The sequence below is a fragment of the Nonomuraea sp. NPDC049709 genome (assembly GCF_040674815.1).
Lineage (GTDB): Bacteria > Actinomycetota > Actinomycetes > Streptosporangiales > Streptosporangiaceae > Nonomuraea.
The window spans coordinates 56,019-109,653 of the sequence record NZ_JBFANM010000042.1 but is presented as its reverse complement, the minus strand read 5'-3'; the positions used below and the strand labels follow the sequence as shown (position 1 = coordinate 109,653).

At 72.8% G+C, this 53,635-nt stretch carries 51 protein-coding genes (1 of these 51 running past the window's edge); 20 read left to right on the top strand and 31 right to left on the bottom strand.

Annotated elements, in window-relative coordinates:
• The coding region (locus AB0J69_RS36100) for a M28 family peptidase (RefSeq protein ID WP_364126903.1) at nt 1-1,323 on the top strand (1,323 nt) is incomplete at its 5' end.
• Nucleotides 1,324-1,425: 102 nt separating this feature from the next.
• Here AB0J69_RS36100 and AB0J69_RS36095 read toward each other — a convergent pair.
• Nucleotides 1,426-1,761 carry a metalloregulator ArsR/SmtB family transcription factor gene (locus AB0J69_RS36095; protein WP_364126901.1) on the bottom strand — a complete coding sequence of 112 codons (336 nt, stop codon included), beginning with the start codon at nt 1,759-1,761 and terminating at the stop codon, nt 1,426-1,428.
• Between the two features lie 65 nt (nt 1,762-1,826).
• On the opposite strand from AB0J69_RS36095, the gene AB0J69_RS36090 reads away from it, so the two are divergent.
• Nucleotides 1,827-2,906 (top strand): NAD(P)/FAD-dependent oxidoreductase, encoded by a 1,080-nt coding sequence (locus AB0J69_RS36090; RefSeq protein ID WP_364126898.1) that lies wholly within the window; start codon nt 1,827-1,829, stop codon nt 2,904-2,906.
• Between the two features lie 136 nt (nt 2,907-3,042).
• Here the strand turns inward: AB0J69_RS36090 and AB0J69_RS36085 are convergent, their stop codons facing one another.
• Nucleotides 3,043-3,603 (bottom strand): CGNR zinc finger domain-containing protein, encoded by a 561-nt coding sequence (locus tag AB0J69_RS36085; RefSeq protein WP_364126895.1) that lies wholly within the window; start codon nt 3,601-3,603, stop codon nt 3,043-3,045.
• Between the two features lie 78 nt (nt 3,604-3,681).
• Between AB0J69_RS36085 and AB0J69_RS36080 the strand changes: the two genes are divergently transcribed.
• The 3 genes from AB0J69_RS36080 to AB0J69_RS36070 all read left to right on the top strand — a co-directional run bounded on the left by AB0J69_RS36080 (nt 3,682) and on the right by AB0J69_RS36070 (nt 6,296).
• Nucleotides 3,682-4,161 (top strand): DUF664 domain-containing protein, encoded by a 480-nt coding sequence (locus tag AB0J69_RS36080; protein ID WP_364126893.1) that lies wholly within the window; start codon nt 3,682-3,684, stop codon nt 4,159-4,161.
• Complete coding sequence (locus AB0J69_RS36075; protein WP_364126891.1) at nt 4,158-5,342, top strand: aminotransferase class I/II-fold pyridoxal phosphate-dependent enzyme; 1,185 nt, start codon at nt 4,158-4,160, stop codon at nt 5,340-5,342. Before AB0J69_RS36080 ends, AB0J69_RS36075 begins: the two co-directional genes overlap by 4 nt.
• Before the next feature lie 399 nt (nt 5,343-5,741).
• Nucleotides 5,742-6,296 carry a hemerythrin domain-containing protein gene (locus AB0J69_RS36070; RefSeq protein ID WP_364126889.1) on the top strand — a complete coding sequence of 185 codons (555 nt, stop codon included), beginning with the start codon at nt 5,742-5,744 and terminating at the stop codon, nt 6,294-6,296.
• A gap of 23 nt (nt 6,297-6,319) precedes the next feature.
• On the opposite strand, the gene AB0J69_RS36065 is transcribed toward AB0J69_RS36070, so the two are convergent.
• A complete protein-coding gene (locus tag AB0J69_RS36065) occupies nt 6,320-6,508 on the bottom strand; it encodes a hypothetical protein (RefSeq protein WP_364126886.1) in 189 nt (62 codons plus the stop codon).
• A gap of 86 nt (nt 6,509-6,594) precedes the next feature.
• Nucleotides 6,595-7,041, bottom strand: coding sequence for a hypothetical protein (locus tag AB0J69_RS36060; RefSeq protein WP_364126883.1), 447 nt, complete (start codon nt 7,039-7,041; stop codon nt 6,595-6,597).
• Nucleotides 7,042-7,154: 113 nt separating this feature from the next.
• On the opposite strand from AB0J69_RS36060, the gene AB0J69_RS36055 reads away from it, so the two are divergent.
• Both AB0J69_RS36055 and AB0J69_RS36050 read left to right on the top strand, forming a co-directional pair.
• Nucleotides 7,155-7,643: a sigma-70 family RNA polymerase sigma factor gene (locus tag AB0J69_RS36055; protein ID WP_364126881.1), complete on the top strand. Its 489-nt coding sequence runs from the start codon at nt 7,155-7,157 to the stop codon at nt 7,641-7,643.
• Entirely contained in the window at nt 7,640-8,224 is a 585-nt protein-coding gene (locus AB0J69_RS36050) for a hypothetical protein (protein WP_364126879.1), read from the top strand. Before AB0J69_RS36055 ends, AB0J69_RS36050 begins: the two co-directional genes overlap by 4 nt.
• A 24-nt stretch (nt 8,225-8,248) precedes the next feature.
• Here AB0J69_RS36050 and AB0J69_RS36045 read toward each other — a convergent pair whose 3' ends face one another.
• Nucleotides 8,249-9,154, bottom strand: a complete 906-nt coding sequence (locus AB0J69_RS36045) for a LysR family transcriptional regulator (RefSeq protein ID WP_364126877.1) — start codon at nt 9,152-9,154, stop codon at nt 8,249-8,251.
• 170 nt (nt 9,155-9,324) lie between these two features.
• Between AB0J69_RS36045 and AB0J69_RS36040 the strand changes: the two genes are divergently transcribed.
• A complete protein-coding gene (locus tag AB0J69_RS36040) occupies nt 9,325-10,221 on the top strand; it encodes an SDR family oxidoreductase (RefSeq protein ID WP_364126874.1) in 897 nt (298 codons plus the stop codon).
• Nucleotides 10,222-10,244: 23 nt separating this feature from the next.
• On the opposite strand, the gene AB0J69_RS36035 is transcribed toward AB0J69_RS36040, so the two are convergent.
• The 6 genes from AB0J69_RS36035 to AB0J69_RS36010 form a co-directional block, all read right to left on the bottom strand.
• Nucleotides 10,245-11,270, bottom strand: a complete 1,026-nt coding sequence (locus tag AB0J69_RS36035; RefSeq protein WP_364126872.1) for an iron chelate uptake ABC transporter family permease subunit — start codon at nt 11,268-11,270, stop codon at nt 10,245-10,247.
• Nucleotides 11,271-11,274: 4 nt separating this feature from the next.
• Complete coding sequence (locus tag AB0J69_RS36030; protein ID WP_364126869.1) at nt 11,275-12,273, bottom strand: iron ABC transporter permease; 999 nt, start codon at nt 12,271-12,273, stop codon at nt 11,275-11,277.
• A 22-nt stretch (nt 12,274-12,295) separates the two neighbouring features.
• Nucleotides 12,296-13,315 carry an iron-siderophore ABC transporter substrate-binding protein gene (locus tag AB0J69_RS36025; RefSeq protein ID WP_364126867.1) on the bottom strand — a complete coding sequence of 340 codons (1,020 nt, stop codon included), beginning with the start codon at nt 13,313-13,315 and terminating at the stop codon, nt 12,296-12,298.
• Nucleotides 13,316-13,467: 152 nt separating this feature from the next.
• Nucleotides 13,468-13,740, bottom strand: coding sequence for a WGxxGxxG family protein (locus tag AB0J69_RS36020; RefSeq protein WP_364126864.1), 273 nt, complete (start codon nt 13,738-13,740; stop codon nt 13,468-13,470).
• 132 nt (nt 13,741-13,872) lie between these two features.
• Nucleotides 13,873-15,198, bottom strand: a complete 1,326-nt coding sequence (locus AB0J69_RS36015) for a 1-acyl-sn-glycerol-3-phosphate acyltransferase (RefSeq protein ID WP_364126861.1) — start codon at nt 15,196-15,198, stop codon at nt 13,873-13,875.
• Nucleotides 15,195-15,971: a GNAT family N-acyltransferase gene (locus tag AB0J69_RS36010; RefSeq protein WP_364126859.1), complete on the bottom strand. Its 777-nt coding sequence runs from the start codon at nt 15,969-15,971 to the stop codon at nt 15,195-15,197. Before AB0J69_RS36010 ends, AB0J69_RS36015 begins: the two co-directional genes overlap by 4 nt.
• Before the next feature lie 399 nt (nt 15,972-16,370).
• Here AB0J69_RS36010 and fusA point away from each other — a divergent pair, with 399 nt between their 5' ends.
• Nucleotides 16,371-18,443 carry an elongation factor G gene (gene fusA / locus AB0J69_RS36005; protein ID WP_364126856.1) on the top strand — a complete coding sequence of 691 codons (2,073 nt, stop codon included), beginning with the start codon at nt 16,371-16,373 and terminating at the stop codon, nt 18,441-18,443.
• 58 nt (nt 18,444-18,501) lie between these two features.
• On the opposite strand, the gene AB0J69_RS36000 is transcribed toward fusA, so the two are convergent.
• The 6 genes from AB0J69_RS36000 to AB0J69_RS35975 all read right to left on the bottom strand — a co-directional run bounded on the left by AB0J69_RS36000 (nt 18,502) and on the right by AB0J69_RS35975 (nt 27,318).
• Nucleotides 18,502-19,005, bottom strand: a complete 504-nt coding sequence (locus tag AB0J69_RS36000) for a GNAT family N-acetyltransferase (RefSeq protein ID WP_364126853.1) — start codon at nt 19,003-19,005, stop codon at nt 18,502-18,504.
• 59 nt (nt 19,006-19,064) lie between these two features.
• Nucleotides 19,065-21,644, bottom strand: a complete 2,580-nt coding sequence (locus tag AB0J69_RS35995; protein ID WP_364126850.1) for a M14 family zinc carboxypeptidase — start codon at nt 21,642-21,644, stop codon at nt 19,065-19,067.
• A gap of 113 nt (nt 21,645-21,757) precedes the next feature.
• Nucleotides 21,758-23,728, bottom strand: coding sequence for a M14 family zinc carboxypeptidase (locus tag AB0J69_RS35990; protein ID WP_364126848.1), 1,971 nt, complete (start codon nt 23,726-23,728; stop codon nt 21,758-21,760).
• Between the two features lie 110 nt (nt 23,729-23,838).
• Complete coding sequence (locus AB0J69_RS35985) at nt 23,839-24,894, bottom strand: alpha/beta hydrolase (protein ID WP_364126845.1); 1,056 nt, start codon at nt 24,892-24,894, stop codon at nt 23,839-23,841.
• 120 nt (nt 24,895-25,014) lie between these two features.
• Nucleotides 25,015-25,815: an IclR family transcriptional regulator C-terminal domain-containing protein gene (locus AB0J69_RS35980; RefSeq protein ID WP_364126842.1), complete on the bottom strand. Its 801-nt coding sequence runs from the start codon at nt 25,813-25,815 to the stop codon at nt 25,015-25,017.
• A gap of 69 nt (nt 25,816-25,884) precedes the next feature.
• Nucleotides 25,885-27,318: an amidohydrolase family protein gene (locus AB0J69_RS35975; RefSeq protein ID WP_364126840.1), complete on the bottom strand. Its 1,434-nt coding sequence runs from the start codon at nt 27,316-27,318 to the stop codon at nt 25,885-25,887.
• 158 nt (nt 27,319-27,476) lie between these two features.
• On the opposite strand from AB0J69_RS35975, the gene AB0J69_RS35970 reads away from it, so the two are divergent.
• The 5 genes from AB0J69_RS35970 (at nt 27,477) to AB0J69_RS35950 (ending at nt 31,786) form a co-directional block, all read left to right on the top strand.
• Nucleotides 27,477-28,637, top strand: coding sequence for a CoA transferase (locus AB0J69_RS35970; protein ID WP_364126837.1), 1,161 nt, complete (start codon nt 27,477-27,479; stop codon nt 28,635-28,637).
• On the top strand, nt 28,630-29,436 hold the full coding sequence (locus AB0J69_RS35965; RefSeq protein WP_364126835.1) for a citryl-CoA lyase: 807 nt from the start codon (nt 28,630-28,632) through the stop codon (nt 29,434-29,436). Before AB0J69_RS35970 ends, AB0J69_RS35965 begins: the two co-directional genes overlap by 8 nt.
• Nucleotides 29,429-30,295, top strand: coding sequence for an extradiol ring-cleavage dioxygenase (locus AB0J69_RS35960; protein WP_364126832.1), 867 nt, complete (start codon nt 29,429-29,431; stop codon nt 30,293-30,295). Before AB0J69_RS35965 ends, AB0J69_RS35960 begins: the two co-directional genes overlap by 8 nt.
• Nucleotides 30,292-30,654, top strand: coding sequence for a hypothetical protein (locus AB0J69_RS35955; RefSeq protein ID WP_364126829.1), 363 nt, complete (start codon nt 30,292-30,294; stop codon nt 30,652-30,654). Before AB0J69_RS35960 ends, AB0J69_RS35955 begins: the two co-directional genes overlap by 4 nt.
• Nucleotides 30,655-30,742: 88 nt before the next feature.
• The gene (locus AB0J69_RS35950) at nt 30,743-31,786 is read left to right on the top strand and encodes a zinc-binding dehydrogenase (protein ID WP_364126826.1); all 1,044 of its coding nucleotides are present in this window, start codon (nt 30,743-30,745) and stop codon (nt 31,784-31,786) included.
• A gap of 92 nt (nt 31,787-31,878) precedes the next feature.
• Here the strand turns inward: AB0J69_RS35950 and AB0J69_RS35945 are convergent, their stop codons facing one another.
• From AB0J69_RS35945 to AB0J69_RS35935, 3 genes are read right to left on the bottom strand one after another with little or no spacing between them, the layout of a single operon-like run.
• Nucleotides 31,879-32,526 carry an aspartate/glutamate racemase family protein gene (locus tag AB0J69_RS35945; protein ID WP_364126824.1) on the bottom strand — a complete coding sequence of 216 codons (648 nt, stop codon included), beginning with the start codon at nt 32,524-32,526 and terminating at the stop codon, nt 31,879-31,881.
• On the bottom strand, nt 32,526-33,443 hold the full coding sequence (locus AB0J69_RS35940) for a hypothetical protein (protein ID WP_364126822.1): 918 nt from the start codon (nt 33,441-33,443) through the stop codon (nt 32,526-32,528). The genes AB0J69_RS35945 and AB0J69_RS35940 overlap by 1 nt, the downstream gene beginning before the upstream one ends.
• A gap of 32 nt (nt 33,444-33,475) precedes the next feature.
• Complete coding sequence (locus AB0J69_RS35935; RefSeq protein ID WP_364126820.1) at nt 33,476-35,056, bottom strand: FGGY family carbohydrate kinase; 1,581 nt, start codon at nt 35,054-35,056, stop codon at nt 33,476-33,478.
• Nucleotides 35,057-35,117: 61 nt separating this feature from the next.
• On the opposite strand from AB0J69_RS35935, the gene AB0J69_RS35930 reads away from it, so the two are divergent.
• Both AB0J69_RS35930 and AB0J69_RS35925 read left to right on the top strand, forming a co-directional pair.
• Nucleotides 35,118-35,888 carry a DeoR/GlpR family DNA-binding transcription regulator gene (locus tag AB0J69_RS35930; RefSeq protein ID WP_364126817.1) on the top strand — a complete coding sequence of 257 codons (771 nt, stop codon included), beginning with the start codon at nt 35,118-35,120 and terminating at the stop codon, nt 35,886-35,888.
• Nucleotides 35,889-36,065: 177 nt separating this feature from the next.
• Nucleotides 36,066-38,378, top strand: coding sequence for a rhamnogalacturonan lyase (locus tag AB0J69_RS35925; protein WP_364126815.1), 2,313 nt, complete (start codon nt 36,066-36,068; stop codon nt 38,376-38,378).
• A gap of 58 nt (nt 38,379-38,436) precedes the next feature.
• Here the strand turns inward: AB0J69_RS35925 and AB0J69_RS35920 are convergent, their stop codons facing one another.
• Nucleotides 38,437-39,006 carry a hypothetical protein gene (locus tag AB0J69_RS35920; protein WP_364126813.1) on the bottom strand — a complete coding sequence of 190 codons (570 nt, stop codon included), beginning with the start codon at nt 39,004-39,006 and terminating at the stop codon, nt 38,437-38,439.
• A gap of 327 nt (nt 39,007-39,333) precedes the next feature.
• Between AB0J69_RS35920 and AB0J69_RS35915 the strand changes: the two genes are divergently transcribed.
• On the top strand, nt 39,334-40,233 hold the full coding sequence (locus AB0J69_RS35915; RefSeq protein ID WP_364126811.1) for a phosphotransferase: 900 nt from the start codon (nt 39,334-39,336) through the stop codon (nt 40,231-40,233).
• Between the two features lie 65 nt (nt 40,234-40,298).
• Here the strand turns inward: AB0J69_RS35915 and AB0J69_RS35910 are convergent, their stop codons facing one another.
• A complete protein-coding gene (locus AB0J69_RS35910) occupies nt 40,299-41,306 on the bottom strand; it encodes a substrate-binding domain-containing protein (RefSeq protein WP_364126808.1) in 1,008 nt (335 codons plus the stop codon).
• Nucleotides 41,307-41,580: 274 nt separating this feature from the next.
• Here AB0J69_RS35910 and AB0J69_RS35905 point away from each other — a divergent pair, with 274 nt between their 5' ends.
• Both AB0J69_RS35905 and AB0J69_RS35900 read left to right on the top strand, forming a co-directional pair.
• Nucleotides 41,581-43,923 (top strand): glycoside hydrolase family 3 N-terminal domain-containing protein, encoded by a 2,343-nt coding sequence (locus AB0J69_RS35905; RefSeq protein WP_364126806.1) that lies wholly within the window; start codon nt 41,581-41,583, stop codon nt 43,921-43,923.
• A 27-nt stretch (nt 43,924-43,950) separates the two neighbouring features.
• Nucleotides 43,951-45,972, top strand: coding sequence for a beta-galactosidase (locus AB0J69_RS35900; protein ID WP_364126804.1), 2,022 nt, complete (start codon nt 43,951-43,953; stop codon nt 45,970-45,972).
• On the opposite strand, the gene AB0J69_RS35895 is transcribed toward AB0J69_RS35900, so the two are convergent.
• The 6 genes from AB0J69_RS35895 to AB0J69_RS35870 form a co-directional block, all read right to left on the bottom strand.
• Nucleotides 45,963-46,475: a nuclear transport factor 2 family protein gene (locus AB0J69_RS35895; RefSeq protein WP_364126802.1), complete on the bottom strand. Its 513-nt coding sequence runs from the start codon at nt 46,473-46,475 to the stop codon at nt 45,963-45,965. The genes AB0J69_RS35900 and AB0J69_RS35895 overlap by 10 nt on opposite strands.
• Nucleotides 46,476-46,534: 59 nt before the next feature.
• The gene (locus tag AB0J69_RS35890) at nt 46,535-46,960 is read right to left on the bottom strand and encodes a nuclear transport factor 2 family protein (protein WP_364126799.1); all 426 of its coding nucleotides are present in this window, start codon (nt 46,958-46,960) and stop codon (nt 46,535-46,537) included.
• Between the two features lie 49 nt (nt 46,961-47,009).
• Nucleotides 47,010-47,264, bottom strand: coding sequence for a hypothetical protein (locus tag AB0J69_RS35885; RefSeq protein ID WP_364126796.1), 255 nt, complete (start codon nt 47,262-47,264; stop codon nt 47,010-47,012).
• 638 nt (nt 47,265-47,902) lie between these two features.
• On the bottom strand, nt 47,903-48,889 hold the full coding sequence (gene add, locus AB0J69_RS35880) for an adenosine deaminase (protein ID WP_364126794.1): 987 nt from the start codon (nt 48,887-48,889) through the stop codon (nt 47,903-47,905).
• A gap of 49 nt (nt 48,890-48,938) precedes the next feature.
• The gene (locus tag AB0J69_RS35875) at nt 48,939-49,700 is read right to left on the bottom strand and encodes a class I SAM-dependent methyltransferase (protein WP_364126792.1); all 762 of its coding nucleotides are present in this window, start codon (nt 49,698-49,700) and stop codon (nt 48,939-48,941) included.
• A gap of 113 nt (nt 49,701-49,813) precedes the next feature.
• The gene (locus AB0J69_RS35870; RefSeq protein WP_364126789.1) at nt 49,814-50,782 is read right to left on the bottom strand and encodes an RNA polymerase sigma factor; all 969 of its coding nucleotides are present in this window, start codon (nt 50,780-50,782) and stop codon (nt 49,814-49,816) included.
• Between the two features lie 135 nt (nt 50,783-50,917).
• Here AB0J69_RS35870 and AB0J69_RS35865 point away from each other — a divergent pair, with 135 nt between their 5' ends.
• Nucleotides 50,918-51,694 carry a TetR family transcriptional regulator gene (locus AB0J69_RS35865; RefSeq protein ID WP_364126787.1) on the top strand — a complete coding sequence of 259 codons (777 nt, stop codon included), beginning with the start codon at nt 50,918-50,920 and terminating at the stop codon, nt 51,692-51,694.
• A 23-nt stretch (nt 51,695-51,717) separates the two neighbouring features.
• Here AB0J69_RS35865 and AB0J69_RS35860 read toward each other — a convergent pair whose 3' ends face one another.
• The 3 genes from AB0J69_RS35860 to AB0J69_RS35850 all read right to left on the bottom strand — a co-directional run.
• Nucleotides 51,718-52,035 carry a hypothetical protein gene (locus tag AB0J69_RS35860; protein WP_364126785.1) on the bottom strand — a complete coding sequence of 106 codons (318 nt, stop codon included), beginning with the start codon at nt 52,033-52,035 and terminating at the stop codon, nt 51,718-51,720.
• Nucleotides 51,999-52,991, bottom strand: coding sequence for a winged helix DNA-binding domain-containing protein (locus AB0J69_RS35855; protein WP_364126783.1), 993 nt, complete (start codon nt 52,989-52,991; stop codon nt 51,999-52,001). Before AB0J69_RS35855 ends, AB0J69_RS35860 begins: the two co-directional genes overlap by 37 nt.
• A 121-nt stretch (nt 52,992-53,112) precedes the next feature.
• A protein-coding gene (locus tag AB0J69_RS35850) for a wax ester/triacylglycerol synthase family O-acyltransferase (RefSeq protein WP_364126780.1) crosses the window boundary here: on the bottom strand, nt 53,113-53,635 show its final stretch. 908 nt of this gene lie beyond the right edge of the window; only the last 523 of its 1,431 coding nucleotides appear in the window; the start codon falls outside the window, past its right edge; it ends in the stop codon at nt 53,113-53,115.

The following is a 53,635-nucleotide window of genomic DNA, read 5'->3' as shown; positions in this document are numbered from 1 at the left end:
GGGGCCGACCAACATCCAGGAGCCGGTGACCACCGGTGCGGCGGGATGCTGCGGATGACGTCCACCGACCCGGCGCCGGCGCACACCGCGCCGGTGCCGGCGGCGGCCCTGGAGCAGTTGTCCACCGGGCGCATGCTGGCCACCGTGCGGGAGCTCGCCGGCGATCGCTACAGCGGGCGGCGGGTGGGCACGCCCGGCGGCCGAGCCGCCGCCACCTGGCTCGCCGGCGAGCTGCGCGAGCTGGGCGCCGAAGTCGAGCTGACCGGCTTTCCCGTCTCCGGCGTGCGGGAGCTGTACGGGACACCGATCATGCGATGGAACATCGACGGGAAGCCGCACCCCTTGGAGCATCGCCGCGACTTCGCCGAGCACCTCGCCTCGGCCGAGCTGCCCGTGGCACGCACCGGGCCTGTGGCTGCGGCCGGACATGCGGACCTGCACGGCCGGTGGGTTCTGGCCGCCGATGACCTGCCGCAGGCATGTGAACGAGCCGCAGCCCGCCAGGCGGCCGGGGTCATCACCGCACGCGGCACGGACGCCGACGGCTGGCTGCCCAAGATGATCGCCGGGCCACCCGTTCAGCCCATGCCGATCCTGGCGTTGCGCACCGAACTGCACCAGCACCTCACCGAGGCGCTCGGCCGTGGCCCGGTGCACGTGACGGCGTCCATGCCCATGCGGGTGGTCGTCGCCGACGGCGTCAACGTCGAGGGGCGCCTGCCGGCCGCCCGCCCCCGCGCCGACACCGGCGCAGCGCTGACGCGAGTGTTGCTGACCGCGCACTTCGACGGCGTCGGCGACGATCCGGAGCGTCGCCTGCCGGCGGCCGCCGACAACGCCTCGGGCGTGGCCGTCATCCTGGAGGTGGCCCGCGTGCTGGTGGCGGTCGGCATCCCGGACCCGCTCGAGGTGCGCGTCGCCCTGCTGGACGGCGAGGAGGCCGGTGCATGGGGATCCGCGCACCACGCCGCGACCCTGCCGGCGGACACGCTGGTGATCAACCTGGACGGGGCGGCGCAACTGCACCAGGCCGCCTCGGTCGAGGCGGGCGGTCCCGCCCATGCCCTCCTCGCCTGCCTGGACCGGGCAGCCCGCCTGACCGGCGTGCCCCTACGGGCGGGCGCGATGGCCTCGGACAACCGCCGTTACGCCGCCGCCGGCCTCGCCGCGATCGGCATCGGCATGGGCATGCCCGGCTACCAGACCCCGGCCGAGACCCCGGACCGCGTCGAAGCAGGCACGCTCATGACAGCGGCCCGCCTGCTCCTCGCCACGGTTAGCCGGCTGGCTCACCCGGGAACCCAGGACGGTCCAGCCGTGTGACGGGCAGGCGGCAGGCACTACCGGCGTGTGGAATCCCGAGCCCACATGGAAGCGCCAGCACGATGGGCCGAGCATCGGGCGCGCAGCACTTCTCCAAGCTGATCAGCTACAGGAGGCGCCGGTAGCGCGGTCGTCGGGCGGGCAGCAGGCCTGGAGGGTCGCCTGGAGGTCGGACAGCGCCTTGCCGATCCGCGCGGAATCGGCGCGGTAGTAGACGGTCTTCCACTCGCGCCGCGAGCTCAGCACGCCGCCGTCGCGCAACGTGGCCAGATGAGTCGAGGTGGCGGACTGGGCGAGGGACATGCGCTCGGCCACCTCGTTGACGGTCAGCTCGATCCCGCCGGCGAACAGCTCCATGATCCGCTGGCGGGTCTCGCTGGCCATCGCCTTGAGGAAGCCGCGCGCCTCGTCGCTCAGCTCGATGGAAGTGGACGTCATGGTCATAGCATCACCCCACCACCATCATATTGTGTTTTCTGGATGTGACGATATGATATGGCGGCATGGACACCATCGTCATCGGCGGCGGCCAGTCCGGCCTCGCCGCCGCACACTGCCTGCGCACCGCCGGACTCCGGCCCGTCATCCTCGAAGCCGGCGAACACCCCACCGGCTCCTGGGCCGACTACTACGACAGCCTCACCCTCTTCTCCCCCGCCCGCCACAGCACCCTCGGCGGCCAGGAGTTCCCCGGCGACCCCGACCACTACCCCACCCGTGACCAGGTCGTGGCATACCTGCAGCGCTACGCCGACAGCCTCGACGTCGACATCCGCACCCGCACCCGGGTGAGCACCGTCGAGGACGACGGCGCGGGCGGCTTCCTCGTCCACACCGCCGACGGCGACACCCTGCGTACGAAGGGGGTGGTGGCGGCCAGCGGCTCGTTCGGCAATCCGCGCCTCCCGCAGCTGCCCGGCCAGGACACCTTCACCGGCCGGCTGCTGCACGTGGCCGACTACCGCAGCCCCAAGCACTACGCGGGCCGGCGCGTCGTCATCGTCGGCGGCGGCAACTCCGCCGTGCAGGTCGGCTACGAGCTCGCCGAGGTGGCCACGGTCACCCTGGCCACCCGCCACCCGATCGCCTTCATGCCCCAGTTCATCGGCGGCCAGGACGTCCACCACTGGCACGCCACCACCGGCTTCGACGACCTGCCGCCGTACTGGCTGGCCCGGATCGTCGCCCGCGCGGGCGGCGGCACCCTGGTCCTGGACACCGGCGACTACGCCGCCGCCCTGGCCGACGGCCGGATGGAACGCCGCCCCCTGTTCACCGCCTTCGAGGGCGACCGGATCCTGTGGTCAGACGGTGAGCGCGAGCACGTGGACACCGTCATCTTCGCCACCGGCTACCGCCCCGACCTGGGCTGTCTCCACCCGCTCGGCGCGCTCGGCGAGCACGGCCTGCCGCTGCACGACGGCGGCGTCTCCACCACCCATCTCGGGCTCGGCTACGTCGGGGTGGAGTTCCAGCGTTCGTTCGCCTCCAACACCCTGCGCGGCGTCCACCGCGACGCCCGGCACGTCACCGCGCCGATCGCCGCGTACGCCGGCGGCGCCCTGGCCACCTACGGCCTGTGACCTGGCCTCCGTACCGCTCGCCGCATGCGCGCCGTCGGCACAACGCTGAGCTCCAGGGGCCCCGCTGACCTACTGGGAGCCTCCGCGGACGTCCGCGCCTGGCGGCCCGTGAGCGTCGAGAACCCCTGACGCCGCTTCAGCCGCGGGTGGTCCCGCTTCTGCGGGAGCGATAGTTCGCCACCTTGACGCGGTTACCGCATTCCTCCATGCCGCACCACTGGCGATTGCCGCCCCGGGAGCGGTCGATGAAGATCCGCGTGCATTCTTCCAGCGCGCATTCACGGATGCGCAGCCCGCCGGGCTGCTCGGTGAACTCTCCGAGCAGCTCGGCCGCGGATCGGGCCACGCTGGACGCGATCGCGCCCGCGCTTCCGGAGCGTACGAGCCCGCCAGGGGTCAGCCGCACCTGCGGCGGCGCCTCCGCCGCCGCCTCGTTGACGGCGCGCAGATCGTCCTCCGGCCAGGGCCGCCCGTCCATGGCGCACGTCACCAGCCGGTAGGCGGCCTCCCGCAGCATGCACAGCCACCGCAGGTCGGCGGCGCCGACGGCCGGCTCCTCGCTCGTCACCCCGGCCGCCACGGCCCATCGGCCGAGGTCGGCCGGGGTGGCCAGGAGCTCCTCCGGACGGGTGCGCCGCCATTTGAGCGTGCCCGCGAAGTCGAGGGCGAGGTTGCCGCTGACGAAGACGAAACTCACGACACCATCTTGACAGGTTACATACGGCTGCCGCAATCTTCTGTACACCTGCTTAGCCGGTTACATCGGGAGCCATGTGTGATCACCGACGACGACTACCTCTACTACGTCGACCGCGCCCTGAACGGGATGGCCGGCATCGTCGCCGGCCTCGGCGACCAGCTCGCCAACGCCAGGCCGCCCTTTCCCGGCGCCAACTCGCCGTACGCGCTGCTCACGCACTGCCTGGGAGTGGTGTCGTACTGGGCCGGGCAGCTCGTGGCCGGACGCGAGGTCACCCGCGACCGCGACGCCGAGTTCGCCGGCACCGGCCTGGTGGGCCCGCTGCTGGACGAGGTGGCGGTGGTACGGGGCCGGCTGGCCGACGACGTACGCGCGGCCGTACCCGGAGCGCGGCTGCGCGGCGCGCCGCCCGCGGCCTTCCTCGGACCCGACCGCGAGCTGACCCAGGGAGCGGCGCTGCTGCACGTCTACGAGGAGCTCGCGCAGCACCACGGCCAGATGGAGATCCTGCGCGACGCCATCCTCGCCGGCCGGCCCGCAGGGGAGCGCCCGTGAACCGCCCGCCCGCCGGCCCGTTCGAGACCATCGACGTCGAACGGCTGCGCTCGGGGTACGGCGTCAAATGGGGTTCCCTGCCTCCGGACACCGTCGGGGCCTGGGTCGCCGACATGGACTTCGGCATCCCGCCCGCCGTACAGGAGAGCATCCTGCGCACCACGCGGCACGCGGACTTCGGCTACCCGTACTGGCGGGGAGAGGACCCGGTGGTCGAGGCGTTCGAGGAGCGCATGCTCGCCCGTCACGGGTGGCGTCCGCGGCGGGAGCGGACCCGGGTGTTCAGCGACCTGCTGCAGATCCTCCAGGTCGTCATCGAGTACGCCACCGAGCCGGGTGACGGTGTCGCCATTCACGTCCCCGCGTACCCGCCGTTCCTGGCCAGCATCGTCCGGGCGGGCCGCCGGATCGTACCGCTGCCCGTGACGCGCGATGAGACAGGGTGGCAGGTCCCGGCCGACGGGCTCACTGAGCGCCTGCGAGCCCAGCGCTGCCGCCTGCTCGTGGTCGTCAACCCGCACAATCCGACCGGCCGCGTGCTCACGCCCGCGGAACTGCTCCCCCTCGCCGCGGCGGCCGAGGAGCTGGACCTGCTGGTGCTGGCCGACGAGATCCACGCCGATCTCGTGTTCGCCCCGCACCAGCACGTGCCGTTCGCCTCGATCGCCACGGCCGACGCACGCACGGTCACGGCGACCTCGGCGACGAAGGCGTTCAACCTGGCCGGGCTCCGCTGCGCCGTCGCGCACATCGGCCCGGACCGGCTGCACGACGCGCTCAACAAGGCTCCGCTGGACTTCTTCGGTACGCCGAGCATCCTCAGCCGGGTCGCCACCGTGGCCGCCTGGCGCCGGTCCGACGCCTGGCTGGCGGACCTGTCGGACACCCTCGTGCGCAACCAGCGCCTGATCGAGGAATGGGCGGCGGCGCTGCCATGGGACCTGCGTTACCACTCGCCGGAGGGGACGTACCTGAGCTGGCTCGACTTCAGCCGGAGCCCGATCGGGGGCGGGTCGCCCGCCGGACACCTGGAACGGCTGGCGAGGGTCAAACTCAGCGAAGGAGCCGAGTTCTCGCAGCACACGGAGGTGGACACCGCGGCGTTCGCCCGGCTCAACTTCGCCACCAGCCCGGCCAACCTCGCGGAGATCCTCGACCGCGTCGCGACCGCCCTGAAGTGATCCGCGCCGCCTGAGACCGCCTGCTCCCCGGGGTGGCGGTGATCCACCAGCGGGGGCCGGTGATCCACCAGCGGGGGCCGTGGCTGAGCGTGGACCCGCGGCGCGTGTCCCTCATGGACTCGCGCGGCGCCGCCGCCCTGCTGCGGGCGGCGGCGGCCGGCCCGGTCGCTCGGCGGAAACCTCACCCTGATCGGTCCCAACGCTCCGGCGGCGCTGGTGCTGTACGCCCGTCCTCCCCGACCAGGAACTCGCACCACCCGGCTCGACTGCGGCGTCGCAATTCCGGATTCCGTAAGGACCTTGGCTGCCCTTTCCCATGCGCGCGTGCCGGTTGCCCTGCCGGGTAGGCCACGCCCGTACCCGAAGGAGGAGTCCATGACCAGAACAGCCCCAGAGACGATGGGCGAAACCGACGTCATCGACCTGCTACTGGCCCAGCACGCCATGATCAGAGACCTGTTCGACGAGGTCGAACAAGCACCCGCCGACCAACGCGCCGAAGCCTTCACCCGACTCGTACGCCTCCTGGCCGTCCACGAAACCGCCGAAGAAGAAATCGTTCACCCCTACGCCCGCCGCAACATCGACGGCGGCGACGGAGTCGTCGACGACCGGCTCACCGAGGAAAACCAGGCCAAGCAACTGCTCTCCCAAATGGACCAGGCCGGCCCCGACGCCCCCGACTTCGCCGCCAACCTCGCCATGCTGCGCACCGCCGTGGAAGCACACGCCCGCAGCGAAGAACGCTACGAATTCACCCAGCTCCGCGGCCACACCACCGAAGCCGAACGCCGCACCATGGCCGCCGGCGTCAAGGCCGCCGAAGCCATGGCACCCACCCACCCCCACCCCGGCACCGAAACCGCCACCAAGAACATCCTGGCCGGCACACCCATCGCCATGATGGACCGGGTCCGCGACGCCATCCGCCAAGCCATGGGCAAGAACCCCTGACCATGACAACCCGCGGAATCGAGCTACCCGGCACCATCCTCGGGATCGGGCTGGGCGGGTTCGCCGATGGCATCCCGCCGCACCCTCCGGACCCGGTCCCGCTGCAGGGCTCGGTCCGGCATCAGCCCGGTGTGCCGGAGTGCCGCCCCGGCGGCCTTGTCGTACTGGCGCCCGGCCCGGCCGGCCTCGGGACCGTGGTGGTGCTCCAGCATCCGGCCCGCGGCCCGCGGCCCGCAGCGCCATCCGCCGGAGACTGGATCCCGACGGGCGTCCGTTCTGCCTCTGCCTTTAGGTCGTCTCAGCCGGCGATCACGCCGGAGCGGGGGCGCCCCTCCACCCGGCCGGACTGACCTCCGCTGCCGTGGGGGACGGCTGCGCCGCTCACGCAGGTGTGCCCGGAGGGGTGTTCGGGAGTGGGCGGGGTCTCGATCAGCGGCTTCCATGCGGGGTCGGGCACCGTCGCCGGGTTGCCGTCGGTGCCGGCCTCGCGGATGGCCGTGATCGGCCGCCGCCGGTTCACGCGGTACGTGTCGCTGTGGCAGGCGATCGCGCCGTCGGCCTCCTGGTGAACGACGTGGTAGTCGGGGCCCAGCAGGTCGACGACCTGGTCATGGTCGTCTGCCACGACCGACTCCTGGAAGGCGACCAGATCCGGGCACAGGTCACGCAACCCGGTGATCAGTACTTCCCTGCGCTCGCTCCAGGAGCCGTGCCTGGTCCAGAGGTTCAGCGTGGCGACGCGCATATCCGGGCGCTACCCCGTGTGCGGTACGGCGGGGGTCGCCGCCTCCATCGGCAGGCGCCACAATCGTGGAGGTTTCCGGTAAGTGTGATGGCGCTCCCGGGCGTGTAGAGGGTGTGGAGCAACTGGAGTTCGAGGAGTTCTACCGGGACAGCAGGGACGCGTGCCTGCGGGCCGTAGTGGTCGGCACCGGAGATCCGCAGCTGGCCGAGGACCTGGTCGCCGAGGCCTACGTGCAGGCGTGGAGCGGCTGGCGCAAGGTGCGGGCGCATCCCGCGCCGCGCGCCTGGATCGTGCGCACCGCGCTCAACACCCGCGTCTCGTGGTGGCGCAGGCGCCGCCGCGAGGTCGCGCTGGCCGGCCATGACGCCGAAGGACACCAGCAGACGCAGGGCATCGACCCCGCGCTGATGGCCGCCCTGCGGCGCCTGCCCAGGCGGCAGCGGGAGGTGGTGGCGCTGCGGGTCTTCCTCGACCTGGACACCGAGGCCACCGCCAAGACCCTCGGCATCGCTCCGGGCACCGTAACCGCACACCTGGCACGGGCCGTCGCCACGCTGCGCGGCGACCTCGCCACCGCCATCACCCAGGAGGGCCGATCATGAACGACGTCTTCGACACCATGAGAGAGTCGATGGAGGGCGTGCAGATGCGCACCCCCGTCGAGCGGATCGTCGCGGCGGGCCGGGCGCGCCGCCGCAGGAAGGTCACGGCGATCGCGGCGGGCTCCGCCGTGGCCGGAGGGCTGTCGCTGGTCGTCATGACCGGTGGCGCGCAGGTCAACGCGCCGCCCGCGGACGTGCACGTCCAGCTCGCCGCCTTCTCCGTCGACAGCAACGCCGACGGTACGGTCACCGTCAAGCTCACCAAGGAGCAGACCCTCGACCCGGCGATCCTGGAGAGCACTCTGGCCCAGGCGGGCATCCCGGCCGACATCCGGATCAACGAGTTCTGCACGTCCCCGGCCGACATCCCCGGCTTCGACAAGGTCATGGACAGCAGCAAGGAGGCGGACGGGCAGGTCCTGATCACCATCGATCCGGCGGCCATGCCCGCCGGGACGAAGATCATCGCTGGGATCAGGACGCCCGACTACCTGCCGGACAACCCGAGCAAGCTGGGCGCCGTCTTCGGCCTGGCCCGCGACGGCGACACCCTCCGGTGCAGCACCGAGCTTCCTCGGTAGCGCCGACGCGGGGACCTCGCTCGGTCAGGCCGGTGTGGCGCCGCCCGGCTGACCGGTGAGGTGGGCCTGGGCGTACTTGCGGAAGGCGGCCACCAGGCGGCCGCGGTCGCCGGCGCGGGTCGCCAGCGCGACGTGGCTCGGCTCGACGCCTTCCAGGGGAACCGTGGTGAGGTCCGGCCGCAGGCCGGTGAAGTTGGCGCCGGCCGGGACGATGACCACGGCCTGCCCGCCCGCGACGAGCTCGAACTTGTCCTCCACGGCCTCGAGGAAGGGGCCGTCGGGGGCCGGGCTCCCGTCGGGCCGGGGGTCGACGCGCCAGAAGGCGTCCCAGACGGGGTCGGGAGCGCGGGGCAGGGGCTCGTCGGCGATGTCGTCGAGGGTGATCGACTCCTTGCCGGCCAGGCGGTGGTCGCGCGGCACCAGCACTGCCCGGGGCTCGTCGTAGAGGACCGTCACGCGGAGCCCGTCGGTGGGGAACGGCAGCCGGGCCACCACCGCGTCCACCCGGTGGGAGAGCAGCGCGGTGTGCGGCTCGTTCCAGGGCACGTGCAGGGTGCGTACGTCGGCGTCCGGGTGCCGGTGGCGCAGCTCGCGCACGGCGGGGGTGACGATCAGGTTGGCGGTGTAGCCGACGGTGATCCGGTTGGGCCGCGCGGCGGCGCGGGCGCTCGCCGCGGCCTGGGCCGACGACCGCAGGACCGCCTTGGCGAGCGGCAGGAAGACCTCCCCCGCCTCGGTGAGCCGGCTGCCCTGCGGGGTGCGGTCCACCAGGCGGGCGCCCAGCTGCTGTTCGAGGCGGGCGATCTGCCGGCTCAGCGACGACTGGGTGAGGTGGAGGGTCTCGGCGGCGCGGCCGAAGTGCCGGTGCTCGGCGAGGACGGTGAAGCTCCGTACGAGTTGCAGGTCGAGGTCCGGCGGCGACTCGGGCATGCGCCCAGCCTAGTCGCCGAACCCCTTGAGCTGTGGTGATGCGCGAAACGCGATGCGGCTTGCGGAACATTCATTGGACCTGGGACGTTGCGCGAGCGCAAGGTGGAAGCACCGGCCCCTGCGACGTGCGGCCGGTTCTCACCTGCCCTTGCCAAGGAGTGCGTTTCATCATGCGCGTATTCGTCACCGGCGCGACCGGGTTCATCGGGAGCGCCATCGTCCGCGAACTGCTCGGCGCCGGGCATCAGGTCGTCGGGCTCGCCCGCTCCGAGAGGGCCGTCGCCGCGCTGGCGGCCGCCGGGGCCGAGGCGCACCGCGGCTCCCTCGACGACCTGGACAGCCTGCGCGGCGGCGCGGCCGCCGCCGACGGCGTGATCCACACCGCGTTCGTCCACGACTTCTCCGACTTCGAGGCCGCCGTCCGGACCGACCGGCGGGCCATCGAGGCGCTCGGGGAGGCGCTCGTGGGGACCGGCCGGCCCTTCGTCATCGCCTCCGGAACCGCCGGCCTCGCGCCGGGCCGCGTCGCGACGGAGGACAGCGCGCCCGATCCGGGATCGTTCGCGGCGGCCCGGTACGGCTCCGAGGTGGCCGCGCTGTCGTTCGCCGAGCGCGGCGTGCGGACGTCGGCGGTGCGGCTGCCGCCGACGGTGCACGGCGAGGGTGAGCACGGCTTCGTCCCGGGCCTGATCGCCACCGCGCGGGTCAAGGGGGTCTCCGCCTACCCGGGCGACGGGTCGAACCGCTGGCCCGCCGTGCACCGGCTGGACGCCGCGCGGCTGTTCCGGCTGGCGCTGGAGGGCGCGCCCGCGGGCGCGCGCCTGCACGGGGTCGCCGAGGAGGGGGTGCCGGTACGGGAGATCGCCGAGGTGATCGGCCGCCACCTGGGGCTGCCGGTGGCCTCCATCTCCCCCGAGGAGGCAATGGAGCACTTCGGCTTCCTCGGCCTGGTCCTCTCCCTCGACGTCCCCGCCACCAGTGACCTGACCAGGAAACTGCTGGACTGGTCCCCCGGCGGGCCCGCGCTCCTCCCGGACCTCGAGGCGGGCCACTACTTCACCGCCTAGCGCCTGGTCATCGAACCGAACGCCTAGCGCCGCCGGGACCGGGCCAGGAGCCAGAGCAGCAGGGGCGCGCCGAGGGCGCCCGTGACCACGCCGACCGGGAGCTCCACGTCCGGGATCAGCAGGCGGGCCACCAGGTCGGCGGCCAGCACGATGAACGCCCCCATGAGCCCCGCGACCACGGGCGGCGGGCCGGCGGTGCGGGACAGGCGCTGGGCGATCTGGGGAGCGGCCAGCGCCACGAAGGCCACCGGCCCCGCCGCCGCCGTGCCGAACGCCACCAGCCCGACACCCGTCAGCAGCAGCGCCAGCCGGGCCGCCTGCACCCGCGCGCCGAGCACGACCGCGACCTCGTCGCCGAGCTGCAGCGCGCGGGTCCAGTTCCCGAGCACGAGCGTGACCGGAACCAGCACGGCCAGCGCCAGGGCCAGCGGCGCGACGTGGTCCCAGGTGCGGCCGTTCAGGTTGCCGAACAGCCAGCCGAGCGCCTGCTGGGCCTGGAAGTGGCCGCTGGTGACCATGAGGTATTCGGTGGCGCTCGTGCAGATCCACGACAGGCCGATGCCGACCAGGACGATCCGCCCGCCGGTGGTGCCGCGCCGCCACGCCAGCAGGTACGTCACCAGCGCCGCCAGCACGGCCCCCGCGAATCCCAGCAGCTGCAGCCCCGCGCCGATCCCCAGCACGATCCCGGCCACCACGGCCACCCCCGCTCCCTGGGTGACGCCGATCATGTCCGGGCTGGCCAGCGGGTTGCGGGTCATCGTCTGGAACAGCGCCCCCGACAGCCCGAACGCGGCGCCCGCCAGCAGGCCCGTCAATGCCCGGGGCAGGCGCAGCTCCCGTACGACGAACGCGGTGCCCTGGTCCCCGGTGCCCACCAGAGACCCGATCACCTCGCCGAGCCCGAGCCGGACCTCCCCGAGGCCGAGCCCGAGGCAGAAGGCCAGGAAGGCGGCCGCGGCGGTGGCCAGGCCGACCAGGATGAGGCGCGGCCGCAGCACGCCCGAGACGGGCGGCACCGACAGCCGGAAGGTGACCATCTGGCTCATACGCTCACAACTCCGCAAGCCGCCGGCGGCGGGCCAGGACGACGAAGAACGGGCCGCCGATGAACGCCACCAGCAACCCCGCCTGCACCTCGATCGGCGGCGCCACCACGCGCCCGACCACGTCGGCCGCCAGCAGCAGGCACGGCCCGAGCAGCGCCGCCAGCGGCAGCAGCAGCCGGTGGTCGGCCTCCGAGCCGCCCCGCCCGGCCAGGACCCGCGCCGCGTAGGGCACGACCAGCCCGACGAAGACCACGGGCCCGATGGCGGCGACGGCGGAGCCGGTCAGCAGCATCACGGCCGCCGCCCCCTGCAGGCGTACCAGGCCGACCCGGCGGCCCAGCCCCCTGGCCACGTCGTCGCCGAGCGCCAGGCTGTTCAGCGCGGGGCCACCGGCCAGCGCCAGCACCGCCCCCGCCGCCACGAACGGGAGAAGCTGCGGCAGCAGCTGCCCGCCCGAGCCCGACAGCGACCCCGCCGACCAGAACCGGTACCTGCTCAGCGACTCCGGGTCCACCAGCACGAACGCGCTGGTCACCGAGCTGAGCAGGAACGTGACCGCGACCCCGGCCAGCGCCAGCTTCACCGGCGTCATCCCGTCCCGCCCGAGCCCGGCCAGCCCGTACACGACCACGCTGGCCACCAGCGCCCCCGCGAACGCGAACCACACGTACCCGGCCGGCGTGGCCACCCCGAACACCCCGATGGCCAGAACGACGGCGAACGCCGCCCCGGCGCTGACGCCCAGCACCCCGGGGTCGGCCAGCGGGTTGCGGGTGAGCGCCTGCATGAGGGCGCCCGACAGGCCGAGCGCCGCCCCGGCCAGGATGCCGATCAGGGTGCGCGGCACCCGTACCGACCAGACGACGTCCAGGATGTCGGGGTCGGTGACCGTCCCGGCCAGCGCCCCGGCCACCTGATCCAGGGGGATGGCGCGGGCGCCGAGGCACAACGACAGCAGGCACACCCCGGCCAGCGCCGCCGTCGCGGCGGCGAGCGCTTTCATGCGGACGCCTTCGTGAGGGCCGTCACGAGGTCTTGGTCGCCGGGTCGCCGTCCACCGCGGCCGCCAGCCGCGGCACCAGGGTGTCGAGCACGTACGGGAGGCTGAGCACGGTGAGGAAGGCGACCGCGTCGCTGGGCGGGGTGTTCTCCGGCAGGTAGACCTCCCTGCCCTCCTTCACCACGTCGAGCTTGCTGTAGATGCTGTCCCCGTGCAGCTCGGCCTGCCCCTTGGCGGCGTCGGTGACGCTCCAGACGACCACGCCGGTGTCGACGAGGTCGAGCCGCTCCCTGCTGATGTTGGCGCCGAACTTGTCGCCGATGGCCTGGTCGAGGCCGGTGGGGAGCTGGAAGCCGAGCGAGCCGAGCAGGCGGGAGCGCGGGTCCTGGCTGCCGAAGACGAAGTAGCCCTCGTACAGGGTGGCCATGAGGCCGGTCGCGCCCTTGAACTCGGGGTGCTCCTTCTGCACCTGTACGAAACGGGCCTCGACGTCCTTGATGAGCTTGTCGGCGTCCGCGGGCTTGCCGACCGCGGTGCCGACCCGCTTGGTGACCTCCTGCCACGGGATGCCGTAGTCGATGTACTCCTTGGGCTGGGCCACCGTCGGCGCGATCTTCGACAGGGTGTCGTACTGCTCCTTGGTGAGGCCCGAGTACAGGCCCAGGATCAGGTCGGGCTTGAGTGCCGCGATCTTCTCGAACTGGGGGCCGCTCCCGGTGTCCTTGAGCACCTGCGGCACCGTGCCGCCGCCGAGCCGGTCCTCGGCCCAGGGGCCGATCGCGCCCGGGTAGCCGCCGAACCACTCCGTGGTCGCCACCGGCACGATGCCGAGGGCGAGCAGGGAGTCCTGCTCCAGGAGGCCGACGGTGACGACGCGCTGGGGCGCGGCGGTGATCGTGGTGCTGCCGTACTTGTGCGGCAGCGTGACGGGGAAGGCGCCCCCGCTCGCCGCCCGCGTGGCCGCGGCCGGGGGCGCCGGCGCGGTGGAGCCGCAGCCCACGATGGTGATCAGAACGAGCGCCACGAGGGCGAGCGGGCGAGTCAAGTACGGCTCCTCAATCGGTAAGGCACCCCTAAGAAAGGCGAGCCTAACCTAACCCACTTGATCCGCTTCGCGCCACCGCGTGACACGGCTGCCGTGCGGCAGCCGTGTCACCTCGGATGGTCACCCCGGCCGGCGGCCGGGGTCCGGCCCTGTTACGGGCGCGTCGTGCGGTGCGTGATGTGCTCGGCGGTGCCGACGTGGTTACGCTGCTTGCGCATGCCCGCGAAGCCCAGCAGGCCGAGCAGGCCCAGCAGGCCCCACAGGCCGGCGTTGCCGCCGCCTTCATCCCTGGTCTCGTTCGGCTGCGGTGCGGGTGTCACCTGGCTCTGCGCGACCGGCGCGACCGGCGTGTCGGCCGTCGCCGCAGCTGCCGGGGCTAGCGTCAAGAAGAACGCCAGGCCCAGCCCGGTGAGGGTCTTGCGCATTGGGTTCCCCCGATCCGGCGGTCTCAGCGACCGCGGAGACCGCCTATCACGCCTTCTTCGTGGAAGGCTCCCGATAGCGGGGCGATCTCCATATCCCCTGCTAAATACGCCTCTACCATCGTCCCGGCGGCATCAAACGCCTTCTCCTCGCGACGGGGCGCCGTGGCGGTCGGGGATGCCCTGGCGGACGCGGGTCTCGCAGATCCTGGCGAGTTCGGTCCGGGCCCGCTGACGGGGTGCGGTGGGGGCGAGGCGTACGGGGGCGAGCAGCCTCACCTCGGCGACCAGGCCCCGGGTGGCGGCCACCCGGAACATGGAGGCGAGCAGCGAGTCGTCGCCCACGTAGCAGGCGCGGGTGGAGGTGACCGTACCCTCACGGTAACGCAGCGTCACCGGGCGGACGGCCGCACCCGCGTCGACCGCCGCCTGGAACACGGCCGGGCGGAAACTGCCCATGCCCCGCCCGCACCACGTGGTGCCCTCGGGGAAGGCGACCACCGTGTCCCCGGCCCTGAGGGCGTCCGCGACGGCCGCCACGGCCGACGGGAGCGCGGACAGGCGCTCCCGGTCGATGAACAGCCCGCCGGCACCGGCCACCAGCGTGCGGATGACCGGCCAGCCGGCGATCTCGCGCTTGGCCAGGGGGCGGGAGGGCAGGGTGGCGGCGATGACGAGGGGGTCCAGCCAGGAGACGTGATTCGCCACGACGAGCGTCCCGCCTGACGGGTTGCCGCCCGCCGTCCCTCCGGCGGCCTCGACGACGACCTCCAGGCGGATGCCCAGCGCCCGCAGGAGCAGGCGGGCCCACCTGCGGGTGACCTCACCCTGCCACCGCGACGCACGGTCACGGGAGGCGGCGGCAGGGACGGGGGCGCGCCCCACGAGGTGCGGCGTGTGGGCGCGCACCGCGAGCACGCGCAGGAGCAGCGCCCGCAACGCGTAAACCCGCAGGACGAACGCCGCGAGACGGGCGGCGAGTGAGTGCGGGGCGAGAGAACCGGAGGCGGGAGAGGCGAGGGGACGGGAGCCGGGCGGACGGCGGGCGGACGGACGGCCGGCGGGCGGAGCCGGGGCGAGCGATGGCAACGCCCGCGAAGCCGAGGCGGGCGAAGGGAGGCTGGCGGGACGGGAGGTGACGGCGCCGCTGATGGGGGCGCTGGAAACGGCGGCGCGGGATGCGAGGGTGCTGGTGGTGAGAGTGCTGGTGGTGAGGGTGCGAGGGGTGCCGGTGGTGAGGATGCGGGTGGTGAGGGCGGTGGGGACGCCCGCGAGCACCACCGCGAGCGCCCCGAGGAGCCGGGCGGCGCGCTGGAGGCGGCCTGCGGCGGCGGCCGGGTCCGCCACGCAGGTGGCGGGGGTGCAGGGGCCGAACGGCCGCCACGGGTTGTCCCGCACGCCGGCGGCGGGCGCCGGGGCGGCCTCCCGGGGCAGCTCAGCGGGCGGAAGGACGGCGCTCACAGGGGCTCCCCGAGCGGAGGCCTCCCGAGCCGCGGCTCACCGGCCGAAGACGGTCCCAGCGGGGACTCGCCGAGGAAGTACCGCAGGTAGCGGGCGTTCACGTTCGCCATCGACAGCAGCATGAAGAAGTCCGCCGTGCCGAAGTCCCGGTCGTGCGCGGGGGCCCCGCACACCCACGACCCCAGCCGCAGGTACCCCCGCAGCAGCGCCGGCGGCACGAACCGGTCGGGCAGGACGGCGCCACGGGAGCGCCACGGCGTGCGGGGCGTCACCCGGTACTCCGCCGGCCCCAGCGGCACCCGCTCCACCACGGCGGCGGCCAGCGCGCCGCGGTCGTCGAGCGGCACCGAGCAGCAGCCCGCCAGCCACCGGTGACCCCCGGCCACCATGTACCGGGCGATCCCCGCCCACATCAGCGCGACCACCGTGCCGTCCCGGTGGTCGGGGTGCACGCAGGTGCGGCCGGCCTCCACCAGGTCCTTGCGGAGGTGCGCCAGGCCGGTGAGGTCGAACTCGGCGTCGGAGTAGAGCCGTTCGGTACGTCCCGGCGGCAGCAGCCGGTAGGTGCCGACGACCTCGGAGCCGTCGCGGACGAGGAGGTGGTCGCAGTAGGCGTCGAACCGGTCGGCGTCGAGGCCGGAGACCGGGCTGTCGAGCCGCGCCCCCATCTCCTCGGCGAAGACCGCGTACCGGAGTCTCTGAGCGGCCTGTACGTCGGCGGCGCTGGTGGCCATCCCGACCGTGTAGCGACCGGTGTCAAGAGAGATCGTCATGGGCGCGCGTCCTTCCCTGAAAGCGTCTCGCGCCTATGTCGACATGCCGAAATGACGTCCGAGTCTCACACCGGGGGCACTCAGGCGTCCGCGTGGTGACGTTCCGGGGGAGACTTCGCAAAGAAAATGAATTCCCCCGCCGCGACCGGCGTCACTACACTCTCGCCTGAGATCATGACAGGGATCACTACAGGGATCACGACGTGACGAGGGAAGGGAGCCGGCCGTGCGCCACAGCACCGCTGCCGTCATCCCCCCGTCGCGTTACGAGGTGATCCTGGTGTCTTCGTCGCCCCGGTGCCGGCTGCGCGGCCGGCACTGGCTGCTGCCCTGACGAAGACCCCTTCGCCGGGGGAATTGCGCCGTCCTGTCAAAAACGTCCCGAAAGGGTCATGGGCCGTGCGTGCTCACGTCTTCAACCCCCAGACCGTCCCCCTTACCACCGTCCGCAATCTCGGCATCCTCGCGCACGTCGACGCCGGCAAGACCACCGTCACCGAGCGGATGCTGTACCTGACCGGCGCCACCTACAAGCGCGGCGAGGTGCACGACGGCACGACCGTCACCGACTTCGACTCCCAGGAGCGCGACCGCGGCATCACGATCTTCGCCGCGGCCGTGAGCTGCGAGTGGGACGGGCACCGGATCAACCTGATCGACACCCCCGGCCACGTCGACTTCTCCGACGAGGTGGAGCGGTCGCTGCGGGTGCTCGACGGCGCGATCGCGGTGTTCGACGGCGTCGCCGGAGTCGAGCCGCAGAGCGAGTCGGTGTGGCGGCGGGCCGACCGGCACGGCGTGCCGCGCCTGGCGTTCGTCAACAAGCTGGACCGGGCGGGCGCCGACCTCGACGCGGCGGTCGCGTCCATCCGCCGGCGGCTGCATCCGGCGCCGCTGGTGGTGCAGCTGCCGATCGGGCGCGAGGACGCCTTCACCGGCGTGATCGACCTGATCGGCCTGCGGGCGCTGGTCTGGGACGGCGACGCCTGCCAGGTGCGGCCGGTGCCGGACGACCTGCTGGAGGAGGCGCTGCGGCGGCGCCGGCTGCTGGAGGAGGCGGTGGCCGAGCTGCATCCGGGCGCGCTGGAGGAGTTCTGCGCCGGGCCGTCCCCCGCCGGACCGTCGCCCTCCGGGACGTCGCCCTCCGTGACGTCGCTCTCCGGGCCGACGCTGGTCGCCGCGCTGCGCGACCTCACCCGTACCGGTGAGGGTGTCGTGGTGCTGTGCGGCTCGGCGTACCGCAACCGCGGGATCGAGCCGCTGCTGGACGCCGTCGTGCGCTACCTGCCCTCGCCGCTGGACGTGCCCGCGGTGCGCGGGCACGACGGCGAGGTACGGGCCGCCGACCCGGACGCGCCGCTGGCCGCGCTGGCGTTCAAGGTGAGCTCGACGGCGACCGGGCGGCTGACGTACGTGCGGGTGTACTCGGGGACGATGCGGAAGGCGGACACGGTGCTGGACGCGGGCGCGGGCCGTACCGAGCGGATCGGCCGGATCCTGCGCGTGCAGGCCGACCGGCACGCCGAGGCGGACCTGGCGGTGGCCGGGGACATCGTCGCGGTGGTCGGGCCGAAGGCGGCCCGCACCGGCACGACCCTGTGCGCGCCGGGCGCGCCGCTGCTGCTGGAGCCGCCGGGGGCGACCGAGCCGGTGGTGTCGGTGGCCGTCGAGGCGCGCAGGAGCACCGACGGCGACCGGCTGGCGGCGGCGCTGGCCCGGCTGGCCGAGGAGGACCCCTCGCTGGCCGTGCGCACCGACGCCGAGACCGGGCAGACCGTGCTGTCCGGAATGGGCGAGCTGCACCTGGAGGTGGCGGCGGAGAAGCTCCGGCGCGACCACCGCCTGGAGGTGAGCGTCGGCCGGCCGCAGGTCTCCTTCAGGGAGACGGTCGGGCGCGGGGTGTCGGGGCTGCTCTACCGGCACGTCAAGCAGGACGGCGGCGCCGGGCAGTTCGCCCACGTCGTGCTGGACGTCGAGCCGCTGGCGGAGGGTTTCGTGTTCGCCTCGACGGTGGTGGGCGGCCGGGTGCCGCGCGAGTACGTGCGCGCGGTCGAGGCCGGCTGCCGGGACGCGCTGTCCGACGGCCCGCTGGACGGCCACCCGGTGACCGGCCTGCGGGTCACGCTCACCGACGGGGCCACCCACGTGAAGGACTCCTCGGAGATGGCGTTCCGCACGGCGGGGCGGCTGGGGCTGCGCGAGGCGCTGCGCCAGTGCGCGATGGTGCTGCTGGAGCCGGTGGTGGAGGTGACGGTGACCGTGCCGGACGACATGGCCGGCGGGGTGCTGGGCGACCTGTCGGCCCGGCGCGGCCGCGTCTCGGGCTCGGCGGCGCGGGCCGGCACGGTGGTGATCACCGCGGTCGTGCCGCTGGCCGAGGTGTTCGGGTACGCGACCGGCCTGCGCAGCCGCACCCAGGGCCGGGGCACGTTCACCACCCGCCCGGCCGGCTACGCCCCCGCGGCCCGCTGACCCGGGCCGGGGGGCCCCGCTCCCCCGGTACGCCGGGGCGGCGCGGGGCCGCCCGCGCTCAGGCGGTGGTGAAGGAGATCCACGCGTCCGGCGGCAGGTCGGGCCGGTTCGGCACGGGCCGGCGTTCCTCGGTCCAGGCGTCGCCGGCGATCTCCTTCGCCACCCGCCGCCAGAAGGCCACCGCGCCCGCGTTGGCGTCCTGGAAGGCGATCTCCCACGGGCCCGGGTGCCGGGCGACCACCTCCCGGACGGCACGCAGCCCCAGACCGGACCGGCGCGCGCCGCGTACGACGAAGAAGCTGTTGAGCACGCGCGCCGGGCCGGACAGGCTGCGCACGAAGGCGAACCCGGCGGGCCGGTCGCCGCTGGTGAACAGGTAGGCCGCCCAGTCGTCGCGCTCGAACGCCGACCGGAGCCGGGAGTCGTTCTTGAACGTGGCGTCGGGGTTGGGCAGCTCGCTGTCGAACTCCGACATGTCGTGGCGGAACATGAGCCAGAGCCGTTCGACCGCGGGACGGTCCGCCGCGGTCGCCGGGCGCACGATGGCGTGAAGTGAGGTCATACAGAAAGCTTCCGGCCGGAAGCGAATCCGGCCGGAAGCGTGAATCTAGCACATCCCGATCATGGGGTCGTGACGGTCGCGCCGGTCACCGAGGCCGACCAGTACAGCCCCCTGGCCACCTGCGGGAACAACCCCTTGGGGTGGTTGCGGAACATCGGCTCGGTGCCGAAGAGCACCACCGCCGCGCCCCGCTCGTCCCGGCCGCTGACCACGGCCGCCTGGCCCCTGGCCGCCTCCGGGCCGCCCAGCCCCTGCTCGTCGGCCCGCCAGTGGCCGGAGACCAGGGGCCCGTCGGCCGCGTACGACTGCTCGACCGTGACCTCGGGCCCGAGCCCGGTGAACCACAGCGGCGAGTACACGAACGAGTGGGCCGGCGAGCCGCTGCCGACCGGACCGTTCGTGGCGACGGTGCGGACCACGCCGTTGGCGTCGTCGCGGCCGGCCACCGTGGTCGCGGTGAGCAGGCCGGCGGCGGTGTTGAACGCGGCGCCGGTGTCACCGCGGGTGATCACGCCGCCGGTGGCGAGGAACGCGTCGAGGGCCGTCCTGGCCGCCGGGTTGAGCGCGGCGTGGTCGAGCCCGCTGGAGACGTACAGGACGTCGGTCCCGCTCCAGTCGAAGCCGTTGTTGAGCACGGCGGTGGAGACGGGGGTGACGGTGAAGCCGAGCTCGCGCAGGGTGAACAGCTCGTCGGCGGACGTCGCGGCGGCGACGCGCACCTGCGCGAGCGGGGTGCCGGAGGTCGAGCCCGCGCGGGTGAAGGTGACGCCGTACCGGTCGGAGACCGTCCTGGCGGCCTGGCGGGCGGAGGAGGGGACGATCGCCGTGCCGCCGTCGCCCCAGGTCACCGCGACGCCCTGGGCCAGCAGGTCGTTGAGCGCCCTGACCTCCTTGGCGTCGGTGACCTTGAGCGCGAGCGGGCCCGGGCTGTGCGGGACCGAGCCGGTCGGGGCGGCGGCCTTGACCGGGGTGGTGTGCGCGCGCAGCGAGTCGGCGGACTCCACGGTGGCGCCCCAGAGCAGGCCGAGGCTCCAGCCGGAGATGTCGTACATGGCGTTCACCCGGGGCGAGATGTCCTCGCCGCGCTCCAGCATGACGTTGGCCAGGCCGCGCTTGGGCTGGCGCATGTCCACGACGTACGTGCCGGCCGGGTACGTCCGGCCGCCCGAGCGGAACGCGGACCTGGCCCGCTCGACCCGGACGTCGTTGGCGATCAGGTGGTCCACCAGGCGCGCGGCCGACGGGGAGCCCGCCGGGATGACGTACGCGCGGGGAAAGGTGGTGCTGTAGACGTCCTCGGGGCCGAAGCCGGGCACGATGCCGAGCGGGACCTCCTTCGACGGCTCACCCGCCGCGCCGCGCCGGAACACCTCGATCTGGTCGGCGATCAGCCGGTCGTGCCCCGACTGGACGAAGCCGTAGGTGGCGCGGATGGCGGCGGCGGCCACGTCGGTGTTGATCGCCGAGCGGCGGCGCAGCTCCTCGACGGGCTGCCGGCTGTACTCGGGCTCGTTGACCCGCAGCGGGATCTCCACCGTGTGCGCGGCGACGGTGCCGTGGAAGGGCGCGTACTGCGGAGTGAAGATCGGCGGCCAGTCGTCCCAGCCCTCCTGGTCGTCCCGGAACGGGATCTGCACGGGCCGCACGCCGTCCTCGGGGAAGGTGTAGCCGAGCCCGTTGACCGCGGCCTCCATGCCGAGGCCGTTGGCGTAGGTGTTGGTGATGAACAGGTCGTACTCGTAGTTGGCGCCGTGCGGCGGCGTGGTGGGCTCGATGAGCGTGCCGTTGACGTACCCGTGCAGGTCGATCATGGCGACCGGCTGGGTGTCGATCATCAGCTGGCGCATCGCGCGCACCTCGGGCTGCGAGGCGGTGATGAAGTCGCGGTTCAGGTCGAAGCCGGCGCCGTTCTGGCGCACGCCGTTGACGCGGCCGTCGGGGTTGGCGGTGACGTTGAAGTACAGCCTGGTGCGCTTGAGCAGGTCGTTGATCGCCGGGTCGGTGCTGGTGGCCAGCTGCTCGATGGTGCGCAGGGCGGCGTCGGTGCCCTCCCACTCGTTGCCGTGGATGTTGGCGTTGACGAACACCGGCGCCTTGTAGCGCTTGGCGAGGCCGCGGTCGCGGGCGGCGCCGGCCGGGTCGTTCTCGATGCGCTCGCGGATGCGCGCCTGCTCGCGTACCTCGGCGGCGCTCTCGGGCGCGGTGACGGTGACGAGGTAGAGGTCGCGGCCCTGGTACGAGCGGCCCATGATCTCGGCGCTCACCCGGTTGCTGCGCCGCTGCAGGTCGTTGAGCTTGGGCGCGACGCCGTGGTACGGCACCAGGCCCAGCTTGATCGAGGCGTCGGCCGGGTTCTCGGCCGGGAGCGGGAGCCGCGTCTGCCGGGGGTAGCCGCGGTCGCGGGACGGCCCGTACTCCTGCGTCTCGCCCTGGCCGGTGTCCGGCTGCGCGCGGAGCGCGGCGGCCTGCTCGGGCACGCCGGCCGCGATCTCGTTGCGCTCGGGGCCGTTGCCGAAGTCGCGCACGGCCGGTGGCTGCGGCTCCGCGGGGTCGGCCAGCGCGGCCGTGGGGACGGACTGCGGGATGACGAGGAGGGCGGCCGTGACGGCCACGCCGAGGAGGGTGGTGGGTAAGCGCAAGGAAGGTCTCCTGCCAGGAATTTCGGTGGATCAAGGTCGAGGGCGGCCGGACGGGGTGCCCGGCCGCCCGGATTCAGCTCCCGGGCGGCCGGGCGGGCCGCCTCACCGGCGGATCAGGGTTCGCGGTAGTCGGCGGCGATGCCGATCAGGGAGATCAGGCCCGTGGCGAACTCCAGCGCCTCGGCGTGCCCCTCGCTGAACGGCGGCTGGAAGCCCACGCCCTCCCATGTGCGGGTCGCGGGGTTCCACAGGTCGGCGCCGACCTCGAAGTCCCAGCCGTAGATGCCGAAGTCGTACCAGAGCTCGTCGGCGGAGTTGCCGGCCGCCGAGTACAGCACGTCCGTCACGGGGCCGGTCTGCTGCGGCCAGATCACGGTGCCCCGCTCGGTGGCGATGGCCTCCTCGATCGTGCGGGCCGAGCGCAGGAAGTACGCCTCCTCGCGCGGCGTGGGCCGGGGCAGGGTGACGCGGCCGTCGAGCTTGTACGCGCCGGGAGGCCACATGAAGTAGCCGCCGTAGCTGTGCACGTTCATGGCGAACTTGATGTTGCGGTACTTCTGCGCCAGCCAGATGACGTTGCGGCTCTCCGGCTCGGAGTGCTCGCCCGGCCCGGCGTACGTGCCGCTCTGGCAGTTGGCCGAGGCGCCGAAGTACCCGTCGGTCAGGGAGCCAACGGCGTAGTTGCGGTTGACGTCCACGCCCCAGGTGTTGCGCAGCGCCGGGTCGGACTGCTGCGCCGGGCAGTGGTTGGTCATGTTCTTCCGCTGGGAGTTGAAGTCGTAGAAGCTGTAGTTCGCCCCGTCGGGGTTGACGGTAGGCACGATGAAGATGTCGGTGCGCTCCAGCAGCCGGCGGGTGGCCTGGTCGCGGCTGGAGTTGCGGAGCAGCCGCTCGGCGGCCTCGATGGTGACCAGCGGCGTCACCCACTCCCTGGCGTGCTCCTGCGAGTAGGCGAGCACGCCGGTGCGCGAGCCGTTGCGGTGCACGCCGATGCGCAGGGCCAGCACCTGCGCGGGCGCGCGGGAGACGTCGGCCGGGGCGTTGAGGAAGTCGTCGAGCTGGGTGAGCGGCGCGGGCGCCATGACGCCCGCCCCCGGGTCGGTGCGGTAGACGCCGGCCCGGACGGGCAGGCCGGCCGTGGCGTTGATCGCCGCGACGACCTGGGCGGCGGTGCTGACCGGCGCGCCGGAGTCGCCGGTGGCCAGGCTGACGGTGATGTTCTTGCCGTTGAGCGTGACCTGCAGCGGCCGTCCGGGCGCGCCGGGGTCGACCAGCTCGACGGACAGGTCGTTGCCGCCCTCGGAGCCGTACGCGGTCGAGGTGATCACCACGGCGGCGCCGGGCGGGGTGCCGATCAGCGCCTGGGCGTGCCGCCGGTAGCCGTTGGTCTTGTACGGCAGCGCGATGAGCTCGGTGAGCTTGGGGAACTGCCGGTGCAGGGCCTTGATCCGCTCGTTGAGCTGGGCCGGCGGCATGTACTGGGTGATGAAGTCCTTCTGGTAGCCGCGCCCGTTGTGGTCGGGCCGCTCGCCGTCGGGCCACTCACCGACCCGGGCCTCGGCCTTGCCGCCGCCCGCCGAGGTGACGGTGACCCACTGCGGCCGGTCCTCGGCCGGGACGGGGGTGGCGAACTGGTGGCCCAGGTACGCGCCCGCGTCCACGTACGCGACCATCTCCGCCTGCCCGCTCGTGCCCCGCTTGCCCTTCCAGGCGACGGTGAGCGTGGCCGCCTGCGCGGCGCTGCTGGAGGCTTCGACCGACAGGAAGTACCCGTCGCGGGACTTGTACCAGACTGCCCGCTCGATGACGATCTGGTCCTGCGCGGCCGTGGCCTTCGCGCGGGCCTGGGGCTGGGCCTCGTCGGCCGGGGTGGCGCCGAGCTGCCGCAGGGACTCCAGCTGGCCGGCCGTGACGACGGCGTCGACCTGGACGCTGCCGTCCGGCTGGGGGCGTACCCGTTCGGTGAGGTCGGCGCCGGAGGCCACCAGCCGCTCCATCGCGGCCCGGTCCGGGACGGAGAGCGTGACGAGCGAGACCGGCTCGGGATCGGTCGGTCCCGCGACCGCCGGGGTGGATGGTTGCACCCCTAGTAACGTCGTGGCGACAACTGACAGAACAACTACGGACGTCCGTAAACCACGCATCTGCCCCTCCAGGATCACTGGTATGGGGCTCATTCAAAGCCGACAAGGGACTAACCGGCAAGACCCAGGAAGCTCGTGACCTCTCGGAGGAACCGGTCGCGGCCCCGCTCGGCGCGGTCGAGGTGGACGTAGTGCGTGGCCCCGGGCAGCTCCACGCTCCTGACCTCGCGGGCGTGCACCAGGTGATCGCGCAGCTTGGCGGCGTCCTCGGGGCGGCTCCAGAAGTCGCGCTCGCCGCGCAGGACGAGGGTCCGGGCGGTGATCAGCCCGGCGTCCCAGAGCTGGCGGCCGGTGGCGAGGTAGAAGCTGTCCTCCATGGCGCCGGAGGGGGCGCGGAAGCTGGGCGGCGTGCGGGTGCCACTGGTGGGGTCGGAGGCCAGCGCGGCCTTGGCGTACGCGGCCGCGACCGCCGGGTCCCGCCAGGCCGTCTTGTCCTCGACCGGGATGCTGCCGTCCCAGGACGGGAAGAGGCCGGCGACGGTGTTGTAGCGGTAGGCGCCGTAGCGGGCGGCGTTGAACCGGCCGGGGTGCTCCGGGTCCTCGTTGTCGCTGCCGCGGCCCAGCGTGGGGTGGCCGTCGACCGGGCCGTACAGGGTGTTGTAGAGCACGAGGTGGCTGACCCGGCCGGGGTTGGCGGCGGCGTACTGGCCCAGCCAGTGCCCGCCGGTCGCCCAGCCGAGCAGGGCCACCTGGCCGCCGGGGGCGATCCGGTCCACGACGGCGGCGACGTCGCGGACCACCTCGTCGGAGCGGACGGCGGGCCGGCTCTCCTGCGGCGGGCGGGACAGGGCGGGCGGCCGGGTGGAGGCGCCGTACCCGCGGGCGTCCATCACGTAGACGCGGTGGCCGGCGCGCGCGAGGTCCTCGGCGAGGGAGCCGCCGGGCACCGGCAGGTCGAAGCTGCCCACGCCGGGGACGCGGGCGCCGTGCAGCAGCAGCACCGGCCGGCCGCGCCGGGCGCCGGGGACGCTGACCTCGCGAACCGCGATCTTCACGCCGGGGTCGCCGTTCACGTGGAAGTCCGTACGCCTGACCTGGTCGCGGGGCTCGGCCGTCAGGGAGACGGCGGCGACCAGGCTGACGACGGTGTTGAGGAGCAGGCGCATGTGGATCCCAAAGACGGTTCGGGGACGTGGACGACAGGGCTCGATCCTGCCGCCGCCGCGCCCGCGGATCCCGATTCGCCGCCTGATCCGCCGCTATTCATATGCGCCGGATATGAATGCTCACGAGGCCGTAACGTGCGGCACCGCCTCGTACGCCGCCCAGTCCGCGCTGATCGCGCCGGCCGTCTTGAGCAGCAGCGGGAGGTGCACCTCGGTCAGCTTCTCGATGGAGGTCTCGGCCGCGTGGGCGTTGACGTTGACCGCCGCGATGACGTTGCCGAGCCCGTCGCGCAGCGGCGCCGCCACCGACCTGATGCCCAGGGCGAGCTGCTCGTCGGTCAACGCCCAGCCTTTGGCGCGCACCGAGCGCAGCACCGCCTCGCGCTCCTTGGCGTCCGGCCGCCAGCGCGGCTCGATGCCCGAGCGGCTCGGCTCGGCCAGCACCCGCTCCACCTCGGCCGGCGGCAGCGCGGCCAGCAGCACCTTGCCCAGGGAGGTCTGCAGCGCCGGGAAACGGGTGCCGATCTGCACCGACAGCGCGACGATCTTCGGCACGGCGACCCTGGCCACGTACACGATGTCGGAGCCGTCGAGCTGGGCGATCGACGACGACTCGCGGGTCTGCGTGACCAGCGCCTCCAGGTGCGGCCGGGCCACCTCCCACAGCCCCATCGAGCGCACGTACGCCACCCCCAGCTCCAGCACGCGCGGTGTGAGCGCGAACCCGCCCTGCTCGGCCCTGGCGTAGCCGAGCTCCTGCAGGGTGAGCAGGATCCGCCGGGCCGTCGGGCGGGCCAGCCCGGCGGCGGTCGCCACCTCGGTCAGCGACATGACCGGGCGTCCCGGCTGGAAGGCCCTGATGACGTCGAGGCCGCGGGCCAGCGCCTCGATGAAGTCAGGTCCGGTCTCACCACGTGCCATGTACGCCCTCACTCGCTCGGATCTCGACTGATCCGACTCTAGACGGTCGCCCGTCCGCACAGCGGCGACTCAAAGGCGGTGCGTGGAGTCGCTGCGGAAGTCGGTGTAGGTGTACGGGTTGTCGAGGATCTTGGTTGCCGGGATGTCCGGGTTCATGCCCTTCTCCCAGGCTTCCTCGCCCATCGTGCTCCTGAGGTACTCGACGGTGCGGTCGGCCTGGGCGCGGGCGGCGGCCAGGTCGATGCCGAGAAGGCGGTGCCGGTGCTTGACCACGCGCCCGTCGACCAGCACGGTGTGCACGTCGCCGCGCTGGGCCTGGAAGGCGACGTGGCCGAACGGGTGCAGCAGCGGGAACGACACGGGCGAGGCGTCGTTCTTGATGAGCACGAGGTCGGCCTTCTTGCCGGGCTCGATCGTGCCGAGATCGTCGCGGCCGATCGCGCGGGCGCCGCCCCTGGTGGCCCAGTCCACGACCTGGTCGGCGCGCAGCGCGCAGTGCGTCACCGTCTCGCCCTTGGCGTGCGCCTCCAGGTGCTCGCGGGAGCGGTCGGCGCCGAGGGTGGCACGCATGGCGGAGAACAGGTCGCCGCTCCACCAGACGCTGGTGTCCATGGACAGTGAGACCGGGATGCCGTGGGCGCGGACGGCCCAGGTGGGCGGGTAGCCCTGGCCGGCACTCTGCTCGCTCTCGGTGGAGACCGAGATGGAGCCGCCGGTGGCGGCGATGCGGTGGTAGGAGTCCGCCGACAGGGAGGCGGCGTGCACGTAGATGGTGCCGGGGGTCATGAAGCCGTGCTCGTACATCTGGCGGATGCCGTCGTCGCCGGTGGCGCCCCACACCCCGGCGTGCGTGGTGACCGGTACGCCGAGGTCGCGGGCCACCTCGAAGGCGGGTCCTTCGGGGAAGGACGGGTCGCCGAGGACGTCGAAGGCGAGCTGGAAGCCGAGCAGGTCGTTGCCGGTGATCCGGCGGCGGACGAAGTCGCGGAACTCGGGAGCGGTGGTCCATTCGGCGGGTGGTTGCTGGATGTTGCCGTAGGCGAGGACGTAGCGGCCGGGCACTGCCTGCAGCGCGTCGGCGGCGGCGTCGGCGTGGTCGGGGGTGCGCAGGCCGTGGGACCAGTCCACGACGGTGGTGACGCCGGCGTCCAGGGCTTCGATGGCGGCCAGGGTGTTGCCGGCGTGCACGTCCTCGGGGCGGAACAGCTTGCCGTGTTCGAGGTAGAACCAGACGAAGTACTGGGTGAGGGTCCAGTCGGCGCCGTAGCCGCGCAGCGCGGTCTGCCACATGTGCCGGTGGGTGTCGATCATGCCGGGCATGACGATGCCGCCGGAGGCGTCGATCTCGGCGGCGCCCGCGGGCGCCGCCAGCCCGGGGCCGACTGCGGCGATCCGGTCCCCGCTGACTAGGACGTCCGTCCCGGCCAGCACCCGCCTGCCGTCCATGGGCAGCACGGTGCCACCGCGCAGCACCACGGGGCGTCCGGCCTCGAACTCGTTCATGGCACGCTCCTCGCTTGCGAACGATTGTCCGCTGTACGGTCATCGTCACTGTGATGAGTGGGCGGACGCCTGTCAAGACGGTTGACGGGAACGCGCAGCAATGCTGAGATCGCATCAGCGGACATACGTCCGTTGAACGGACGCGAGAATGGAGCCGGATGACTGACACCGTGCCGGGAGGGCCGCTGTCGGGCGTGCTGGTGGCCGATTTCTCCCGGATCCTGGCCGGGCCGTACGCCACGATGCTGCTGGCCGACCTGGGCGCCGACGTCGTCAAGGTCGAGGGGCCCGGCGGGGACGACACCCGGTCGTGGACGCCGCCCGCGCGGGGCGAGGTGTCGACCTACTACCTCGGGGTCAACCGGGGCAAGCGGTCGATCGCGCTGGACCTGCGGGACGAGGACGACGCGGCGGTCGCCAGGGAGCTGGCCCGGCGGGCGGATGTGCTGGTGGAGAACTTCCGGCCGGGCGGACTGGCCAAGTACGGGCTGGACTATGCCGCCGCCAGTGCGGGCAACCCGGGGCTGGTGTACGCCTCGATCAGCGGGTTCGGGTCGGGAGCCGGGGCGCGGGTGCCCGGTTACGACCTGATGGTGCAGGCCATGTCGGGGTTGATGAGCCTGACCGGGGAGCCGGACGGGCCCCCGTACCGGGCCGGGATCTCGGTGTTCGACGTCATGGCGGGCAACCACGCCGTCATCGGGGTGCTGGCCGCGCTGCGGCATCGCGAGGCCACGGGGCGGGGGCAGCACGTCGAGGTGAACCTGATGTCGTCGGCGCTGACGGGGCTGGTCAACCAGAGCTCGGCGTACGTGGCGGGGGGCGTGGTGCCCTACCGGATGGGGAACGCGCATCCGAGCGTGTTCCCGTACGAGCCGCTGCCGACCGCCGATCACGACCTGATCGTGGCCGCGGCCAACGACGGCCAGTTCCGCAAGCTGTGCGAGGTGCTCGGCATCCCCGAGATCGCCGACGACCCGCGCTTCGCCCGCAACGCCGACCGTACCGAGCGGCGGGAGGAGCTGCGGCCGATCCTGGTCGAGCGGCTCGTCCTGCGGCCCGCCGACGAGTGGTTCGCGCTGCTGGTGGAGGCGGGCGTGCCGAGCGGGCCGATCAACACGATCGACGGCGGGTTCGCGGCGGCGGAGCGGTTCGGGCTGGACCCGGTCGTCGTGGTGGGCGAGGGCGAGCGGGCCGTGCCGACCACGCGGCATCCGATCCGCTTCTCCGAGACACCCGCCGGGTACGCCCTGCCGCCGCCCGAGCTGGACGAGCACGGCACCGAGCTGCGCAAGTGGCTGGAGGGCGGGCATGGCTGACTACCCGACCGCGCTGGGCGCGTCCTCCCCCACCTCGATCACGCTGCTGGGCCATGACCTGGCCGCCGACGTGATGGGCGAGGTGAGCTTCGGTGAGCTGGCGTTCTGGCTGGCCACGCAGCGCCGTCCGGCGCCGGGCGAGGTGCGGGTGTTCGAGGCGGTGCTGGCGGCGCTGGCCGACCACGGGTTCACGCCGACCGCGATCGTGACGCGGCTGACGTACCTGTCGGCGCCGGACTCCGTCCAGGGCGCGCTGGCCGCCGGGCTGCTCGGCGGCGGCTCCCGCTTCCTCGGCGTCACCGAGGACTGCGGCCGGTTCCTGCACGAGGTGCTCGCCACCCGCGACCCGCTGCCCTGCGACGAGAAGGGCTGGGACGCGCTCGCCCTGGAAACCGTCCGCGCCCGGCGGGAGAGCCGGCAGCTCATCCCCGGGCTCGGCCACCACGTGCACAAGGACGGCGACCCGCGCACGCCCCGGCTGTTCGAGATCGCGGCCGAGGAGGGCCTGTTCGGGCCGCACCTGTCGCTGCTGGCGGCCGTCGGGCGCGTGCACCCCGAGGTGCTGGGCCGAACGCTGCCGGTCAACGGCGCCGGGGCCTGCGGTGCGGCGCTGGCCGACCTGGGGCTGCCGCTGGAACTGCTGCGCGCCTTCGCGCTGCTGGCCAGGACCGCCGGGCTGATCGGGCAGCTCGCCGAGGAGCTGCGGCGGCCGGTGGCCAACGAGATCTTCCTGTCGGTGGACCTGAACAACCGGTCCATCCCGCCCGAGCCGTTCCCCGATGGAGGTTCGCATGGCTGAGGTCGTCGCCGTCATCGCATCCACCCACCATCCCTTCTACTACCGCGCCAGCACCTCCACCGGAGACGAGCGCCCCCCGTTCGCCGACGAATGGGTGCGCAAGGTCGAGGCGTTCCGCGAGACCCTGACCAGGGCCCGGCCGGACGTGCTGGTCATGGTCGGCTCCGACCACTTCCACCAGTTCTGGCTGGACAACATGCCGCAGTTCCTGGTCGGCAAGGCGCCCTTCTACGACGCGAACTTCTACAACGAGGAACGCGAGTTCGGCCTGCCCCGGATGTTGTTCACCGGGCAGGAGGACCTGTCGGCGCACATCCTGCGCGAGGGCCTGGACGCCGGGTTCGACCTGGCCTTCTCCAACGAGCTGCGGATCGACCACTCGATCACGTGCCCGATCATCACCCTGCGCCCGCAGAACGACCTGCCGATCGTGCCCATCTACACCAACATCTTCGCCCCGCCCCTGCCGCAGCCCAAGCGGTTCGTGCAGCTCGGGCGGACCATCAGGGAGCTGGTGGAGTCGTGGCCCGGGAACCAGCGAGTGGCCGTCATCGGCACCGGGCACCTGTCGCTCGAACTCGGCGGCCCCCGCCAGTTCGGGCCGCACGGCCCCGACCCGGAGTTCGACCGCAAGGCCGTGGAGTGGATCTCCTCCGGGGACATCGAGGGCTGCCTGGCCGAGGTCACCCTGGACAGCCTCTGGAACCCCGGCAACGCCACCCACGGGTTCATGGATTTCATGCTCATGATGGGCGTCGCCGGTGACGGCCGCAAAGCCGACTACGTCGACACCTACGACCTGTTCCACACCATGGAGGCGTACTTCACCTGGTACCCGGACGGAGGCGGCCGCTCGTGAGCAAATACCTGCTGAACAAGTTCCTGTTCACCGTCGATCGCGACCCAGAGCTGGTCGAACGCTACCGCGAGCAGCCGCGGGCGACGGTGGAGTGGTGGGAGGCCGAGTACGCCAACCGCATCCTCGGCTGCCACACCGCCGAGTCGTCCACCTGGCTGCGCTTCGACGACACCGAACGTGAGGCGCTGGCCGCCCACGACTACGCGAAGCTGTTCGAGCTGGGGGCGCACCCGTTCCTCACGCTGACGCTGTTCATCGCCATGTTCGAGCGCGACCACGCCGAGCCGTTGGGCTTCCAGCTCGAATACGCCCGCAGGCTGTCCCACCACAGCCTGCCCTATCCGGACATCGCCACCTGATGCGCGCCACCCACCCGGAGCCCTCCGCCCTCCGCGGCGGCACCGGCCGGCTCGCGAGCTCCGGCCGGTCGAGACCTGGGGCGGGCTGATGCGGGCCGCGCAGGTCGAGGTGTGCGGGCGGGCGCCCGTCGTCACCGATCGTCCCGAGCCCGCGCCGGCGCCGGGTGAGGTGCTGGTGCGGGTGACGGCCGCGCCGATCACCCCGCTGGACCTGCTGTGCGCGACCGGTACGTCCTACTTCGGTGCGCCCGCCCTCCCCTACGTGCCCGGCGTCCAGGGCGTGGGCACGGCGGATGGGCGGCTCGTGTGGTTCCCGACCTCGGCCGGGATGGCGCCGGGTGACGGCAGCATGGCCGAGCTGGCACCGGCCCGGGCCGAGGACCTGGTGGAGCTGCCCGCCGGTGCCGACCCGTTCGCGGTGGCCGCGCTTGGCCTGTCCGCCGTGGCCGCCCACATGGCGCTGACCTGGCGGGGCGAGCTGGTGGCGGGCGAGCAGGTGCTGGTGCTCGGCGGGGGCGGCGTGGTGGGCCAGGCGGCGATCCAGCTCGCCCGCCTGGCGGGGGCCCGGCGCGTGGTGGCGGCCGCCCACTCCCCCGGCGGCCTCGAACGGGCCGGGCAGGCGGGCGCCGACGCCGTGGTCGCCCTCGACCTGGAACGGGCCGGGCAGGCGGGCGCCGACGCCGTGGTCGCCCTCGACCTGGAACGGGCCGGGCAGGCCGGCGCCGACGCCTTGGTCGCCGCTGATGTGGCCGAGCTCGGGGAGCGGTTCTCCGCCGTCTGCGACGGGCCCGTGGACCTGGTGCTCGACCCGCTCTTCGGGGTCCCGGCCGCGGCGGCGGCGCGCGTGCTGCGCAAGGGCGGCAGGCTGGTCAACCTCGGCGGGTCGGCGTCGGAGACGTGCCCGCTCGACTCCGCCACGCTGCGCAGCCGCTCGCTCCGGGTGCTGGGGTACACCAACAACGAGCTCACCCGGGAGCAGCGGGCGGCGTCCGTCGCGTTCGTCGCCGAGCAGTCGGCCGCCGGGCGGCTGGCGGTGGCGCACGAGGTGGTGCCGCTCCAGGAGGCCCCGGACGCCTGGCGCCGCCAGTCTGCGGGCACCACCGGCGGCCGCATAGTCCTGCGCGCCGACTGAGCCGGCCGCTCGTGCACCCTTGCTGAGCCGGCCGCTCCTGCGCCTCGGCTGAGCCGGCCGCTCGTGCGCCCCTGCTGAGCCGGCCGCCTCCGTCAGGCGAGCTGGGCCACGCCGGAGCGTGGTGAGGACAGCACCGGGACGTCCCCGCCGGCCTCCCCCACGATCCGCGCCATGGACGCCTGGGCCAGCACCACCACGTCCACCTTCCCGGCCAGCTCCCGGAACCCGGTCAGGACCAGGGCGTCGTGGCGGGCCGGGTCGCCGCCGCGCAGGGCCTCGAAGGCCCCGTCGCACAGATGCGGCACGACCTCCCGCGCCACCCCCTCCCGGGCGGCGGCCCGCTCGACGGCGCGGGTGGTGGGGCCGAGCGTGGTGGCGAGCGTGGCCAGCACGCCGACGCGGGCGCCCGCCCGTACGGCCTGCTCGGCCATCGGCTCGTCGATGCGCAGGATCGGCAGCTCCGCGAACGGCCGGGCCTGCTCGGCGGCCTCGCCGATGGAGGAGCAGGTGACCAGCAGCACGGCCGCGCCGGACTCCTTCGCGTACGCCGCGTACGACACCACCCGGCGCAGCACGTGCGGCGGCGGCCCGTCACCGGCGATGGTGTCCTGGAGCAGGCTCTCGTCGACGAAGTTCAGGATCCGGGCACCGGGGCGCACCTCGGCGGCGAGCTCGGTCAGCGGCCCGGCGAGGGCGGGCACGGTGTGCAGCATCGCGATCTTCGGCGCGGCCCCGCTCATCAGGCCGCCCCCTCGCGTGGGGTGTGCCACGGGCGGGCGTGCTCGTCCACGATCGCGGCCAGGTGCCGCAGCCGGGGCACGGAGCGGGCCCGCAGCTCGCCCGGCACGTCCCCGGAGCCGACCACGTCGCTCCAGATGGCCCGCCCCGCGAGCATGCCCGACGCGCCCGCGCGGCACGCGGCCCGTACGGCGGCGGGGAAGTCGTCCCGCTCCACCCCCTGCGACAGCACCACCCACGGCACGGGGATCACCTCGTCCAGGAGCGCGCACTCCTCGCCCAGGCGCTCCTCCGGGGCCGCCCCGCCGAGCGGCACCTGCGCCTTGTACAGGTTGGGCCGCAGCCCGGCCAGCTCCCGCGCCGCCTCCCTGATCGCGCCGGGCCCCTCGAAGGCCCCCTCGGAAACACCGGCGGCCGGCTTGGCCACGCCTTCCAGGACGGAGAGCAGCCCCACGTCCGCGCAGCGCCGGACGAACTCGGCGGCCGTCTCCAGCCGCCGCCCCCTCTGCTCGTCGTCGCGCCAGATGAGCAGGAGCTTCGCCGCGACCGCACCGGCCTTCCTGGCGGCGGCCAGGTCGACGCGCTCGTCGATCGAGGTGTCGTCGACCGGCCCGTCGGGGTCCTGCTGGAGGGCGTCCACGGCGACGATGAGGCCGCCTCCGACGACGCCCTCCGCCGCGACCTGCCCGAACCCGTAGTCCTGGTCGATCAGGAAGCCGGAGGCGTGCGGCCCGACCTCCCGCGCCACCGCCAGCTTGAACGACGTCAGCCGCTCGTCGCCCACCCGCTCGCCCGTGGCCGCCGCGTACATCTGCCTGAGGCTCTCCCGCTGGTCCATGGCGACCATGGCGAACCCGCCGGACGGCCTGGCCAGCAGGTCGAGCGTGGGTGCGGAAGTGACCGTCTCGGGTCTGGTCATTCGTGCTCCTGTTCTGGTGTCTCTGCCGCTGGTCAGGCCCGTCCCCGGGCCAGGAAGCGCTCGTACTGGGGGAGGTAGGCGGCCCGGAGGGCGGGGTCGGGCGGGAGGTGTTCGCGGGGCAGCACGGGTACGTCGTCCAGCGAGCCCCCCGCCTGCCCGGCGATCAGGGCGGCCCCCGCGCAGACGGTGTCGTCCGCCAGCACCACCTCCACGGGCACGGGCGAGACGGCCGCCTTGACCCGCATCCAGAGCGGGATCCTGACCTGGCCGCCGAAGACCGCCAGGCGTCCGGGCGCGGCGCCGGCCAGGGCGGTGAGCTCGTCGAGGATCCAGCGGGCGTGCAGGCACGTGCCCTCGATGGCGGCGGCCAGCAGGTCGCCCGGTTCGTGCCCGGCGTCCAGCCCCGACAGCGCCAGCCGCCGGTCCCGGTCGGGCGCGGGTGCCACCCGGCCCCTCAGGTACGGCTCCACCACGATCCCCGTCGGCAACCGCACCCCGGCGAGCAGCCCGGGCAGGGCCGCATACCCGCCCGGCCGCCGCCGGGGTGGCAGAGCGGCCTCCAGGTCGTGGCCGACGGCACCCGGGCCGGAGCCATCGGGGCCAACGGCACCCGACGCGGAGGCGTCGCGGCGGCAGGCGCCCGGCGCGGGGCCATCGGGGCGGGGGACGCCCGAGGCGGGGACATCGGGGCGCGCGGTGTCCGCGGTGTCGCCGGGGGCCAGCAGGCCGAGGAGCCAGTCGAGCAGGGCGCCGCTCGTCGGCAGCGCTCCGACCAGCACCGTACGGGCACCGTCGAGGGACGGGTCCGCCGTCATCCCCAGGGCCAGCCCGGTGCGCGGGTCCGGCCGCCCCGCCGCCGGCGCCATCACCGCCTCCGCCGTGCCGAGCGAGTCCGCCACGTCCCCCGGACGCCGTACGCCCGCCGCCCACGCCCCCACCGCGTGATCGTGACCGGCGATCACCACCGGCACGCCCGGCCGCACCCCGCGCACCGGCGCCGTCAGCGGGCCGACCGGCTCCACCGCCCCGGCCGTGGGAGGCAGCCGGTCGGCGCTCAGCCCGGCCAGCGCGAGCAGGTCCCCGTCGTAGTCCCCGCGCGCCACGTCGTAGGCGAGGGTGCGGGCGGCCAGCGTGGCATGGGTGCGCAGCGACCCCGTCAGCGCGTACGCCACCGCGTCCGGCACGCTCGCCCACCACCGCATCGACGCCAGCACCTCGGGCGAGTGCGCCCGCAGCCACAACCATTTGGCCAGCGGCGCCTTGGCGTCCGCCCACCGCCCGGTCAGCGCGTACAGGGCCGGCGCGTCCCGCCCCAGCCCGGCGGCCTCGTCCGCGCCCCGGGGGTCGTTCCACCACAGCAGCGGGGTGAGCGGCCGGCCGGACGCGTCGAGCGGGACGCCGGTCTCGGCCATGCCCGCGATCCCGATCGCCTCCGGCCCCCGCCCGGCGCGGCCGGCGCACTCGCCGAGCGCGTCCGTCACGGCGGCCACCAGGCCCGGCAGGTCGCGCGGCGTCGCGCGGCCGACGGCGGCGACGCAGGAGCCCCGCTCGTCGAACAGGCCCACCTTGACGTGGGTGGTCCCCACGTCGATCCCCGCCAGCAGCCGCATCATGTTGTCACTATAAATCCAAAAGATGGCGTAAAAGTGCCAACTTTTGGAGCATCATGGTCATATGAGCAGCGACTCCGAGGCCGCCACCCTCCGCTACACCTCCGCCCCGACCCGCCGGGAGGCGATCCTGCGCCGGATCGAGCAGCACGGGTACGTCGCCGCCACCGACCTGGTCACCGAGCTGGGCGTCTCCCCCAACACCGTCCGCCGCGACCTGCGCAGGCTGGCCGGCGACGGCCTGATCCGGGCGGTGCGCGGCGGCGCCACGGCGGCGGAGGCGGCCGCCCTGCCGTTCGCCGACCGTTCGGAGCAGGCGGCCGGGGCCAAGCGCGCGATCGCCGCCGCCGCCGTGCGGCACGTCGAGCCGGGCACGGCCGTGGCGCTCGACTCGGGCACCACCACGCTGGAGATCGCCAAGCTCCTGCCCGCCGACGCCGGCCTCACGGTGATCACCCACTCGCTGCCCGCCATCGCCGCCCTGGCCCCCAGGGCGGACGTCACGCTCATCGGCATCGGCGGCCAGTACGGCAGGGAGACCCGCTCCTTCGGCGGCCCGGAGACCCTGGCGGCGCTGGAGCACCTGAGCGTGCGCACCCTGTTCCTGGCCGCCACCGCGCTGGACGGCTCCGGCGTGTACGGCGCGACGCCGTACGAGGCCGAGACCAAGCGCCGCCTCATCGCGATCGCCCGCAGCACGGTCGTGGTGGGCGACGCGCGCAAGTTCGCCCTCAGCGCCCCGATCCGGGTGTGCGGCTGGGACGCGGTCGAGTGCCTCGTGACCGATGCCGTTCCGGCCGGGTTCGCCGGGGCGCGGGTGGAGATCGTGTCATAGGCGATCCCGGACACGGGACGACGGAAAGCCCGCTTTCCCGAATGGCATTGAATTCGGGAACGTCCCGAATTTCGCCATGCCGGGAAATCAGTCCGAAACAATCTCTTGACAAACCTCACAGGAGGCCAATACTCTCCCACTAAAATTATATCGATTTAATCAGCGGAGCTCGTGACCATGAGACCCCCCAGCAGCATCCGCCGCGCGCTCGCCACCGGCTTGGCCGCCCTGCTGTGCGCGCCGCTGACCGCGTTACCCGCGGCCGCGGACGCCTCGCGCGGCCACGGCTCCGGCCCGCGGCTCGAGCACCTCGACCGCGGCCTGGTAGCGGCCTCGACCAGCGAAGGCGTGTTCCTGAGCTGGCGGCTGCTCGGCGACGAGGTGTCCGGACACGGCGCCTCGGGCATGACGGGCACCGACTTCCGCGTCTACCGCGACGGCCGCCCGATCGCCACGGTGACCGACAGCACCAACTACCGCGACGCCGCGGGAACGGCGCAGTCCGCGTATCGCGTGGCCCCGATCGTGAAGGGTCGCGAGGGCCGACGCAGCTCCGTAGCCACGCCTTGGCTTAAAACGTTTTATGATCTGCCGCTGAAGAAGCCGGCCGACGGCGTGACCCCGGCGGGCGAGGCGTACACCTACTCGGCCAACGACCTGAGCGTCGGCGACGTGGACGGCGACGGCCAGTACGAGTACGTGGTCAAGTGGGACCCGTCCAACTCCAAGGACGTCTCGCAGCGCGGCTACACCGGCAACACGTACGTGGACACGTACGAGCTCAACGGCACTTTGCGCTGGCGGCTGGACCTGGGCGTGAACATCCGCTCCGGCGCCCACTACACCCAGTTCCTGGTCTACGACTTCGACGGCGACGGCCGCTCGGAGATGATGCTCAAGACCGCCCCGGGCACGAAGATCCTGCGTTATGGGGCCAATGGCGAGGTCGTGTCCGAGCGCTATATCACGATGCCGCGCGAGGACCTCAAAGCCGGATACTCCAACACCGACGACTATCGAAAGAGTGCAGCAGACTATTTCGACCATGTTGCTGACATGTTCGCGAAATGGCACGAGCACCCGGAGGTCGTCGCCGGCCGCTGGCCCGCGACCCTGGAAGCGGCCTTCGGCATCGAGAAGAAGTACACGTACCCGCTGTCCCGCGCGGACGCGACGGAGCTGGCCACGTACTTCGTCGACGTCTACGCGCCGGCCCGCAGCGGGAACAACCGGCTGCGGGAGTTCGCCGGGTACATCCTGACCGGCCCCGAATACCTGTCGGTCCTGGAGGGCGCCACCGGCCGCGAGCTGCAGACCATCCACTACAAGCCCGGCCGCGGCGACGACGGGCTGCTGTGGGGCGACTACGCGATGGCCCGGATCGAGCCGGGCAACCGGGTGGACCGCTTCCTGTCCTCGGTCGCCTACCTCGACGGCAAGCGCCCCTCGGCCGTGTTCGCCCGCGGCTACTACACGCGCACCACGCTCGTGGCCTACGACTGGAACGGCCGGCGGCTCAAGGAGCGCTGGTACGTCGACAGCGGCCACGCCCCGATGGCCAACCCGTTCAACGCCTCCCCGCACGGCGTACCGGGCAGCAACCCGGAATATGCCGACCTGACCACGCAGGGCTTCCACTCGATGAGCGCGGCCGACGTGGACGACGACGGCAAACAGGAGATCGTGTACGGTGCCGCGACCATCGACGACGACGGCGACCTGCTCTACTCCTCCTTCGCGGTGGCCCCGCCGCAGAGCAATGTCCCGGGCCAGAACGTCCGGCTCGGCCACGGCGACGCCATGCACGTCGGCGACTTCGACCCCGACCGCCCCGGTCTGGAGATCTGGACGGTGCACGAGGGCGGCTCCTGGGCCCCGTACGGCTGGGCGCTGCGCGAGGCGGCCACCGGCAAGGTGATCCACGGCGGCTACAGCGGCGTGGACACCGGCCGGGGCATGGTCGGCGACATCGACCCGTCGATCCGGGGCGTGGAGACATGGTCGTCGATGCCGCCCAACCAGGCGATCGAGGCGGGCCTGTGGTCGGCGCGCGGCGAGTACCTGGGCAGGACCGCGCCCGGTACCAACATGAGCATCCGCTGGGCCGCCGACATGACCACCCAGCTGGTCAACGGCACCGCCACCACCGTCCTGCAGACGCCCACCATCGACGACCACAGGCGCGGCCGGCTGCTGAGCGCCGAGGGCACGCTGACCAACAACTGGACGAAGGGCAACCCCGGCCTGGTGGCCGACGTCTTCGGCGACTGGCGCGAGGAACTGCTGGTCCGCACGGCCGACAGCACCGCGGTCCGGATGTACCTCAGCACCGAGGTGACCGACCGGAAGCTGTACACGCTGATGCACGACCCGCAGTACCGCGTGGACGTGGCCAGGCAGCAGACGGGCTACAACCAGCCGGCGTACCCGAGCTTCCACCTCGGCTCGGACATCGACTGGTCGAAGGTGCCCGTACCGAACGTCAGGTAGAGGCACGCGAAAAGGGCGCCCCCCGCGGCGGGGGCGCCCTTTTCCATGCTGTCCGGTCTCAGCCGGTCGGGTTCTTGACCGACACCGACTGGATCACCGGGCGGGTGTCCTTCTCGGACCAGGCGCCGGTGGAGAAGGCGACCGGGAAGCTCTTCTTGCCGACCCCGTCGCCCCACTTGGTGACCACGTAGTCGATCTTGATGTGGCCCTCGCCACCGACACCGTCCACGCCCAGGGTCTCCGGGTTGAACTTGCCGCCGGTGAGCTCGGCGAAGGTCTTGGCGTCGAGGTCCAGCATCACACCGCGGCTGGAGGGGTCGCCGGGACCGCGGTCACCCACGAAGAACGGCATCTTCTTGCCCTTGTAGACGACGTAACCCTCGGTCATGAGGGGCCAGCTGGGGCTGGCGACCAGGCCCTTCTGCATGGGCTTGCCCGCGGCCGGGAGGCCGGTGTCACCGGCGCGGCCGGAGGCGTCGTCCCAGAAGTAGGACGCAGTGGTCGAGCCCTTGAGCACGCCCCTCTGCTCGGTGTCGCCAGAGTCGGCGTGCGCCGCGGTCGAGCCGATGGTCAGGGCCGTCACAGCGGAGGCGGTGAGCAGGGCGAAGGAACGCAGGCGAGCAGACATGAAAGAATTCAGGTCCTTTGTTAGGGGACGGGATCTTTGCGCTCGCTTGAGCGAACGTAGCCGGGCATCACGCCAAAACAGACGCTACGTGGGAGCGCGGGAGAATCCGGAGAATCGCGGATCCGTTGTCCGGGAGGCCCTGCTTCCAGAAGGTCAGGGGCAGGCCACTCGCCGGCAACAGTCACTAACTTACCTACCAAACCGGACAAAGGCAAACGAAACCCCATGAATCCGGCAAAGATCTACCCTGGGGGTAAAGCCTGATCGCACAACGCGCCAACGCGGGCGGTGTGATGATCCGGCCCCGGCGCAGGGCACATGGAGTGCATGGCGTCCATGAGTCACGACCGGCTGCTGTCCGCACTGGCCTGCTGGGGCCTGCCCGTGGCGGGTGCCGAGCCGCTGCCCGGCGGCTGGAACTCCGCCACCTGGCTCGTCCGCTCCCCCACCGGCGAGCGGTACGTCGCCAAGCTCGCCGACCCGGAGTCGGCCGGCCCCTTCGTCAGCGGGCTGCGGGTGGCCGCCCGCGCCCAGAGCCGCGGCCTGGTCAGCGGCGCCCCCGTCGCCCTGCCCGACGGCCGGACGGCGGCCGAGCTGGCCGAAGGGGTGCTGGCGCTGCTGGAATACGTCCCCGGCACGATACCCGATCCCGCCTCCCGCCAGGACCTGCGCCGGATGGGCGTCCTGCTGGCCAGGGCGCACCGCGCCCTCGGCAACGACACCGAGGACATCGGCGAGCCGCTCAGATGGCCCTGGGCGTGGGCCGGTGACGGCCTGCGGGACCTCGCCATGCCGCCGCACGTGCGGCAGGCGGCGGCACGGGTGCTGGACGAGGCGCGCGAGGCGGCGCCGCTGCTGCCCATCGGAGTGGTCCACGGCGACCCGGGACTCGACAGCTTCCGCCTGAGCGAGCACTTCCCCGCCCAGGACGGCCTGGTCGACTGGGGCGCGACCCTGCAGGCGCCCCTCCTTTACGACCTGGCCTGCGTGGCCGTGCTGACCCGCGACACGCCGCAGGCGCTGCGCCACGTCCTGGACGGCTACCGCATGGTGGACCCGGCCATCGCCCGCGACCTCGACCACCTCGACCTGTTCGTACGGGTGCGGTGGATGGCCCATGCCATCTACTTCGCCGACCGCATCGAGCGCGGCGTGCTCAGGGGCGTCAGCGGGCCGGCGGGCAACGAGAACGGGCTGGCGGAGGCGTACGCGGGCATGCGCGCCTGATTCTGCACGCGCCGGATCCCGGAACCGCCTAGCCCGCTCCCGCTCGACCCCGGGCGCGTGCACGGTCAGCCGTGGCGGGTCGTGCTGCCGCGGACGACGAGGGTCGTGGCGAGCTCGATGCGGGTGCCCGCGGGCCCCCTCGGATGGGTCAGCTCCTCGGCGACGAGCCGGACCGCCTCGTTGGCCATGTCGTCGAGCGGCTGCCGGACGGTGGTGAGCGGCGGCGAGAGCATCTCGCACAGCATCGAGTCGTCGAACCCCACCACCGACACGTCGTCGGGCACGCGCAGGCCCCGCTCGGTGGCCGCCTGGTAGACGCCGGCGGCCTGCAGGTCGTTACCGGCGAAGACGGCGGTGGGCGGGTCGTCGCGGTCGAGCAGCCAGCCCCCGAGGTCCTTGCCGCCCGTGACCAGAAAGTCGCCGTAACGGCTCAGCGCCGGATCGGAGTCGATGCCGAACGTACGGTGCGCGGCGAGGTAACCCTCGTACCGGTCGAGCGTGCACTGCGTGTCGAGCGGCCCGCCGATGAACCCGATCCTGGTGTGCCCCAGCTCCAGCAGGTGGGTGGTGGCCATGACGCCGCCCAGCCAGTTCGTGGCGCCGACCGTGGACAGGCGCGGGTCGCGCTGTCCGACCGGGTCGAGCAGCACCAGGGGCACGTGCAGGAGCTCCTCGATGGCGGTGATCTCGCGCTGGTCGGCCCGGGAGAGCACCAGCACGATGCCGTCGGTGTTGCGCTTGCGCACCATCCCGATCCAGCGCCGCAGGTCGAAGTCGGACCGCGCGGAGGAGGTCACGACGAGCGAGAACCCCCACCGCGCCGCCGCCTTCTCGGCGCCCCTGATGAGCACCTGGGCCCACGGGGAGCCGAGCCCGTCGATGAGCAGGTCGACGACGCCGACCCTGGGCGTGCTCGGCGGGCGCGGGGCCTCGTATCCGGAGGTCCTGACCGCTTCGAGGACCTTGTCCCTGGTGGCGGCGGCGACGTGCTTCTTCCCGCTCAGGACCTTGGAAACGGTCGGCACCGACACTCCGGCCGCCGCCGCGACGTCAGCCAGCGTGGCTCGAGGCACATGACCTCCTGTTGCCGTGGTGCCGCCATCCGGCGACACCGGCGAGTTCGACTTTCGGAAAACCACCTTGAAACATGACAGCCCTCTGACCTGGCGCGACCAGCGAGATGCCGGCAATTGACCCAGACTGTTGACATGGCTACGAGCGGGAGCCTAGCGTAACGGTTCGGCAATGTCACGGTAACCTTTCGGAAAGTCAACCAGAAACTTTCCGCCCTGGCCGGGCATTGCGGACCACCGTTTTGTTAGCGCTATCAAACGATGAAGAGGGTGTATGCCTGCACGTGCTGAGCGGCCGGAGATCACCGAGCACCGCTTGCGACGGGTCGAGAAACTGCTGGCCGACATGTCGCTCGGCGAGAAGCTCGCCCAGCTGGTCGGCGTGTGGCTGAACGTCAACCGCGACGAGGGCGTGGTCGCACCGCTGCAGGACTCGATGCAGGGTGAGGACGTGCAGTTCGAGGCGTTCGCCCGGGACGGCCTGGGACAGATCACCCGCCACTTCGGCACCAGGCCCGTCGATCCCGGCTGGGCTCGCTCGGCACTGGCCGAGCGGCAGCGCTGGCTGCGCGAGAACACGCGGCTCGGCATCCCCGCCCTCGTGCACGAGGAATGCCTGACGGGGCTGGCGGCGTGGCGGGCCACGACCTATCCGGCGCCGCCGTCGTGGGGTGCGTCGTTCGACCCGGACCTGGTGGAGGAGATGGGCCGCCGGATCGGGGCGAGCATGCGCGCGCTGGGCGTGCACCAGGGTCTGGCACCCGTGCTCGACGTGATCCGCGACCAGCGGTGGGGGCGGGTGGAGGAGTGCGTCTCCGAGGACCCGTACGAGGTCGCCACCATCGGCGCCGCCTACGTGCGCGGCCTGCAGTCCACGGGCGTGATCGCGACGCTGAAGCACTTCGTCGGCTACTCCAACTCCCGCGCCGGCCGCAACCTCGCCCCCGTGCACGCGGGCGCCCGCGAGGTGGCCGACACGCTGCTGTTCCCGTTCGAGGTCGCGGTGCGCGACGCGGGCGCCGGCTCGGTCATGAACTCCTACGCCGAGATCGACGGCGTCCCGATCGCCGCCGACGACCACTACCTGACCCGCGTCCTGCGCGACGACTGGGGTTTCGAGGGCACGGTCGTCGCCGACTACTTCGCCATCGCCTTCCTGCACACCCTGCACGCCGTGGCCACCGACGCCGAGGACGCCGCCGTGCAGGCCCTGACGGCGGGCATCGACGTGGAGCTGCCGACCGGGGTGGCCTACCTGGAGCCGCTGGCGCGGGCGGTCACCTCCGGCCGGATCGACGAGGCGCTCATCGACCGGGCGCTGCGCCGCGTGCTGCGGCAGAAGGCCGGGCTCGGGCTGCTCGACGACGACTACGACCCCGAGCCGGGCCGCGCGGAAGAGGGCCCCGTGAACGGCCCGGAAGACGGCCGGGTGGACCTCGACGATCCCGCCTCCCGCGACGTCGCGCGGCGGCTGGCCGAGGAGTCGGTCGTGCTGCTGACCAACGACGGCGTGCTCCCGCTCGGCGACGCCTCGGGCAGGAAGGTCGCGGTCGTCGGGCCGAACGCCGACGACGTGGCCGCGCTGTTCGGCTGCTACTCCTTCGTCAACCATGTGCTGCCGCACTTCCCCGATGTGGAAACGGGGCTGGCCGCGCCCACGCTGCTGGAGGCGCTGCGGGCGGAACTGCCCGGCGCGGAGCTCGCGACCGAGCGGGGGACGGGGGTGGACGACGGCGATCGCTCGGGGATCGCCGCCGCCGCCCGCCTGGCCGCCGGGTCGGACGTCGCGATCCTCGTGCTGGGCGACCGGTCGGGGCTGTTCGGCCGGGGCACCTCGGGCGAGGGCTGCGACGTGGAGGGCCTCGACCTGCCGGGCGCGCAGGCGGAGCTGGCCGAGGCGGTGCTGACCACGGGCACGCCGACCGTGGTGGTGCTGATGACCGGCCGCGCGTACGCGGTGCCGGGGCTGCTCCGCGACGCGGCCGCCGTCGTACAGGCGTACTTCCCGGGTGAGGAGGGCGCGGTCGCCATCGCCCGCGTGCTGAGCGGCGCGGTGAACCCGTCGGGCCGGCTGCCGATGAGCATGCCGCGCGGCACCGCCGGCCAGCCGTACAGCTACCTGCACCCGAAGCTGGGCGGGGCCGGCTCGGTCAGCAACCTCGACCCCGCCCCCGCCCTGCCTTTCGGGCACGGGCTGAGCTACACGAGCTTCGCCTACGCGGACCTCACGGTGGCCGCGGAGGTGCGGGCCGGGCAGCCGATCCGCTGCTCGGTGGTGGTGCGCAACACCGGGGAACGGGCGGGCGCGGAGGTCGTGCAGGTGTACGCCTCCGACCGGATCGCCTCGGTCACCCGGCCGCTCGCGCAGCTCGTCGGGTACGCCCGCGTCGAGCTGGCCCCCGGCGAGAGCGCGCGGGTCGCCTTCGACGTACCGGCCCGGCTGCTGTCGTTCACCGGCCGCGATGGGCGGCGCGTGGTCGAGCCAGGCGAGGTCGGCGTGTCGGTGCGCCGCTCGGTCGCGGACGTGGTCGAGGAGCGCACGGTCCTGGTGACCGGCCCGGTGTACGCGTTCACCGGCGACGAGCGGCGCCTGACGACCGTGTCTGTCGAGCACTGACGATCACCAGTAACGGGAGTACCTGAAATGTCACGTATGGAAGCCTTCCGGCGGCGCGTGGGCGGTTTCGCCTTCGGCGGGGACTACAACCCCGAGCAGTGGGACCGTGCCGTCTGGCGGGAGGACGTCCGGCTCATGCGCGAGGCCGGCGTCAACGCCGTCAGCCTGGGCGTGTTCGCGTGGGCCTCGCTGGAGCCCGAGCCCGGCAAGTACGAGTTCGCCTGGATGGACGAGATCATGGATCTCCTCCACGAGAACGGCATCAGCGTCAACTTGGCCACCCCCACGGCGGCGCCGCCCGTCTGGCTCACGCACCTGCACCCCGAGGTGTTCCCGATCAGGGAGGACGGGCAACCGTTCGGCTTCGGCAATCGCCTGCACTACGACCCGTCCTCGCCGATCTACCGCGAGTACGCGGCGAACATCACGACCAAGCTGGCCGAGCGCTACTCCTTCCACCCGGCGCTGGCGATGTGGCACATCAGCAACGAGTACGGCCCCACGTCGTACGGCGAGGCCGCCTCGGTCAACTTCCGCCGCTGGCTGCAGCGCAAGTACGGCACCCTCGACGCGCTGAACGAGGCGTGGACCACCCGGTTCTGGGGTCAGGTCTACACCGACTGGGAGCAGGTCGACGTCCCGCACATCCCGCGTAACTGGATGAACCCGACCCGACGGCTCGACTTCAAGCGCTTCACCTCCGACGCGCTGCTGGAGTGCTACATCGCCGAGCGGGACATCGTGCGCTCCTTCCGCGACGACATCCCGGTCATGACGAACTTCATGCGCTTCTTCCGCCACGCCGACTACTGGAAGTGGGCGCCCGAGGAGGACGCGGCCGCGCTCGACATCTACCCGAACCCGGCCGACGCCGACTCCCACGTGTCGGCGGCCTTCAACTACGACCTGTTCCGCTCGCTCAAGGGCGGGCAGCCGTGGATGCTGATGGAGCAGTCCAGCAGCGCGGTCAGCCAGTGGGCGCTCAACATCGTCAAGGAGCCGGGACGGATGCGGCTCGGCTCGCTGCAGGCGGTCTCGCGGGCGGCCGACTCGGTGATGTTCTTCCAGTGGCGGGCCAGCCGGGGCGGCCAGGAGCGCTTCCACTCGGCGATGCTGCCGCACTCGGGGCCGGACTCGCGCACGTTCAGGGAGATCACCGATCTCGGGCGGGAGATGAGGCTGCTCGCCCCGGTGGCCGGCACGCGCTCCCAGGCGGAGATCGCGATCCTGTTCGACTGGGACGGCTGGTGGGGGCTGGAGGAGGTCTTCGGCCTGCCGCGGTCCGACTTCAGCTACACCGACACGGTGATGCGGCACTACACGCCGCTGTGGGAGCGGCACCACGCCGTGGACGTGGTGTCCCACGGGTCGTCGCTGGACGGGTACAAGGTGCTGGTGGTGCCGAACGCGTACCTGATCTCCGACGAGGCCGCGTCCCGGATCGACGCCTTCGCCAGGAACGGCGGCACGGTCATCATGTCCTTCTTCTCCGGCGTCGTGGACGCCGACAACCGGGTGCGCCCGGACGGCTACCCGGGGGCGTTCCGCCGGCTCATCGGCGCGAAGATCGACGAGTACTGGCCGGCGCGGCCGCACGAGGAGTTCGCCGTGTCGTTCGCCGACGGGCGGCGCGCGACCGCGACGTGGTGGCGCGACGACCTGCACCTGGAGACGGGGACGGCGCTGGCGACGTACGCGGACGGGCTGCTGGAGGGGCGGGCCGCCGTGGTCGAGAACCGGTACGGCGCCGGGCGGGTCGTCTACTTCGCGACCCTGCTGGAGCGGGACGCGTTCGACGCCGTGGTGGCCGAGACGGTGGCGCGGGCGGGGGTGCGCTCGCGCTTCGAGGGCGTTCCGGCGCACGTGGAGTGCTCGGTGCGGGGGGACGCCACGCACGAGTACGTCTTCCTGCTCAACCACAGCGCCGAGGCGGGCGCGTCCGTCCCCGTGGGAGGGGAGGGGACGGACCTGCTCACCGGGCGGCCGGTGGCGGGCGAGGTCGCGCTGGAGCCGCTGGGCGCCGCGGTGATCCAGATCGCTCACACGTAACGGCCCACGCAGTCGGCGAAGCGGTCCGCGCGCACTTCGCAGTCGTAGGTGAAGTGCTCGCGGCCGCCGCCGCCGGTGTCGTAGTCGTACTCGGCCACGACCCGCCCGTCCTGGCCCGGAGTCAGGGCGAGCAACGTGTACCGTCCACCGGCCCGGATGACCTCGGGGACCAGGAAACGGTCCATGATCTCCTCCCGCCCCTGGTAGATCCGTCCCACGCTGTCGAACCGGGCCTCGGGAGCGAAGGTGTCCCTGACGCCCGCCTCGTCCCCGGCATTGACCGCCCCCACGAACCGCGCCACCAACGCCCGCTGCCCCTCCGGCACGGTCCCGTCTGTGGGCGTCCTGGGCGGGGATGCGGAGGTGGCGGCGGCACTCGGCGCTGTGCCGCCGGGCGGGGTGGGTCCGGGTCCGGGTCCGGTGCCCTGCGAACAGCCGGCCGTCGCGGCGACCACCACCCCGAGCGCCACCGCCTGCACCGCCACACGCATCATGATCGTCATGCCCTCATGCTGTGCCCGGCCCACGCTTCCCGTCCAAGACCTGCCGCCATAACCATCGGCTATGGCACGGCTCCCTGCATCATGCGGCGGCCCCTGGCGGTGTCCATGTACTCGCGTACCCGGTGGATCTGCCCGTCCCGGAGCTCGAAGACGAAGCAGTAGTCGTTGCGGTAGGCGTTCCCGCCGGCGAGCGTGGCCTCCATGGTCTCCTCCACGACCACCACGTCACCGTCGGCGTAGAAGCCGCGGAAGGTCAGCGAGACGTCGGCCACGAACAGGCGGGGGAAGTCGACCGTCAGGAAGTGGGCGATGGCGTCCCTGCCCACCATGTGGTGCGAGCCGCCGAGGGCGTCGGCGGTGGCGTTGCCGGGGGGCGCCAGCCATTCGGCGTCCTCGGTGAAGAAGGGGGCGATCACGTCGCGGTCCCGGGTCGAGAACGCCCGCCAGGCGCGCTTGACCAGGTCACGGCTCTGTTCGGAGGTCATGGCGAGGCAGTCTAGGCAGCCTGCGGGCCGGGAGGCTGGCCATATCCGGTCAAGGAGCCCGAGACAGCACGAACTCCTCGTAGCCGTCGGGCAGCGGCGTTCCTCGCGACAACATCCAGTGCACCCGTCCCGCGCCGGTCAGGGCGAGCGTCGCACGGTACCCCAGCTCGACGTCTGCCCGCCGCAGCCGCCCGTCCGCCCCCGTCAGGAAGTCCTCCACGGGGTCCGTGAACGTGCTGAGCGCGAGTGCCGCCAGGTCCGCCCCGGGTGGCCCGGCACCCAGCGTGGCCCAGTCCAGCACCACCGTCGCGCCGTCGCCACAGCCGCTCGATGGGCGGGCCGGCGTCCACCGGCGTCCACTCGGTGGCCGCCACGCGCTGGGCGAGCTGGTGGCCGCCGAGCCAGGGCACATCCGGCACCACCGCACCCGCCTGCCACGCCCCGAGCCGGCGGGCGGCAACGTCCGGTGACTCGGGCGGACCGGTGACGTCGGCCAGATACACCATGCCGTCCACGACCCCGTAGCAGCGCGGCGCGGCCAGCCCCGGCCCGGACGGCAGCAGGCCGCTCGCGTACGCCAGCGGCTCGCGCCGCCAGTACGCCCAGTGCCGGGGGTCCCCCGCGTACGGAGCGTGCCGCCCGGTGCGTACGGGCCGGAACTCCTTGCGTACGACCCGGAACGGCACCTCCACTCCCCCGCTCAGCGCGATCCCGGTCAGCCTGACCACCGCACCGGTCGCCGCCCCGCTGCCGCCACCGACCGGCTCGGCCCGGCAGCTCAGGACCGACCCACCCGACCGCCCCAGAACCGCCTCCAGCACCGTCGCGGGCAACCCGTCACCCACCGCCCCCATGCGATCCTCCCTCCGTCCCATCAGCCACCCGACAGCGCCACAAGCAGCCAGAACGCGGCAGGCGGGGACCACGCGCCGGGCGTGGCGGTCACGGAGCCTCCGGTGGGGAGGCGGCTGCCGGGCCGGTGGGCGGGGCGGCGAGCCACGCGTCCACCCCGGCCCGCAGCTCCGCCTTGAGCGGCTCCGGGGCGAACGAGGCGTCGATCGAGGCCCTGGCCAGCGCGGCCAGCTCCCCGTCCCCGTACCCGAAGACCTCGCGCAGCCGGGTGTACTCCTCCGCCAGCGCCGTCTCCCCGTCCGTGTTGACCGTGACCGCCAGCCCGGCGGCCCGCAGCCGTGGCAGCGGGTGCTCGGCGAGGGACGGCACGAGCCCGAGGAGGACGTTCGAGGTGGGGCAGACCTCCAGCGGGATGCCGCGCTCGCGCACCTCCGCCACCAGCGCCTCGTCGTCGAGCACCCGGATGCCGTGCCCGAGCCGCTCGGTATGCCCCACGTCGAGGGCCTCGCGGATGCTGGCCGCCCCGGCCGCCTCGCCCGCGTGGTGCACCAGGTGCAGCCCCGCGTCCCGGGCCGCGTCGAACACCTCCGCGAACGGGGCCAGCGGGTGGCTCTCGTCCCCGGCCAGCCCGATCCCGATCACCCGGTCGTGGCGGCCGGCCAGCTTGTACGTCCGCCACAACCGCTCCACCGGCCGCCGCCTGGAGTGGTCGAGCAGCACCGGGCACACGATCCCGTGGCGGGCCTGCCCCTCCGCGAGCCCGTCCAGCACCGCCTCCAGCGGCATCTCAGGGTCGCCCACGCGCTCGCCGTGGGAGGCGGCGGTGAAGGTCACCTCGACGTACCGGGTGCCCTGGGCCGCCTCGTCCGCGCAGAACTCCAGCGCGATCCGCCGGAAGTGCTCCGGCGCGCGCAGCAGCTCACGCACCCGGGCCCGCTGGTCGGCGAACTCCCTGAAGGTCCTGAACACCCCTTCGGGCCCGGGCGTGCCGCCCAGGTCGCGCACGGTCCCGGGGCGTACGGTGCTCTCCAGGTGGACGTGCAGGTGGGCCTTGGGCAGTGACCGTACGTCTCTCACGTGCCCCAACCCTAGGGTCGGCCCCCGATCGTCCGCACCTGAGTATTTGCTACGCCGATCTGGTGACGCGGATCTTCGACTGCTTGTGCGGCAGCCGCTCCCAGTCCTCCATGAACTGCGCCCGCAGCCCGTGCTTGCCGGCCAGCGCGATGAGGGTCTCGGTGCGGTAGTAGAAGTCCTCCCGCAGCACCTGGTGCTCCTTGCCCTCGGTGCGGTCGAAGGTGAAGTCGAACCAGCCGCCCGGCTTCATCACCCTGCCCACGTGGGCGAAGCACTCGTCGATCACCTCCAGCGGCGAGTGCGAGAAGACGCTGTGCGCGTGCACGACGTCGAAGTGCTCGTCGGGCAGGAAGGCGAAGCGCAGGTCGCGTACGGGGGTCAGGTGCGGCAGCTTCTCCCCCAGCCCGTGCTGGACAAGCGTGTCCTGGGCGGCCATGAGGATGTCGGGCGAGATGTCGATGCCGTAGTAGTTGCCGGTGTGCAGGTAGTCGATGAACAGGTGGCCCGCCCGCAGGTTGCCGCACCCGATCTCCAGCATCCGGCATTCCGGCTTCAGGCCGTGCTCGACGAGGTAGTCGAACTGCATGCGGCCCAGCGCCAGCCACCGCCGGTGGTTGTGCGAGCCGACGGCTCCCTCGGGGTCGCGGGCGGTGTCGGACCTCATGACGGCCCGGTAATAGGAGACGTGGTCCCGCGTACGCAGCCTGAACCACGTGTCGCGGGCCAGCCGCCGCACGTGGGGAGGGATCTTGTGGGGATTCTTGATCGCGTACGTCACTTGGTGGACGAGGCTCGAACGAGAGCGTTTCACGCCTTGGAATCTAGGCCAGCCACATCGCCTCCCAAAGGGCTGTGGCGACAGTCTTGAGTTCCCGTTTGCGCAGCCTTTCAGTCCGCACCTCGTAACCAAGCGGCGGCGGGCGGTCAGCTCAGGTAGTCGCGCAGGGCCAGTGAGCGGGACGGATGGCGGAGCTTGGACATGGTCTTGGCCTCGATCTGGCGGATCCGCTCGCGGGTGACGCCGTAGACGCGGCCGATCTCGTCGAGCGTCATCGGCTTGCCGTCGGTCAGGCCGTAGCGCATGCTGATGACCCCGGCCTCGCGCTCGGAGAGCTGGTCGAGCAGGGCGTGCAGTTGCTGCTGGAGCAGCGTGAACGAGACCGCCTCGGCCGGGGAGACGGCCTCGGTGTCCTCGATCAGGTCGCCGAACTCGCTGTCGCCCTCCTCCCCCAGCGGCATGTGCAGGGAGATCGGCTCGCGGCCGTAGCCCTGGATCTCGGCGACCCGCTCCACTTCGAGCTCGCACTCCTTGGCGATCTCTTCGGGGGTGGGCTCGCGCCCGAGGTCGCTCTGCAGGCGGCGCTGCATCCGCGCGACCTTGTTGATCAGCTCCACCATGTGCACCGGGATGCGGATCGTCCGGGCCTGGTCGGCCATGGCCCTGGTGATGGCCTGCTTGATCCACCAGGTGGCGTAGGTGGAGAACTTGTAGCCGAGCCGGTAGTCGAACTTCTCGATCGTCCGGATCAGGCCCATGTTGCCCTCCTGGATGAGGTCCAGGAAGAGCATGCCGCGCCCGGTGTAACGCTTGGCGATGGAGACCACCAGCCGCAGGTTGGCCTCCAGCATGCGGCGCTTGGCACGCTCGCCGTCCTCGGCGATCCACTCCAGCTCGGTGCGCAGCCCGGCGGGCAGGCCCGGCTCGGTGTCGAGCCGCTCTCTGGCGAACAGCCCGGCCTCGATGCGCTTGGCCAGCTCGATCTCCTGCTCGGCGGTGAGCAGCGGCACGCGGCCGATCTCCTTGAGATAGGTCTTGACCGAATCGGCGCCGACGGCCGTGCCACCGTCGGCAACGTTGTCGTCCAGTTCGAGAACCTCTGCTGCTTGGGACAAAACACACTCCTCGCTCGCTTTGGGGGCGGTTGGACGGCGGGCCTAAACTTAGGTCGCGCCTAACTTTAGGTCCCCTCCAGCGGAGGGTCAACCTAAAATAAGGTCGAACCTAAAAATTTGTGGAAGACTGCGGCTATGAGCATCGACACCTTGGGCTTGAGGGAACAGAAGAAGCGAGAGACCAGGCAGGCCATCTCTGACCACGCTACCCAACTGTTCCTGGAACGTGGCTTCGACCGGACGACGATCGCCGACATCGCCGCCGCCGCCCGGGTGGCCAAGATGACCGTGACCAACTATTTTCCCCGCAAGGAGGACCTGGCCCTCGACCACCACGAGGAGTTCGTGGCGGGCCTGGCGCAGGCGGTGGCGCGGCGCCCGGCCGGGGAGTCGGCGCTGGGGGCGGTGCGCCGCGAATATCTCGCGGCGCTGGAGCGGCGCGACCCCGTCATCGGCTTCACCGGACCGGTCTTCGCCCGGATGATCGCTGACAGCCCGACCCTGGTCGCCCGCCTGCGCGACCTGCACGACCAGCGCGAGGATGCCCTTGCCCGGCAGCTCGCGACGGAGACGCCCGGCGACCCCCTGACGGCGCGGGCCGTGGCCGCGCAGCTCGCCGCGGCCGACCGGCTGCTCTTCCGCGACCTGCAGTCCCGCATGCTGGCGGGCGCCGCGGGCGACCCGGGCGACCCGGGCGACCCGGGCGACCCGGGCGACCTGGGCGACCTGGGCGACGGAGGCGACCCTGGTGCCGACGCGCATGCCGATCCGGGTGCCGACGCGCATGGCGACGGGCAGGACCACGGGCAGGACGACACGCAGGACGACGGGACCGCCGCCGCGCTCGCCGAGGTCGCGCGACGGGTCTTCGGCCTGCTGGAGCCGGCCGTCGGCGCGTACGCCGTGCGCTGAGCGCCCGCGCCCGGCCCGCGCGGTCAGCGGGTCAGGCCTTGCACGTAGGTGGCCGCCTCCGCCAGCAGCCCCCGCCACACCTCCTCGTCCGGCGCCCGCAGCCCCACCCAATCCCGCATCCGCCGGGTCCCCATCTGCACCACCTCGGCGGTGCCGTCCGCCACCAGGCCGCCCGCGCGCGCCGCGGGAAGCTTGACGATCACCCGATCCCGGGCGAAGAACGCGTAGACCTTCCCGTTGACCCGCAGGCCGTCGGAGTGCAACATGCGCCCCATGCTCACCTCGGGCCTCGCGAGATGCTCCATCACGAGGTCGTCATAGAGCTCCTGGGCGGTGACCATGCGATCTCCCCTTCCTGGACGCCGGCGAAGGCCATCAGGCGCGCCCCCTCGCTGGCCAGCTCCGCCATCACCGCGTCGGGCAGCGGGTGGAAGGGCTCGACCGTCAGCACGCCGTCCTTAAGGTCCCACATGCCACCGACAGTTCCGTCGACCAGGAAGGTGGGGTAGACGGCCGCGCCCACGCACACCGCCTTGCGCTGCTCGGCAGTCATCATGCGGGTGCGGTCGGCGAAGGCGACGACGAGGTTGTCGAACCAGGGCAGGAAGCGTACGGGGGCGGGCACGTCCTCGGCGGCCAGCGGGGCGTCCGGCAGGTCGTAGAGGACACGACCCGCGCTGTCCTGATATTTCCGGAGAGATGGCATCGCCTCCATGACCGCGCGCAGCCGGGTCAGGCCCGACCACATCTGCACATCCATCACGCTCGCCGGCCCGAACGCCGCCAGATAGCGCACCACCAGCCGCTCGATCGGCGGCGAGCACTCCATCGGCCGCCCCAGCCACTCTTCCGCCAGCGTGAACGGCGTCGCCCCGCCCCGCCCCCAGAGCCCGTTCGGCGGCGTGTGCACGATCGGCAGCAGCGCCTGCGCCGAGAAGCCCAGCGCCGTCGGATCGGCCTCCGGCCACCGCTCCAGCAGCAGGTCGCGCAGTTGCGGGCGGGTCAGCGTGCGCCCGGCCAGGTGCCCGCGCGCCAGGGCCCCCAGCTCCTCGACGTCCACGCCGCGCGTCACCCGCCCGAACGCCGCCTGCCGTGTCCGGTTGAGGATCACCTGCATCAGCGGCCGGACCCACACGTAGTCGTCGGCCAGCGCCAGGTGCTGGGTCCCGCGCAGCAGCGAGCCCCGCACGACCTGCTTGCCGTGCAGCAGCGCGGCCAGGTCGTCCTGGGTGAAGGAGGCCAGGCGGGTCCACAGGCCGATGTACGGGGCGTCGACCTCCTGGCCCTGCACCGCCACCAGCCGTTCGATGGCCTGGGCGGCCGTCAGGGGCGCGCGGCTCAGCAGGAGCTAGCGGTCCAGGGTCGTGCGGTTCAGCGCCCGGAGGCTCAACGTCTGGGTCATGCGCCCAGCGTAGGGATCAATGCGGCAAGTTCCCTTCCGCGTTGCGCAGCTCGTCGAGGGCCGCGCGCAGGTCCCCGGCCAGTTCCCACGCGTCCGGCACCATCTCCCTGTCGGTCACGACGCCGATGTCCAGCGAGCCGTCGTAGGAGAACGCCGTGATGTTCACGCCGCCGCTGACGTCCGTGATCACCGAGACGGGGTAGTGGGTGAGCAGCCGCGCGCCGCACACGTACAGAGGGAACTGGGGGCCAGGCACGTTCGAGACGATCACGTTGATCGGCGGCGCGGCCTGCCCGACCAGCCCGAACGCCGAACGCGAGGCCAGCCCCATGAGCGCGGCCGGCATCGACTCGCTGAACTCGCGCAGCCACCGCGCGGGCGCCAGCGAGAAGCGGTCCTTGATCCGGTGCATGGCGTGCCGCACGTGGTGCAGGCGCGAGACGGGGTCGGCGACGTGCACGGCCAGCGGCGCCGTCATGATCGCCACCTGGTTGCCGGGCCCCTCGACCCCGGCGGCCCGCAGCGAGAACGGCACCCCC

Excerpts from the sequence above, each read along its gene's own strand:
- AB0J69_RS35985 (WP_364126845.1), bottom strand. The coding sequence starts at position 24,894 with ATGCGCCTGCTCCTCAACACCGTCGTCAGCCTGGTCGCCGCCGTCTCC.
- AB0J69_RS35965 (WP_364126835.1), top strand. The coding sequence starts at position 28,630 with ATGGCTGACTACCCGACCGCGCTGGGCGCGTCCTCCCCCACCTCGATC.
- AB0J69_RS35865 (WP_364126787.1), top strand. The coding sequence starts at position 50,918 with ATGAGCATCGACACCTTGGGCTTGAGGGAACAGAAGAAGCGAGAGACC.
- AB0J69_RS35860 (WP_364126785.1), bottom strand. The coding sequence starts at position 52,035 with ATGGTCACCGCCCAGGAGCTCTATGACGACCTCGTGATGGAGCATCTC.
- AB0J69_RS36035 (WP_364126872.1), bottom strand. The coding sequence starts at position 11,270 with ATGAGCCAGATGGTCACCTTCCGGCTGTCGGTGCCGCCCGTCTCGGGC.
- AB0J69_RS35945 (WP_364126824.1), bottom strand. The coding sequence starts at position 32,526 with ATGAGCGGGGCCGCGCCGAAGATCGCGATGCTGCACACCGTGCCCGCC.
- AB0J69_RS36065 (WP_364126886.1), bottom strand. The coding sequence starts at position 6,508 with ATGCTGGAGCACCACCACGGTCCCGAGGCCGGCCGGGCCGGGCGCCAG.
- AB0J69_RS36000 (WP_364126853.1), bottom strand. The coding sequence starts at position 19,005 with ATGACCTCACTTCACGCCATCGTGCGCCCGGCGACCGCGGCGGACCGT.
- AB0J69_RS35930 (WP_364126817.1), top strand. The coding sequence starts at position 35,118 with ATGAGCAGCGACTCCGAGGCCGCCACCCTCCGCTACACCTCCGCCCCG.
- AB0J69_RS35925 (WP_364126815.1), top strand. The coding sequence starts at position 36,066 with ATGAGACCCCCCAGCAGCATCCGCCGCGCGCTCGCCACCGGCTTGGCC.
- AB0J69_RS35915 (WP_364126811.1), top strand. The coding sequence starts at position 39,334 with ATGGCGTCCATGAGTCACGACCGGCTGCTGTCCGCACTGGCCTGCTGG.
- AB0J69_RS36045 (WP_364126877.1), bottom strand. The coding sequence starts at position 9,154 with ATGCCCGAGTCGCCGCCGGACCTCGACCTGCAACTCGTACGGAGCTTC.
- AB0J69_RS35975 (WP_364126840.1), bottom strand. The coding sequence starts at position 27,318 with ATGAACGAGTTCGAGGCCGGACGCCCCGTGGTGCTGCGCGGTGGCACC.
- AB0J69_RS35960 (WP_364126832.1), top strand. The coding sequence starts at position 29,429 with ATGGCTGAGGTCGTCGCCGTCATCGCATCCACCCACCATCCCTTCTAC.
- AB0J69_RS36020 (WP_364126864.1), bottom strand. The coding sequence starts at position 13,740 with ATGCGCAAGACCCTCACCGGGCTGGGCCTGGCGTTCTTCTTGACGCTA.
- AB0J69_RS35895 (WP_364126802.1), bottom strand. The coding sequence starts at position 46,475 with ATGACGATCATGATGCGTGTGGCGGTGCAGGCGGTGGCGCTCGGGGTG.
- AB0J69_RS35950 (WP_364126826.1), top strand. The coding sequence starts at position 30,743 with ATGCGGGCCGCGCAGGTCGAGGTGTGCGGGCGGGCGCCCGTCGTCACC.
- AB0J69_RS36010 (WP_364126859.1), bottom strand. The coding sequence starts at position 15,971 with ATGACGATCTCTCTTGACACCGGTCGCTACACGGTCGGGATGGCCACC.
- AB0J69_RS36050 (WP_364126879.1), top strand. The coding sequence starts at position 7,640 with ATGAACGACGTCTTCGACACCATGAGAGAGTCGATGGAGGGCGTGCAG.
- AB0J69_RS36060 (WP_364126883.1), bottom strand. The coding sequence starts at position 7,041 with ATGCGCGTCGCCACGCTGAACCTCTGGACCAGGCACGGCTCCTGGAGC.
- AB0J69_RS35900 (WP_364126804.1), top strand. The coding sequence starts at position 43,951 with ATGTCACGTATGGAAGCCTTCCGGCGGCGCGTGGGCGGTTTCGCCTTC.
- AB0J69_RS35935 (WP_364126820.1), bottom strand. The coding sequence starts at position 35,056 with ATGATGCGGCTGCTGGCGGGGATCGACGTGGGGACCACCCACGTCAAG.
- AB0J69_RS36070 (WP_364126889.1), top strand. The coding sequence starts at position 5,742 with ATGGGCGAAACCGACGTCATCGACCTGCTACTGGCCCAGCACGCCATG.
- AB0J69_RS35905 (WP_364126806.1), top strand. The coding sequence starts at position 41,581 with ATGCCTGCACGTGCTGAGCGGCCGGAGATCACCGAGCACCGCTTGCGA.
- AB0J69_RS36095 (WP_364126901.1), bottom strand. The coding sequence starts at position 1,761 with ATGACGTCCACTTCCATCGAGCTGAGCGACGAGGCGCGCGGCTTCCTC.
- AB0J69_RS35980 (WP_364126842.1), bottom strand. The coding sequence starts at position 25,815 with ATGGCACGTGGTGAGACCGGACCTGACTTCATCGAGGCGCTGGCCCGC.
- AB0J69_RS35920 (WP_364126813.1), bottom strand. The coding sequence starts at position 39,006 with ATGTCTGCTCGCCTGCGTTCCTTCGCCCTGCTCACCGCCTCCGCTGTG.
- AB0J69_RS35940 (WP_364126822.1), bottom strand. The coding sequence starts at position 33,443 with ATGACCAGACCCGAGACGGTCACTTCCGCACCCACGCTCGACCTGCTG.
- AB0J69_RS35970 (WP_364126837.1), top strand. The coding sequence starts at position 27,477 with ATGACTGACACCGTGCCGGGAGGGCCGCTGTCGGGCGTGCTGGTGGCC.
- AB0J69_RS36090 (WP_364126898.1), top strand. The coding sequence starts at position 1,827 with ATGGACACCATCGTCATCGGCGGCGGCCAGTCCGGCCTCGCCGCCGCA.
- AB0J69_RS35890 (WP_364126799.1), bottom strand. The coding sequence starts at position 46,960 with ATGACCTCCGAACAGAGCCGTGACCTGGTCAAGCGCGCCTGGCGGGCG.
- AB0J69_RS36040 (WP_364126874.1), top strand. The coding sequence starts at position 9,325 with ATGCGCGTATTCGTCACCGGCGCGACCGGGTTCATCGGGAGCGCCATC.
- AB0J69_RS36030 (WP_364126869.1), bottom strand. The coding sequence starts at position 12,273 with ATGAAAGCGCTCGCCGCCGCGACGGCGGCGCTGGCCGGGGTGTGCCTG.